Raw genomic sequence first — 57,671 nt, forward strand, 5'->3', positions numbered from 1 at the left:
CCAAGTATTCGCTAATTTTACTCAAGGAATTGAAGCGGTAACCAATGCTCGCGGTTATGAAACCTTAATAGCCCATTTTAGTTACAGCAAAGATATTGAAGAAAATAAAATTGCCGCTCTACTTTCATATCAAGTTGATGGACTCATCTTAACCAGTTCCGAGCATACTCCTCGTACATTACAAATGATCAAAACTGCAGGTATTCCTATTATTGAAGCTATGGAATTACCTGAAAAACCAATAGATATTGCTGTTGGACTTGATCATGAATTAGCCGCTTATACTGTTGTAAAATCTATGGTCAACAAAGGCAAAAAGCATATTGTTTATTTTGGTGCACGTCTCGATACCCGTACACAATTACGTATGAACGGTTACAATAAAGCAATAGAAGAAGCAGGATTAAAGCCTATTCATATTCTAACTGAAGCACACTCCAGCTTCACTTTAGGTCAAAAACTATTAGAGCAAACGTTAAATGAATATCCTAATGTAGATGGCATCTTCTGTACTAATGATGATATCGCTATCGGCTCAATAATGGCTTGCCAAGAGAAAAAAATCGCAGTACCAGATCAAATAAGTGTTGTGGGCTACAACTCGCTAGATATAGGTCAAGCAATGAAACCTAAGCTAACTAGTGTTGATACTCCTTTACACGCTATTGGAGAAAAAAGTGCGCAGTTACTTTTAGATACTCTAGCGGGAAAAAACCCAGAACAAAAAATCTTTGATCTGGGCTTCACAATTACTCAAGGAGAAAGTCTGTAAGTTCAATATTTCTATCGCGCTTTATTCTTAGAGTTGTACATAATTAATATAAGAATGAGGCGCCTTCTTCTGCGCTAGATACATTATCACGCATAATTTTGAAAATATCTCTCCCCCATGTCATCTGATTTTTTTCAGTATCAACCGATGCAAATTCACGGCCTTCAAGTGAAGACAATAGCTCCAATAGACCATTTTCGCTATCCAAGCGGATCATATCTCCATCTCTGATTAAACCGATCACACCGCCACGTAAAGCCTCAGGAGAAACATGAATGGCTGCCGGGATTTTTCCAGAAGCTCCAGATAAACGTCCATCAGTAACCAAGGCTACTTTATGCCCTTCTTTTTGAATATTCCCCAAAATAGGCATGAGCTTATGTAACTCTGGCATTCCATTCGCCGCAGGTCCATTATGTGTTACCACGATAATACAATCTTGAGCTAATTTACCTTGTTTATACGCTATTTCCACATCATGTTGTGAAGTGAAAACTTTCGCAGGGGCTTCTATAAAGCGATACTCTTTTGCCACAGCAGACACTTTAATTACTGCTCGGCCTAAATTACCATGCAGAACCTTGGTTCCACCTGTTTCTTGGAACACTTTACCACTCAATGCAATCACATTTGAGTTAACACTGCCGGCTACCTCAATCCACTCTAATTGGTCATCAACTAAAGTTGGAGACATCAGCTGCTGATTGAAATCACCAAAAGCTGGAGTAACATCAGTATGCAACAATCCATTTTCATGCAGGCGTTTCATTAATGCTGGTACACCGCCCGCAGCTTGAAATTCATTGATGTCAGCAGGACCATTCGGGTAAACCTTTACAAGTAATGGAACAATATCCGACAAATCACTTAAATCTTCCCACGTTAAAATAAAGCCTGCAGCTCGTGCTATAGCAATCATATGAATACTATGATTAGTGCTACCGCCAGATGCTAATAATGCAATCAAACCATTAACTAAGCTCTTCTCAGTAAACACATCTTTTAATGGACGATAAGCAGGTGTATCAAGAGTCATAGACGCCAAACGTACCGCAGCATAATCGGTTAACGCAGCTCGAAGTGGTGATTCTGGATGTACAAATGCAGACCCCGGCAACATTAACCCCATAGCTTCAAAAACCAATTGATTTGTATTGGCCGTACCATAAAAAGTACAAGTTCCAGAAGAATGATAAGCACTACATTCCATTTTTTGAAGGGCGTCTTGACCGACTTTACCTGCAACAAACTTTTGGCGAACATCTACTTTTTCTTCATTCGTAATCCCTGTAGACATTGGCCCAGCTGGAATGAATGCAGTAGGTAAATGAGCATATGTTAATGCGCCCATTAATTGTCCTGGAGCAATTTTGTCACAAATTCCAAGCAGTAATGTGGCATCAAATACATTATGACTTAATGAAAATGCCGTTGATTGTGCGATTAAATCACGAGAAAAAAGCGACATATCCATGCCAGCTTGTCCTTGTGTTACACCATCACACATAGCAGGAACCCCACCCGCAATTTGAGCAGTATGCCCATGCTCATTTAATGCTGCTTTTATTTGATCCGGGTAATGCTTATAAGTTTGATGCGCACTCAACATATCATTATATGCAGTAATAATTGCTACATTTGCATGCATTAAATTTAAGATCGTAGATTTTTCACTCGAACAAGAAGAAGCAACTGCATGAGCCAAATTACCACAAGACATTTGCGCTCTGCTTTTTCCTATCTTCGCTTGTTGTTCAATTTTACTTAAAAAAGCTTCTCGACTCTTACTACTACGCTCTTCAATTCGTTTCGTTACCGCTAAAATTGTTGAATGAGTCATGCTACAACCTTATTTTTATTTGTGTCGCCAGTATTATTTAAATGAGTATGCTGTGCTAATTTCACAATAATTTGTTCAATGATATCGTTCATTGTTGTATCGATATTGATCGTAATAATATTCTCTTCAATAAAAGGGCGCTCTAAAATATCAAACTGACTCTTTACCATATCCATTTTCATAAAGTGACCAGAACGAGAAGCAACTCTTTGTGAAATCAAATCAATATTTCCATCTAAAAAAACAAAACAGATATTATTGTTTCCTTCTCGGATCTTATCTCTGTAACTTCGCTTTAATGATGAACACACAATAACGCCAGTTTCATTCTTATTTTCAATACTAAAAGCAGCGTCACGCACTCGCTCTAACCATGGTTCTCTATCTTGATCGTCTAATGGCTTTCCATGTGACATTTTTACTATATTTGCTTTTGGATGAAGATCATCACCATCAATAAATTTTGCTGCCATTCTTGTTGCTAGCAATTCACCAATAGTGCTTTTCCCACAACCAGAGACTCCCATAATAACGATGCTTTTTCCTGACATTTTTGCTCCCTAAGTTTTTTTGAGCTACTTCTCATTTTTCAAATACCATCAAAAATTTAGTTTATTTCCTAAATGTTATTGGTAACATGTTACCCGTAACTTAGCTGTTTGTGAATATTTTTTTCATCAAACATCTATCAATAAAGGAATAAAAAAATGCAAACCATTGAACAGCAATTAAAAGAAATAAAAGTCGTACCTGTCATTGCGATTGAAGATAAAAATAATGCGGTACCTCTAGCTAAAGTATTAATAGACAACGGGTTACCATGTGCTGAAGTTACATTCAGAACGGAAGCTGCTGCAGAGTCTATTCGTTTAATGAGAGAGGCTTACCCTTCTTTACTAATTGGTGCAGGTACAGTCTTAACAACTCATCAAGTAGATGAAGCTATCAATGCTGGTGCCGACTTTATTGTAAGTCCAGGATTAAACCCAATAACGGTTACTTACTGCTTGGAAAAAAACATTCCAATTATCCCTGGAGTTAATAATCCAAGCCTTGTTGAACAAGCGATGTCTCTAGGATTAAAAACTGTCAAATTCTTCCCAGCGGAACCTTCTGGTGGCTTACCAATGCTAAAAGCCCTATCTGCCGTTTATCCTGTTGAATTTATGCCTACTGGTGGCATTAGCCCAAGCAATGTATCCGAATATCTTGCCCTAACTTCAGTTATTGCCTGTGGAGGCACGTGGATGGTTCCAAACTCAATGATCAACGATGGTGATTGGGAAGGTTTGGCTAAATTAGTAAAAGACATTAATCACTAAATTCTGACAAAGATAAAACAATTACAAGATGAACGATAAGTACCATTGCTGATAATTCAATCAATATCTCGTTCGTCTGTTCTCACACATGGAAAGTAAAACCTGGAGTTAACATGTCAAAGAATTATGGCGCTACAGCACAATCCGTTATCGAACACCTTGGTGGTTCAAATAACGTTATCGCTGTCACACACTGCATGACTCGATTACGCTTCGTTGTAAAAGATGAAAACTTAATTGACGTTACAGCCCTAAAAACAATCAAGGGCGTAATGGGTGTCGTTCATAATAGTGATAAATGCCAAGTCATTATTGGCAACACCGTCTCTTATGTATTTAAAGAAGTAACCGCTCTTTGTCACTTAAACGAGCAAGAAAGCCCTGATACCGCTAAAGTAAAACTAACGCCCAAAGTTATAGGTGCAAAAATATTAGATGCGCTAATTGGTACTATGTCTCCGTTGATCCCTGCGATCATTGGTGGTTCGATGGTAAAACTACTAGGCATGATCCTACTCATGGCAGGCGTATTTGAAAAAACAGATCCGACACTCATTATTTTAAATACGATTGGCGACGGCGCCTTCTTCTTCTTACCAATTATGGTGGCCGCTTCTGCCTCAATTAAATTTAAAACCAATATGTCCCTTGCTATTGCAATAGCAGGTGTCCTTGTTCACCCTGCATTTATCGACTTAATGGCGCAAGCTGCAAAAGGGGTTGAAACAGACTTTTTCGGTATTCCAATTACTGCTGTAAAGTATACGTACACCGTTATTCCAGTACTGTGTATGACTTGGGTTCTTTCTTACATCGAACGTTGGGTTGATAGTATTACCCCAGCAGTAACCAAAAATTTCCTTAAACCAATGCTTATTGTTTTAATTTCAGCACCAATTGCAATTGTCATTATTGGCCCAGTTGGCATTTGGATTGGTACAGCTATTTCTGCACTTGTTTATACAGTTCATGACACATTAGGCTGGTTAGCTGTTGCCATCATGGGTGCAATTTGGCCGCTACTTGTTCTTACAGGTATGCATCGTGTATTTACCCCAACCATCATTCAAACGATTGCAGAGACAGGTCGTGAAGGTATGGTTATGCCATCTGAAATTGGAGCAAATTTATCGTTAGGTGGTTCATCACTAGCAGTGGCATACAAAACAAAGAACAGTGAATTACGTCAAACATCGTTAGCAGCAGCAGCTTCCGCTATTTTAGCCGGTATATCTGAACCCGCTCTTTATGGTGTAGCCGTTCGATTAAAAACCCCTTTAATTGCAAGTGTTATCAGTGGGTTCATCTGTGGTGCTCTGGCCGGCATGGCGGGATTATTTAGCCACTCTATGGCCGCTCCTGGACTATTTACGAGTGTACAGTTCTTCGATGTTAATAACCCAATGAGTATTGTCTGGGTATTCGCAATCATGGCTTTATCTATCGTTCTTTCATTTGCACTGACTCTCATTATTGGTTTTAAAGACATCCCTGAAGATGATGTAGATATTAAAAGTAAAGAAGAGAAAAACGCCATTGAACCTAAAGACATAGCAGCAAAACCTACAACGGTTTAATTAATTGCACAACGAAATCAATTAACAAAATAAAATCAAAGTACCAATTTTAATTTGGTACTTTGCTCTTGAAAGGATAAAAGTATGTCCAACAATGTATTCCCTAAAGACTTTTTATGGGGTGGAGCCATCGCTGCTAACCAGGCCGAAGGTGCTCACCTAGAAGGTGGAAAAGGATTAACAACTGTAGATATGATCCCTTACGGTGAAAATCGTATGGCAACTAAACTGGGATTACTAGAAAACGTAACATTAAGTGACTCTGAATATTATCCTAGCCATCAAGCCATCGATTTCTACCACCGCTACAAAGACGATATAGCTCTACTTGCTCAAATGGGTTTTAAAGTATTTAGAACATCTATCGCATGGAGTCGCATTTTTCCTAAAGGCGATGAACTAGAGCCAAACCAAGAGGGCATTCGCTTTTATAAAAACCTCTTTTTAGAGTGTAAAAAATATGGTATTGAACCTCTAGTTACACTCTGCCACTTTGATGTTCCTATGCATCTAGTAAACGAATACGGTTCTTGGCGAAACAGAAAGATGATTTCATTTTTTGAACGCTATGCGAAAACCTGTTTTACAGAATTTAATGGCTTAGTGAAATATTGGCTCACTTTTAACGAAATTAATATCTTATTGCATAGCCCTTTCTCTGGCGCAGGTATTCTTTTTAAAAAAGGGGAAAATAAAGAACAAATTAAGTATCAAGCTGCACACCACGAGTTGGTAGCAAGTGCATTAGTTACACGAATAGCTCATGAAATTAACCCACAAAATCAAGTCGGTTGTATGCTAGCTGGTGGTAATTTCTATCCCTATTCATGTAAACCTGAAGATGTATTAACTGCAATGCAAAAAGACAGAGAGAACCTATTTTTTATTGATGTTCAATCTCGTGGTTATTACCCATCTTATGCTCAAAAAGTATTCGATGATAAAAATGTAGTTATTGATATTACTGATGAAGACCGTGAAATTTTAAAAAATACTGTCGATTTCATCTCATTCAGTTATTACGCATCTCGTTGCGCATCTGCAGATATGAACGATAACAACACAAGCGAGGCGAATGTTGTTAAATCGATTAAAAACCCCCACTTGAAAGCCAGTGATTGGGGATGGGTTATTGACCCTGTTGGTTTACGTATCACAATGAACACCTTGTACGACCGTTATCAAAAACCACTATTTTTAGTCGAAAACGGATTAGGTGCCATTGATACAATTGATGAGCATGGCGAAATAAATGATGACTACCGTATTAATTACCTTAGAGAGCACATTAAAGCAATGAAAGACGCGATTTCAGATGGTGTTCCACTAATGGGCTATACACCATGGGGAAGCATTGATTTAGTTGCTGCATCGACTGGAGAAATGAGTAAACGCTACGGATTTATCTATGTCGACCGAGACAATCTAGGTAATGGCACTTTAAATAGAATGCCGAAAAAATCATTTTACTGGTATAAAAAAGTCATTGAAACTAATGGGCAAGATCTAAAATAAAAAACTCCTAATAAAAATAGCCAACACAATCCTCCTTGTGTTGGCTATTTTTTTAAAGTTATTTTGAAAATACTGCGGTTAAATAACGATTATTTAAGCCTTTCGTAATTATCGAATGCATTCGATAAAACAACGCACTTGGTTTTTGAATATAGTGCTTAACAATATTGCGACCAACGCCTTGCGAGCGGTTTTCTTTTGACTCTTTTTTTGAAAATAGTCCTTTGAATTCCCAATATTGAATTTGCTCAAACGTTTCATAAGCTTGGTAGTTAGATGTGGCGAATAGCTGATAAAAAGAATCAACGGTAAAATCGTGTAGATGATGAGGATTACCATCTACTGTTGGCGTCGTTGGTACAGAGGCAATCATAATGCCATTATCACTTAATTGTGTGAGTAAATGCGTTACCATTTTTTGAGGTTCAGGGACGTGCTCAATGGTCTCTAAACTAATAATGGTATCAAATCGCTGATATAAGCCGTCATACATTGCTAACTGAAAATCCAGACCATCACCGCACTCAAAATGCAGGTTATCCGCTTGATAATGTTCTTTTGCGTACTCTATTGCTAATGGATCAACATCAACACCTACAAACAATTTATCTGGATGAGCTTCTGCCATCATAGCGGTTCCATAACCACAACCACAGGCGATATCTAATATATACATTCCTTGTAATTGGTCTGAAGCGAATTGATAACGCTCGATATGGATATCCAATACATCTTGATGCTTTTGAGGATCTTGCTCTAATTGTTTTGGATAAATTCGTTCTAAAGAGTGCTCTGCTGTGATTTTCCCTTGTAATACATCCATTTAACTACCTATAAAATCAATTCATCAATGGTATGATTTAGATAGTAACATCATTCAATCTTTTGTATTGTTTACTTGTTCTTTTATGCGATTCAACAACCAACTCAATGCTTGATCATTCTGACTCAACTTATTGTAAACCATACTATAAGCAACTTGACCATAATCAAATGGTAATGGCTTTTGAATAAGTCCATGCGCTTGTTTAGTCACTTCAAACCACTTTTTTGAACTCGTAAATAGAAAATCAGAGTGCTGACACATGGCTGCTGCACTACCAAAATCAGCAACAAACATCGCCATCGTTCTAGATTGATGTTGTTGAGTTAATAATTGCTCAAAATAAGGCTTATCAAGTTCTTTATCAAAGATACCAATGTGTTTATAAGAAAGATAATCTTCAATGGTTAATTCATCTTTAGCTAAAGGGTGATCTTCTCGCATCAAGCAAACCATCTCATCTTCGATAATACTTTCCCACACTAACTGCTTTTCATTTGTCGGTGGCTGGCTTTTATCATGAGGTAAAATGATCAAATCAACTTGCCCATTAAGTAATGCATCAAATCCCAACTGCTCCTTTGAATGAACATTTACTTGAGCATTCGTTGCTTGATTTGACAAAATATCACTCATAACAGGAGCAAAAACCTCAAGAGTACTTTCGCGCATAGAAAGAGAAAAACAACCAGAAAACAAAGCTGGATCAAAGGTAGATTGATTAAGCAGGCCATTCATATTATTCAAAATCAAATGAACTGTTGGACCTATTTTCAATGCATAAGATGTAGGAATAAGCTGTGTTCCATCTCGATAAAACAATTCGTCATCTAACACAATTCTTAATTGAGTTAATGTTTTACTGACACTTGATGGACTCATACATAACACCTCTGCGCTTTTAGTCACACTATGAGTTGAAAGCATGGTGTGTAGAGCAGTTAAATGTTTAAAGCTAATACGAGAAAGTTGAATGAGATCCATTAGTGTCCACAAATAAGAATTAACCAAGAATACACATTATAAAACACTTTATGGTTGAAATGACAAATAACATCCTTTACCATCCTCCACCTTACTCTTTGGGGAGTAGCCTGCTTTCTTGTTTGAACACAATAAATATAACAGAAAGCTCATATATCAACATAATTGATGCAAAATCATCATGGTATATGAGACAAGCCTGAGCAGCTTGTTTGGCAAGACCTTAGATTAACATCACGAACCATTGGGTGGGCGTGAGGTTTTTCTATGGTTTTTATAATTATAATCCCACCCAAATGAGTAATGTCGTGAGTGTATTAGCTATATCAATAACCACCGTAGCCCTAGCGGAGATCGGTGACAAAACCCAACTCCTTTCTTTACTGCTTGCCAGTAGATACCGAAAACCAATTCCTATTATTGCTGCGATCTTTTTTGCGACTATTGTAAACCATGCTTTAGCTGCATATTTAGGTGTTGTCGTTGCCGATTTCTTAACCCCTGAAACATTAAAGTGGGTTTTAATCCTCAGTTTTGTAGCAATGGCTGGTTGGGTATTAATTCCTGATAAGCTAGATGATGATGAAGCTATATCAAATAGAGGTCCTTTTGTTGCCAGTTTCATCGCCTTTTTTATTGCCGAAATTGGAGATAAAACGCAAATCGCCACCTCTATTTTAGGGGCTCAAAATGCCGATGCCTTACATTGGGTAATAATAGGTACGACCATTGGCATGCTATTGGCAAATGTTCCTGTTGTATTACTAGGAAAGCTTTCAGCAGATAAATTACCATTAACTCTAATTCATAGAATTACCGCAGTTATTTTCTTGGGATTAGCTGTCGGTACGTTCTTTGGTATGTGACCACAGTAATTTTCAATTCTCTTCAATAAGACAAGTTCATGAAAAGTGAATCATAAAATGAGTCAAACTACAGGTTAACTTGTTTTCTATTAATAAGCCCTTATCTTTGTAATAGAAGCAGATCATCTTTTGATGATCTGCAACCTATTTTATAGATGCTTAATAATGGACTGCCTTATGAACCCTGTTATCGATACTATTTTAGAGCACCGCTCTATTCGTTCTTTCACTAATGAACCTATCTCTAAAGAGCAATTAGATACCATCATCAGCGCTGGTATTGCAGCCTCTTCTTCTAGCTTGCTCCAAGTCAATTCAATTATTCGAATTACTGATAGTAAAAAACGAAAAGCATTAGTTGAACTATCAGGGGGACAGCCTTATGTTGAAGGTGCGGCAGAGTTTCTTGTTTTCTGTATTGATTTTCAACGTCATTATGAAATGAACCCAGAGATCAAAGCTGAATTTACCGAACTCACTCTTATTGGTGCTGTTGATGCAGGTATTATGGCGCAAAATTGTCTTTTAGCTGCAGAGTCTATGGGGTTAGGAGGCGTATATATTGGTGGATTACGTACAAACGCACAAGGTGTAGATGATTTATTAGAACTGCCAAAAAACACGGCTGTTTTGTTTGGTATGTGCCTAGGTTACCCAAACCAAACACCTCAAAAAAAACCACGCTTAAGTCCCGACGTTATTGTTCATGAAAATACTTATCAGCCACTGGATAAAAGTAAAATTGATGAATATGACGAAATAATGCAAAGCTACTATGCTACGCGCTCAACGAATCAAAAACAAAGTTCATGGTCAGAGCAAATTACAGGAAAACTATCTCAAGAATCTCGCCCTCACATTAAAGGCTACTTAAATAATAAAGGCCTAGCTATTAAGTGATATAAGCATAAATAAAGAAAACAACTAAACTTAAAAACAATAAATACAGTTTTAAGGTGTTGTTATGCTTTCTATCTTCGATATTTTCAAAATTGGCGTTGGCCCATCAAGTTCTCATACTAATGGGCCAATGATTGCGGGTTATCATTTTACTCAACTGATTGAGCCCTACTTACCTCAAATAACGCGTATTCAAGTCGATCTTTATGGTTCTCTTTCATTAACCGGTATAGGGCACCATACTGATCGTGCAACGCTTCTGGGTTTACTTGGAAACAAACCCGATACGATAAAAATAACCAGTGCTAATCACGCTATGCGTAAGGCAATAGAAGAACATACCCTCCAACTCTCTGGCATATCAACTATCAACTTCGATTATCAGACAGACATGCTTTTTCATAAAACGAATTTGCCCCTGCATGAAAATGGCATGACTATTTCTGCTTTTACTACTGATAATAAACGAATCGCAATCGAAACGTATTACTCTGTTGGCGGCGGTTTCATCGCAACCGAAAGCGAGCTTAAAAATAAAAATCAAGCACCAGAAATCAAGGTAGAGTTCCCTTTTGGCTCAGCGGATGAAATGCTAGAAAAAGCGGAAAAACATGGCCTAAGCCTAAGTGGATTAGTATTACGTAACGAAGTCTCATTCCAGTCAATAGAAGCAATTAATTCTAAAGCAGACCAAATCTGGAAAGTCATGTCCCTTTGCATGGAAAGAGGCTTTCAAACTGAAGGCATTCTTGAAGGTGGGTTAAATGTCACCCGTAGAGCGCCAGCATTACTCAAAAAATTAGAAGTGAATACATCCACATATAATGATCCTATGGAAGTATTAGATTGGGTGAATCTGTTTGCTTTTGCCGTTAGCGAAGAAAATGCAGCTGGCGGTCAGGTTGTAACCTCCCCAACAAACGGTGCAGCAGGTGTGATTCCAAGTGTTTTGATGTACTACCACAAATTTATTAAACCCTTAGACACTAAGCAGCTTAAAGACTTTTTAGCCGTATCGGGAGCTATCGGAATTTTATACAAAACCAACGCTTCAATCTCTGGAGCCGAAGTTGGCTGCCAAGGTGAAGTTGGCGTGTCGTCCTCCATGGCCGCCGCTGGATTAACATCACTTCTGGGTGGCAGTAATGAGCAGATTTGTATGGCTGCTGAAATTGCAATGGAACATTCCTTAGGCATGACTTGCGATCCCATTGGGGGACTTGTTCAGGTGCCTTGCATCGAACGAAACGCAATGGGAGCAATGAAAGCCATAAATGCTTCACGTATGGCATTAAAACGCACAAGCAAATGTTTAATCTCACTAGATAAAGTCATTGAGACCATGTACCAAACAGGCAAAGACATGAATAAGAAATATCGAGAAACTTCACTAGGAGGATTAGCTTTAATCCATATGGCTCCTCCTTGTGAGTAATAATGATCGTTTTAATTCCCATTAGGTACTTCTTCTACTGGCCTAAATGATTCGATTAAGCCTTATTTTCATAGTTTGATTTGCATAACAGAAATACAAATCAACCTCTTTAATTTGTGACTACTATCATACTATTCCCACACAAATAGATAAGAGCGGAAAAATTTCCGCTTTTTACTTTTTTAGCCGCCGTATTGTCTCATTACCTTTTAAATCCTTTGGAGTATTTCATGTCATTATTCATGAGCTGTGTTGGAATCTTGGTGCTATTGTTCATTGGGTTTTTACTATCCGAGAATAAAAAAGCCATCAATGTAAGAACCATTGTCATTGCGCTTATTACTCAAATATCATTTGGGGCTTTTGTAATGTACGTTCCTTTAGGCCAAGGAATACTACAAATGATGAGTGATGCCGTTAATCATATTATTAACTTCTCGAATGAAGGATTAACCTTCGTATTTGGTGATCTCGCTAACTATAAAGTCGGCTTCATTTTTGTTATTAACGTTCTTTGTGTCGTTATCTTTATTTCTGCACTTATCTCTGTACTTTATTATCTAAAAATCATGCAGTTTGTGATTAATTTAATCGGTGGTGTGTTATCTAAATTATTCGGTACGAGTAAGGCGGAATCAATGTCTGCTACTGCCAACATTTTTGTTGGTCCTATCGAAGCCCCTTCAATGGTACGTCCGTTAATCAAAAAAATGACTCGCTCTGAACTGTTTGCGGTAATGACAGGCGGATTAGCGAGCGTTGCTGGCGGTACAATGATTGGCTATATCAACTTAGGGATAGACCCAAAATATATTTTAACAGCTTGCTTTATGACGGCTCCTGCTGGACTTCTGTTTGCCAAATTACTTTGCCCACAAACAGAACAAGAAAAAATCACTAATGAAATCGAAATCGATGACGCAACCACACCTAAATCACTCTTAGATGCAATAACTGATGGTTCTATCATGGGGATGAATCAAGTCGCCACCGTAACAGCCTTACTTATCTCCTTTGTTGCTTTGATCGCATTAGTAAATAGCTTAGTTGGCGGTATTGGTGATTTAATCTCGATTGAAGGTTTAAGCCTAGAACTGATTATCGGTTATATATTATCTCCTCTGGCTTTTTTAATGGGAGTTCCTTGGAGCGAAGCCGTTACCGCAGCATCACTAATTGGCCAAAAAATTGCGGTTAATGAGTTTGTTGCCTATATCAACTTTATTGAAATAGCAGAAACCTTGTCTCCAAAGACTCAAGCTATTGTTGTATTTAGTCTTTGTGGTTTTGCCAACATTGGTTCTTTAGCTATGGTTATTGGTGGTCTTGGTGCGATATGTCCAAATAAACGCCATATTCTTTCTGAAATTGGGCCTCGTGTTTTAGTGGCCGCAATTCTTGCAAACTTAATGTCAGGTACCATTGCTGGTGCGCTTCTTTCATTTTCTTAACATGTACTTATAAGGATTAATCATGTCGACTCCACACATTAATGCACCACTGGATGCATTTGCAGATACTATCTTGATGCCAGGTGATCCGCTTCGCGCAAAATTAATAGCAGAAACTTATTTAGAAAATGTTGTTCAAGTTACTGATGTCCGTGGCATGTTAGGTTTTACTGGCGAATTTAAAGGTCGAAAAATCTCAGTCATGGGTCACGGAATGGGCGCACCTTCTGCATCCATTTACTTTCATGAACTAATGACAACGTATAAAGTAAAAAACTTCATCCGCATTGGAAGCTGTGGCGCTATTCATGATGATGTGAAACTTAAAGATCTTATTGTAGCTATTGGTGCATCAACCGATTCAAAAATGAATCGTATTCGTTTTAAAGATAACGATTTTGCTGCAACTGCGAATTACAATATGCTTAGCGAATGTGTTAATACGTTAAAAACGACTGACATTAATTACCTAGTAGGTAACGTTTTTTCTTCTGACCTATTTTATCGTCCAGATGAAGAGCAATACGATATGATGGCACGCTATGGCATTCTTGGGGTAGAGATGGAAGTTAACGCACTTTATAGTGCAGCAGCAGAAAACCATTGTAATGCCGTTGCCCTATGTACAGTGACTGATCATATTAAAAATCATGAACATTTAACGGCAGATGAACGCCGAACAGAACTTCATGAAATGATCAATGTTGCACTGGATGTGGCATTAAAATTACCAACTGAATAAAACATATCTTAAAGGCCAATTAACCATTGGCCTTTTTTAAAGTGTAGAAATAAATAATGAATATAAAAAAAGGCATCGTTGGTAAAATTTATCATTGCCCAATTAAAGGGGAATTTGAATTTATCTCTAATGGGCTGATTACTATCGATCAGCAAGGTAAGATATGTGACGTTCTCCATCCTTCCGATCCTAGTTATTCAAAAACGCTTAACGCATTAAAAGAAAAAAATTCTCTGCAAGAGTTAACAGATCAACAGTTTTTATTGCCGGGTATGGTTGATCTCCATGTTCATGCGCCACAATGGCCTCAAGCTGGGAAAGGGTTAGATCTTCCTCTCAATGAATGGCTTGACCATTATACGTTCCCTTTAGAACATAAGTTTAGCGAGCTGTCATTTGCAGAACAGTACTACCCTCACCTAGTAAAAACCTATTTAGCTAACGGCACGACAACAGCAACCTACTTTGCGACTATAGATACTTCATCTTCTCTTTATTTAGCAGAGACTTGCATTAAATATGGCCAACGCGCATTAGTTGGTAAAGTATCAATGGATGATAAGGAGATGTGTCCTAGTTACTACGTCGAAGAGAGCGCAGAGCACTCTATTCAAGAAGCTGAAAAATTCATAACATCGTTTTCTCAACTAGCGAATAACAATAACTTAGTCGAACCAGTCATCACACCTAGATTTATCCCCACCTGTTCGTTAGACGCATTAAAAGGGTTAGGTGATTTAGCGAAAAAATATCAATGTGCGGTTCAGACTCATGCTTCAGAAAGCGATTGGGCAAGAGATTTCAGCCAAGAAAAATACAATAAAACAGATATCGAAATTTACAACGAAGCAGGGTTACTGGGTGAACGAACCATCTTAGCTCACTCAATCTTCTTAACCGATTCTGACATTAACACCATCAAACAAAAAGGTGCAGGAATCGCTCACTGCCCAAGATCCAATATCTATTTTGCAAATGCAGCACTGCCATTACGTGAATACTTAGATCAAGATATTCAACTAGGATTAGGCTCTGACATTGCAGGTGGCCCTTTTCCCTCCCTATTCATGGCTTGCTCAGATGCAGTCCTTCACTCAAGAGCACGAGAATGTGGAACGAATGCGAATCTACCAGCAGAGATAAGGGGTCAAGAAAATAGCCGAGTCTCATTACTAGAAGCTTACTGGATGGCAACAACAGGTGGCGGTCAATTACTAAAGCTACCAGTTGGACAGTTTAAGAAGGGTTACCGCTTCGACGCTCTAGTTATTGATGATGAAAATTCTAATCTCTTAATTTGTCCTGAATTCGATTCACCTCAAGATATACTAGAAAAAATCATCACTCACACAACCAGAAACAATATTCGCCAAGTCTGGGTTGATGGTAAGCAAGTAAAGTAAAACGTTTAGAGCTGAGTTTGCAGAAGAAAAATCGCTACCTGAGACAAATCAGAATATTCTGCAACTCGCTCTTTATTATTATCGCATTTTTTTATGAAACCATTACCATAGAGCTATCTTTAATACACAGAGATAGAGAATGGACCTGTTTCAACAATTAATCTCAGAACTTAATCTACCTAAGATCTCTTATGTTAAAAATGAATTGCTTTTACAGCAATCTACACCAATTAATTCGCTTCTATTTTGCCAAGATGCCGATTTAACCATTTTCCATATAAATGAACATGGTAAAGAATTTATTCTTGGAGTAGATACGAATTATTCAGGTCCTTTAGGTGAGATGGAGTTCTTCCAGCAAAAACCGTATTCAACTTTGAATGTTAAAGCTAACAAAGCTGGCTATCTCTATAAAATTCCTAAACTTAAACTTCTTGAATTATTAAGAGAAAAACCAGAACTAACAATTCTTCTGCTCGAATTCATTTCAACAAGATATAACAAAAATATCACCAAGCTGATGAATAACATCACATTATCAGCAAGGATTAATGTCATCGAGCAGGTCCTCGAATTAAAACAGCACTCAAGTAGTCCTCTATTTAAAATTCCTGTGACTTTAAAAGCCAAGCAGCTAGGTATAACTGACCGATGTTACCGCCAAATTTTACAAGTTTTGGAAAAAGAAAATAAGCTAATCAAACAAGGGCATGAGTTTGAGTTACTGGATGAAAAAGCACTAAAAGACGAAGTGCTTTATACCGAAGTAGACAGATAAAAATGATCACAACTATTTTTTATATGGTGACACGAGCGTATTTCCTGTCACGGCATGATGAGATACCATCACCAAATCTTGATATAAGGTACGAATATTCTCTTCATTCAACACATCATTTGGCTTTCCTTCAGCCATAATTTCACCGTGGTTAATCAAAATCAAACGATCACAGAATTCAGCAGCGGTATTCAAATTATGAATAGCAACCAATGCTGATTTTCCTTTTTGGCACTCTTGATATAAGACATTCATCAATTGAGATTCATGGCCAATATCTAAGCTAGCTGTCGGCTCATCAAGCAACATTAAAGGGGTATCTTGAACTAAGGTTCGAGCAAAGTGTACAAGTTGCTTTTCGCCTCCAGATAAGTCGGTAACATTACGCTTATGTAAATGTGCTATTCCTACTTTTTCTAATGCGGCACGGCTTTTTACGTCTATCTCTGTCGATGACATGGTGATTTTTTGCTGTTTTGCATGAAAGCCAAAAGCAATGGTTTCCATCACGTTAAAAGGGAAAGCCGCTTCGCTGTATTGAGGCAAGTAACTCATACATAACGCACGCTCAATATGAGAGAGTGAAGCAAGGGACTTACCTTGGATTTCAATACTTCCTTGAACATAGGATTGAAACCCACTAATGCATTTCATTAATGTACTTTTACCTGCACCATTTGGTCCAATAATGCCAACCAGTTCACCAGAATTGATGGTAAATGAAATCGACTTTAATAATACTTTAACCCCAACGTGATAGTTTAATTGGGAAACACTTAATAATGGCTTCATGCTAACCGTCCCTTTCTTTGAAATCGAATGATCAAACCAATAAAGTAACAACCACCAATAAATGAAGTAATAATACCTGCTTTCAATTCATTAGGCGCAATGATCCAACGCCCTAATAAGTCACAAACCAATAGAAATATCACACCAAATACGGCTGAAAACGGCAATAACTTTTCATGACTTGGTCCAACTAATAGGCGAACTAAATGAGGAACCATCAAGCCGATGAAACCAATAGGTCCAGCAATGGCAATAGACATCGCAGTTAATAACGTAGCAAACATCAATAATTTAAATCGAGTCTGTTTTACATTTAGACCCATACCATGAGCGCTTTCCTCCCCTAACGCGAGTAAATTGAGAGAACGGCTTTCCTTGAGTAACAAGATAGACACAATAATAATCACAGGCGTTGGCCATAATAAATGCTGCCACATACGACCATCTAGCCCACCCATTGCCCAAAAAACAAATTGACTGACTTCATACTGTTGCGCCATTAATAGCAGCCCCATACGGGCACCACCTAATAAACTGGATAACGCCAATCCAGTTAATATTAAAAATAAAATTTGTGAAGAAGAATGACGAGATGCAAGAACATAAATAAATGCAGAAGCAGCAAGTGCACCAACCGTTGTAAAAACAGGTAACCACATCGGGTTCATAAAAGAAAAACCCGTCACAATAGCGATAACAGCACCAAAACTGCTTCCCGAACTCACCCCCAATACATCAGGGCTCGCTAATGGGTTTTTAAATAATCCTTGAGTACATGCTCCTGCTAAAGCCAGTGCACCTCCAGCCAGAATTGCGGCGCACGCCCTTGGCAAACGAATGTGCATCACTATAGCAGAGGCAAGCGGATACTCTTTTGCCGCTAATTCACTCCCACCAACCAAATAACTCTTAAACATAGCTAAAATATCAATGATTGGGATATGAACTGCACCAAGACTTAAATAAGCCAAGAATAATCCTAAAAATACGCAAATAGCAGCAACCGCTTGGAATGAGGTTAAACGATAAAAAGACATTAGCGTTTCTTATAAGCAGAATGATTAACAAACAAAATCGCATCAATAATATATTGACTGTAAACGCTTCTTAAAACGTGGGGCATTTGATAAACGCGTCCATTTTTAATTGCTTTTACCGATTGTAATGAAGGATCAGATAGCACGTCTTGCTTAAATTTATCTGCGCCTTTTTCATCTCCATAGACCCACGCAGGAATAAATAAAATATCTGGATTTAAAGCTATCACCATTTCTTTAGATACAGGAACTTGTCCGTATTTATCACTTACCAATCCTTCAATGGCATTATTCAAATTTGCCTGTTTTAAGACTTCATCCCAAGTAGAATCTTGACCACTCGATGTGCCCCATGGATTATAATCAAGAGCTGTCAACTTATAACTTGGAATGATAAGCTCACGCTGTAACCGTTTTTCCATCTTGTTTATAACAAGCTCAGCAGCAGGTCGTTGATTAACAATATCCCCCAGCCGCAAAATTTCGGCTTCAATCTCTTTTAACGTATTAGGCGTTTGAATTCGATAAACTGGAATTCCAGCACTTTCAATGATCGCCAGTTTGGACGCATCACTCCAATTAGCTGCAAAAACAAGATCTGGACGATTCGCGATGATCATTTCAACATTAAGTGCCAGCAAAGGAACCGATTTAGGTAAGATGTCTTTAATCGCTGAGTAGTTAGGATTATTAGCTAAATCCGTTAAACTCGATAATGCCTCTTCATTGACTAACTCCAGCAATATAGCATCAGTAAACAAAGTTTTAGACGAGATTTTTGTAGGAGCTTTCTCTAAAATAACGGTATTCCCTAACCCATCAACAACATGTAATGGATAGGTAGTTTCGGCCATCGCTGACCAAGAAAGCAAAAGAGAAAAAACAATAATAAATGGGTTTAACGCAAGCCAACGCATGGCAACTCCTGTAAATCGCGTACATAATATGAACCAACTTCGTATCTGACTCAAACTCTCGCAAGTTCTCACAGTGGCGCGCCCGTTACGGATTCTCACCGTATTCCGAAGTAATCCTCATTGTACGTTGCTACGTTGATATATTCTATCTATAACCCTGAAAACATAGGATTAATTAGAGATACCCCATACAACGTGATAAAATCATTCACCTATTTAAACCACGAAGTAATTATTTATGGCACTTAAAGCATCTGGAAATATTGGTGAACTATCCTATCCATTCATTTTTGAAGACAGCCCATTATGTGACTTTGAAATCTTAACGGATGAATTGTGTGCCTATACTGGCTTAGCGTTATCACAAGTAACTAACCAAGAAGTTCGTGAATCGCTAGGGCGCCTACAACCAAAAATATTTCACCTTAATGGTTCTATTCGCGGGAAGTGCGGGATATTTGAACAAGACGTTCAATACCTCGTATCTGAAATGTTTTACTTTAAAGAGCAAGTTCATGATAAAGGTAAGCGTTTTGTGCTTCCTCGTGGTACCGGCCCAGTCATTCAATTGCATCAATGTCGAAGTTTAAGTAAGAAAGTCGTTCGTGCTTTAGTTCAAATAGATAAATTAACCAATAAAAACATTCCAGAAACCCTTCCTCGTTTTGCGAACGCGCTTGCTAATTATTATTTCGTCTTAACTCGAGTTCTTAATCAAGATGCTGGGATTGAAGAACCAGAATACATCAGCATAAATTATCCAAAACCCGAATAAATGATGCGCTAATGTAAACCAAAAGTTAAGTAAATAAAGAAAGGGAATATTAATAATAAGAACCATAATATTCTCTTTCATTATCAAAGCAAATAATACGATATAGGTCAATGCAACTTGGTTTATGACCTCTAATTATATTGATAGCAAACCTTATATATTATAAAGTCCCTCCCTCAATTATTGCAGTCATACAACGGATGGCTTTTTGTTAAAATTAGGTTAAGTGATTAGAGTGATTACATTTAGTAAGTCCAATAAATTATTTTTTTGGCCACGCTTTATCGTTTTATTTACAATATTAAATATCTTATTGTTTTCTGTATTTTATTTTTATAAATACTCTCAAAACCAGATAGAAATAAGTAAAATAAAATCAGAACAAAGTGCTCTAATTTCAGCACAAAAAAAATACATTGCCATGACTCTAAACAGCATTGGGCAAGATTTACTGCTGCTTTCTGATTTTATTGAAATTAACAAAGCGTATCAAAAACACGAACCTAAGCTAATCAAACAAGCTGAAATGAATACGCTTGCTCTAAGTTTAAGAAAAGGTCTTTATGACCAATTAAGATACCTTGATCTTGAAGGTAATGAGCTCATTCGTATTAACTATAATAATGGTATTCCAAGTGTTGTTACTGGTAATGAATTACAAAATAAATTTAATCGTTATTATTTTCAAGACAGCTTATCTTTAAATGATGGGGATATTTATATCTCTATTTTAGATTTAAATATTGAACATGGTGAGATTGAAGAACCTTATAAGCCGATGATTCGTCTAGCAACGCCTGTATATGATGATCAGGGGAATAAAAGAGGCATTGTTATACTCAATTACCTAGCTGCTCATTTATTAGATGGTTTAAAACTATTTTCTTTAGACAAAAGAAACCATCATATGTTAATAAACAGTAATAATTACTTTTTATTTTACGATAAAAGACCTGATCTCGAATTTGCTTTCATGTTTAGTGATGACAAAAGTAAAACATACCCGGAAATTTATCCAATAACTTATTCTTGTATTGATAAAAAACCAAAAGGTCAATATGAAATTGGTTCAGGTATCTTAACATTTGATTCTGTTTTCGCTTATCCTAAAAATTTAGATTCAGCGAAATCAGTTAAAATTGTGAAAAAAGACTCATGCTGGCGATTAATCACTTTCGTTCCTAACTACCCTAAATGGTCAATTGAACGAATCTCAAGCGGTGAAGTGATTCTAATTGGATGCTTTATTCTACTTTCTTTGATTGTATCGTTGGTAATTACTCAATTACAGCTGAAGAAAAAAATTGATCATAACGAAATAAAAAAACTGGCTCACCATGATAGCCTGACAGGCCTAATCAACCGTGGATACTTTAAAAAACTGTTTCATTGGAAAATGCAAAAAGCACGGAAAAATGAAACTAAGTTAGCTCTGATCTACATTGATTTAGATGGATTTAAAGATCTCAATGACAATTTTGGCCATAGTGCTGGTGATTTAGCATTAAAAGCAGTAGCGAGAAATCTATATAGTACTTTCTTTGAAAATAGCTATGTAGCGCGATTAGGTGGTGATGAATTTGCGGTTCTCGTTCATACGATCATTGATGAAGATGCAATATTTGCTCTTATAGAAGAATTTTTAGAAAGCAGTAATACCCCACTGATGCTTGAAGATATTCCATATCAACTAAGCACAAGTATTGGTATCGCTTTCTTCCCTGAACATGGTCGTTCTATTAATGACTTAATGCACAATGCCGATGCCGCAATGTATGACATTAAACGTTCAGGAAAGAATGGATTTAAAGTATTTGAAAATCTTTAACTCAGGCTTTTATTACTAAGCTTTACTACGCCCAAGCCACTTTCGTTTGGGCGTAGTGATTTAAACGCCAGCATAAAGCAAAAATAATCATATATAGAAAACTCGCTCCAAGCATTACCGTACTCCACCCTCCATGCTGCCAACAATACATCAAATAAAAACCACCTAAACTACCACTTACATAATAATGCACCAAATACAAAGCCGTCGCCGTAGATTTAGCGGTTTCTGCCTGCTGACTCACCCAACCATAAGCTAATGAATGAGTAAAAAACGCTCCAAAACTTAATACATTTAAACCGATCACTATTATAACTAGTGAATCGCTTGTCGTAATAAACATTCCAATTAAGCTAATTAATGTCCCTACGAACATGCCAAATACAGAACTAAAACGTTGACTCCATAACCCCACTAATCTAGAGCTTACCGTTCCGGATAAATAACAAAGGAAAATCATAGAAGTGACGCTTAAAGGTAAAGAGTAAGGCTCAGCAATTAGTCGAAAGCCAGTAACCGAATAAAGGTTTACAAATAAAGCAAAATTCACCCCACCAATGATCATAGCAAGAAAGAGGCGCCGGTTTCTTAAGTGTTGCACTATCACTCGATAATAAGAAGATAATTCATTTTTATCTTCATGGATTTTATTCTCTTTTGGCAATACAAATGCAACAAGCATCGCACCAATAAAACTGACACTAGCCATGAATATCACGGCAGTTTGCCAATCAAAATGATCCGTAATAATCCCTCCAAACAACCGCCCTGAAATACCACCTAATGAGTTTGCACTAATATAAGCACCAATTGCATAACTGAACGCTTTTGCTGTAAATGCTTCAGCCATATAAGCAACCGCTACAGCAGTAAACCCAGCTAAAGCCATCCCCATGATGGCCCGACTCACGATTAATACGGTTAAGTTATCTGTAAATAGCGACAATAAGCCTATTGCTGGTAATAAAAATAAACTTAAAAGCATCACTTTACGACGACCAATAAAATCAGAAACAATAGCCCAAGGCAAAAGCATAAAGGCCAACGTGAATGTTCCGGCAGCTAGCAACCAATTGATTTTCGTGGCGGATACAGAAAAGTGCTCAGCGAGAACAGGCAGCATTGGCTGAAACAAATATAAATTACAAAAAACAATAAAAGACCCAAATGCAAGAGCTGCACTTACCTGATAATACGCCTTACTTTTAAATTCAATCATCTTAGTGATCGCCATTAGAAAACTGTACTAAAACTGTAGCAACTCCATTTGAATAGTGAAAATATATTATAATTATCATTTCAATAGCATTTGGTTATCGCATGGATACTCGACTTCTTACTTATTTTGTCTCTATTGCTGAGCATAAAAACATGACGCACGCCGCTCGTGCTCTACACATAGCTCAGCCCGCCTTAAGTGTTGCAATAAAAAAACTAGAGAACCAATTAGAACTAGAGCTATTTCGTAGAGATGAGAGAAAAATGATACTGACTCATGAAGGCGAAGTCTTACTAACTCATGCAAAGCAAATCCTACAACAATTGGACGACGCCACTCTGGCGATGAAAGAATTACGAGGTTTAGAGAAAGGGGAAGTTAGATTAGGTGTTCCAAGTATTATGGGGACCTATTACTTCCCAGATGTTTTGATGGCATTTAAAAGCCGTTATCCAAAATTAAAGCTCACCATTGTTGATGCAGGTGCTCAATCAATACAAAAAATGCTACTTGATGGCGACATTGATCTTGGGATTACACAAATAAAAAACCTACCGAATGAACTGGATTCTGATCACTTGCTTCGCTCCCAAATGGTTGCAGTTGTAAGTAATGAACATGAATTTGCGGATAAAAAATCACTCACTTTTTCAGAGTTTTTCTCTCAAGAATTAGTGATGTTCAAACAAGGATACTTTCATCGAGAAAAACTGGATGCAATCTGTAAACAAGAAGGACTAACTGCAAACTTTTCTTTTGAAACCAATCTATTAGCGGTGATAATGAAAATTGTAAAACGTGACTTTGCCATTAGTGCATTATTAGAATTAGCCACTGAAAATGAGCCTGATATTGTTTCTATTCCATTTAGTGAACCTATCTATTTAGATATATCCATTGCATGGAGAAAGAATGGTTATTTGTCTAAAGCTGATAGAACTTTTCTCGAATTTGTAAAACAAAACCATTAGAAGCTACATCAAGAAGCACGAAAAGTTCCCTAAAATCACACCTCATAAATGCAAAGTATGACTACCAAATTTGGTACTGACATTACTAAAAATTAGTGGAATATTAAATCTTACTTACTTTCTAGCTCAGTAACGAAAGTAATAAAAGATGAACATTAAAATAACAGCGCTAAACACTGTTTGCTAATAAATGAGGTGTCACAATGAAAAAATATATTCCTGTTCTATTTGCTCTAAGTGCTGTATCTGGTGTTAGTTATGCAGGTACAACAACACAAAGTGATTCTGTTGATTACTTACAAATGCGTAATGGCATTGCCTATCAAGTAAACCAAGAGACACCTTATACAGGGAAATTTGTTCAAAAATACGATAATGGACAAATCTCAACAAAAGCTCAATTCAAAGATGGCGTTGAAATTGGTACAGAAAGTAATTGGTATCCAAATGGTCAAATGGCTTCGAAACTTAATTATAAAGACGGCAAGCTTGATGGTTTAATGCAAACTTGGTACGTGAATGGTCAGAAAAAAACAGAATTCACTTATAAAAATAATCAGTTAGATGGCCAAGCAACACGTTGGTATGACAATGGCGAAAAAAACCTAACCGTTAATTATGATGATGGCCAAAAAGATGGCCTATACACCAGCTACTACGCTAATGGTAAAAAAGCCACTCAAGCAAATTACGACGATGGAAAGATCAAAGATGGCTCAGTTACCCACTGGAACAACCATGGTGATAAAGTCGAACAATTAACCTTCAAAAACCAAAAGGTCGTGTCAGAACAAACATGGATGCCAGAGAGTTAATCTGATTAAATTTGTTTAATTACCCATAATAAAAAGCCCTTATACCTATGATATAAGGGCTTTTTCAAAATGCATATTTAAAAATAACAATTAAAAATGATCAAAATAAATGTGCTGTGCTTGCCACTCTACTTTTTCAACATTATCAGACAAAAGATGTTTGGCTACAGTAAAAGCAAACTCAAAGCTCACTCCAAGACCTTTACCACTAATGAAACGTCCATCAACAACCACTTTCTTATCTTGGAAACAACCATCGCTAAATTTCTTTTCCAGTCCACCACCAGTTGTATAATTTCGTCCATTAAGAAGATGATTAGCGGCTAACACCTTAGCTCCAGATGAACACAACGCACATATGTATTTATCTTTCTCTATATGATGTTTTAGAAAATCGATAACCATCAAATTTGCAGATAAATTATCCGTTCCTTTAGGGCCTCCAGGCATCATGACCGCATCATAGAGAACATCTTTTTTGTCTTTTAGCGTATAATCTGCAGATATTCGTGTTTCAAAATAGGTTTCTAACGCTGTCGTTTCCATGCAAGATAACACATCAACCTTAATATCTAAGCGACGCATTATATCGATAAAAACCACCGCTTCTCCTTCTTCAAAACCATCCGCAAGCAAAACCGCAACATGCTTTGTCATTTGATTATTTTCCATCTTCATTACCCATCACTAATGAACAAGTTTCACGTACATTTTTAGCAATAATGTCCCAATCATGGTTTCGAATCGCTTCAGTAGGAGCAATCCATGTACCTCCACAAGCAATCACTTGGGGAATGGCTAAGTAACTAAGTAGATTATTTGGATTCACTCCCCCCGTAGGCATGAGTTGAATATTTCCATAAGGCCCCGTTAATGACTTCAACATATTCAAACCGCCTGAAGCTTCTGCTGGGAAGAACTTTAATGCAGATAATCCCATCTCTAATGCTTGTTCTACCAAGCTCGGATTATTAACCCCCGGAATGATTTTGATATCGTTATCTAAACAATATTGAACGGTATTTGGATTAAAGCCTGGACTAACCACAAAATCAGCACCGGCTTCTGTTGCCAGCTGCGCTTGTTCTTTGGTTAATACGGTTCCTGCACATAACACAATATCTGGATACGCTTGACGAATACGGCGAATTGACTCTTCTGCAGCTTCAGTTCTAAAGGTAATTTCAGCCGCAGGTAATCCATTTTCAACTAGCACTTTAGCTAACGGCACTGCATCTTCTGCGTTCTCAATTTGAATCACAGGCATAACACGAAGTGTTCTTAACGTTTCTATCCATAAATTATTTTTCATTAATCTGTCCCATATCTGTAATTAGTGTTTGTAAGTAGTCCATAGGAATAATGGCTCCTTTATGCTGAATAACTTGAGAAGCTAGGCGGTTACCCCAAGCACAACTTTCCGCCATGGATGCACCTTGGCTGTATGCCGCAATATAAGCCGCATTAAACGAATCTCCAGCTGCGGTTGTATCAACAAGTTTGTCGACCGATTCCCCGTTAACATAGCCAACGTCTCCCTTAAAAGTTGACCACATCGCACCTTTAGCGCCGAGCTTCACGACTACATGCCCCACCCCTAGTGCATGCAGTCGATCTGCTACTTCTTTTTCTGGCATATTCGGCTTATCAAGGAGTAACTCTTCATCCTCTCCTGTCACTAAAGCGATATCACTTAATCGGTATAAATTATCTAACCAAAACTTTGCATCGAGATTGTTTTTCCACAATCTTGGACGATAATTTGAATCCGTAATAATCGTTGCACCATGTTTTTTTAATGTCGCTAATACGTCGAATAAAATTTCACGGTCATGGGTCGGTAAAATAGCCAATGAAATACCGGATAAATAGATAATTTCTGCATCCATAATTTTGGCGATATTAGGTACAAATAAAAGATGCTGGCACATATACTTTGCAGCTGAATTGTCTCGCCAGTAATGAAAACTACGTTCACCTTCATCATCAATATTTATGCTATATAAACCGGGAAGACGATTCTGATCTCGCAATACAAGTGAACAATTAATGTTTTCTTTTTCCCACGCTTTTAGCATCAATGAACTGTACTGATCTTGACCTAATGCGGTTAGATAATAAGGAGAAACATGCGGAAGTAAGCGAGAGAGATAAATAGCAGTATTAAGCGTATCACCACCAAAAGATTGTGTTTGTGTAGAGAACGCATTCCCACTGAGTTCAATCATGCATTCGCCAATAATGGCAATTTTTGTCTTTTTCATACACTAACCTAAAAAAAGCCGCATTGATTCAATTAGAGGGTTTGATTAAATCAATGCGGCAAAACCATATAAGGCTAAAATGGAACAAAACTCGTATTACAGCTTCCCTTCACTGCCACACACTCGAATTTTATCTTGAACGACTTTTTTCATCGCTTCTTTACCCGGGATAATGTAATGACGAGGATCATTCGCCCCCGGGTTTTCGATAAAGTAAGATTTCACCGCATCTGAAAAAGCAATTTTTAGCTCTGTCGCCACATTTACTTTGGTAATACCTAATTCAATACAACGACGTACATCTTCATCAGGCACGTCTGATGCACCATGTAATACTAAAGGTACGTCAGTTTTACCGCGAATAATGCCTAGTCGGTCAAAATCTAAACATGGTTTTTCTTTATACAATCCATGTGCAGTACCGATAGCAATTGCGAGGGAATCAATGCCCGTCGCTTTAATAAACTCAACCGCTGCATCTGGGTCTGTATACATGGCATCTTTTTCATCAACAATTAAATCGTCTTCTTGACCGCCTAAACGACCTAATTCGGCTTCGACTGAACAGTCCCAACGGTGACAAAATTGAACCACTTTACGAACGAGATCTATGTTCTTATCAAAGCTTAAATGAGAACCATCAATCATTGCTGATTTAATTCCTGCTTCTACTTTTTTCTGAATATCAGAGTACGATTCATGGTGATCTAAATGCAGTGCAATAGGCATGTGGTAACGTTTTGCGGCTTCTTTACAAATACCGATTAGGTAATCAGTTCCGGCATAAGAAAATGTTCCGGGAGTACCAGCAAGAATGACTGGTGTTTGCATTTCTGCTGCAGTTTCAACAACGACCTGAGCCGTTTCTAAATTATGGATGTTAAATGCAGGAACGGCATAACCACCCAACTGCGCTTTGTGGAGCATTTCACGGGATGATACAAGAAACATAATAACCTCAAGTCAAATTCTTCGTTTACTTTCGCTATTATAATATTCGAAAGAAAACATAAATAAGATGAGCAAGATCACAGAACAAAAAATCAACGAAAGCAAATGAAAGTATTTTAATAAGATTAACGGCCATAATATACCTAGATTTAACTTTCGAAACCTTTCATTATTTGTTTTATTAATCATTATGCATAAAAAAGCCCAAACAGCAGCCATGCTATTTGGGCCTAAATAAAACGAGAAATTATTTACATTACTGCGCGTCTTTAGCATTAGCTTCAAGAAATGCCATTACCTCTTCTCGCTCTAATGGGTTTAACCCAGCACGAGGAAACATACTTTTGGTAATACCATGCCATTGCGATTTAGTGTACTGCTTCGGATCTTTTGCGGAATGACACATAGTACAACGTTGATAAAATAGAGCTTCACCAACACTCTGTTTTGTTTCACTTGAACTTGTATTTGCTTCACCAAGAGTTGTATTAACTTTATCGACACGAATATCACTGTCTACCGTCACTGTTCTTGGAGGTTCGAAAGCCAAATTGGATGACTCAGGATCTCGACAGCGCTGAATATAAGCTAAACAGGTATTGGCACTGTTTGCCTGACTTAAATCACTGCATGCTTGGCTTGATGTTAATACATTAATAGAACCACTATTACAGCGACCTTGACTATCAAATTGCAGCCAAGCCCCCTCTTCTAAACTGATGACTCCGGGCATGATCTGATCAGATACTTTTGCACCCGCAATAACACGTCCTCGTTCATTGTATATTTCCACTAACTGTCCTGAACGAATACCGTGTTTTTGTGCATCTATGTCATTAATCAGTACATACTGACGTCCTTGAACACTTTCATATTTACGAACTTCTGTATTAGCCAATTGCGAGTGTAATCGCATATAAGGGTGAGGGCTCACAACATGAACTTGGTTTGGTTTTGCGTTCCCTAAATATTCAAACGGTTCTAAAAATGTCGGCATTGGTGGACAATTTTTTACATCAAAATTTGCAATATCTTGGCAGTAAAGCTCTATTTTTCCTGATGTGGTATGCAAAGGATGCTTATCTGGATCTTGATAAAAATCACCATGTCTTACCCACTGATTTGCCTCTTGAGGTACAGGTAATAAGGCGACTCCATTTTTCCAAAACTCATCAAATGATAAAGTTGCTGATGAGGCGTGATAAGCACGTTTCAAAATATCATCAAACGCTAAACCATCTGTAAATTTCTCTTCAACATTGAATATCTCGGCTAATTTACGAAAGATTTCGAAATCATCAAGACTTTCACCGTAAGGTTTAATGACCTGACGCATAGCATAGATTTTATCGTTACTGTACGTACCACCAGAAGAAAGATCATTACGCTCTAACGTACTGGTTGCAGGCAATACAATATCGGCATATCGAGAAGAAGCACACCACCATGGGTCTTGGCAGACAAACGTTTCAACTTTTTCATTAAGTGCATTAATAAGTTCATTCGTATCTTGCTGATGAGAAAGAAGATTATTACCTGCGTTATACACCATTTTGACATCCGGATACGTGTATTCAATACCATCTCTAGTAAAGGTTTTTCCTGGATTCATCAACATTTCAGAAATACGAGATGCAGGACAAATCGCACTCACCGGATTTTTACCTTGAGATAAGCCAATAGGAAGTGTTTTCCCTGATTGTGGCATACCACCATTACCATAATGCCAACTAAAACCAACCCCTTCTCCCGGCTTACCAATTTTGCCTAGCATGGCGGCAAAGTTAATGATCGCCCAATGGATCATTTCACCATGATCGGCTCTTTGTAATGACCAACCCGCCGCAAATTGGGTTTTACTGGTTGCGAATCGAATAGCCATTTTTTGAATATCCTCAGCAGGAATCCCCGTGATCTTTGCAGCCCATTCTGGTGATTTTACAATGCCATCATTTTTTCCCATTAAATGGTTGATGTATTTGTCAGCCCCTACGGTATAACGATCCAAATAAGCGGTATCATGAAGATCGTTGACATAAACATGCTGTGCCATAGCTAAAAATAAAGCGGTGTCTGTATTTGGAACAATTTTCACCCACTCTGCATCCAATTCATCATCGGTACGGGTCTGTTGTGGGTTAATTGAAATAAACTGAATGCCATTTTCAGCAAACTGCTTCCAATGAGAATACATTTGGTGATCCGCAACGCGAAATTCAATGCGGTTGTTTTTCCAAGGATCACAGCCTATCAATACAAAGATTTCTGTGTTCTCTTGAATTACAGGCCATGCGGTTTGTGGCGAGTATACTTCCATATCACCAATAACATGAGGAAGAATAACTTGCGAGGCACCACCAGAATAGTCACCCGTTGTCGTACTTTGTCCGCCAATTAAATTAAAAAATCGCCCTTGTAATACTTGAGGGCGCATTAAACCAGCATGCGACCATCCACCATAAGAGCTACTGAAAATAGCTTCATTACCATGTTCTGTTGCAGTAGTTTGAATTGCATCAGCAACCAAAGATAAAGCGGTATCCCAGCTAACTCGCACAAATGGTTCTTTACCGCGCAAGTGTGGTTTCGTATCCCCTTTTGGATCGGCTAAATAGGAAGCCCTTACCATCGGGTATTTAACGCGAGTTTTATCATAAACTCGACCGATTAAACCTTCTGTCAGCATTTCGGTAGGCATAGCATCGAGCTCTTTACGAGGTTGAATACCAACAAGAACACCCGCTTTTACAATCGCGTTAAATGGTCCCCAATGGCTAGCATGAGGAATGACTTCTACATCCTCATCATCAAAAAATTTAGAAGCGGGATAAACCATTAAACCACCACCCGCAACAATAGCAGTCGCAATGGAGGTTTTTAAAAAAGTACGTCGAGAAAGAGTCATAATGCATTCCGTATTTTTAGTCTATTTATCACTTATCAATAGTGAATAAATCCTTAACAGATGCATTCTAAACCTATAAAGATTCATTTTATATGCACATTCTAAATAAATAAGAATATACATAACTTAAAACAGAACCATTCTTACACGTTATCTACCATTTCTTATATTTTAAAAGATTTTAACTTCTATTTTCATGAAAGATTGAATTTTAAAAGAATGATTCCATTTTTGATGAGTAACAAGTTACCCCTTTTCTTAATAAATTATTCTTTGGTCTGTTGGCCCGTCCGGTTATTTTCTCTATTGTTTGCTCCCATCGAGATGGTGCAAGTAATCGTCTACTAAGCGGAGATTGATCTTGAGTATATTCATTTTTAAATATAGCTATCACTTCTTGAGTTTCATATACACCCAGAACTTTCAGATTAATAGCAGAAATATCTAACTCAAAATTGTCTTGCTCAATTGCTAGTGGGACTTCTTCAGCTTGCCAAAGATTAATTTTTTCACCACAAAACAAAGCGATATTCAATGCTCTTAATGACCATAAACTACTAGCAGGGCCACTGTAGTTATCAACTAAACGAACATCTTCATCAAACAACCCTTGTGTGGGTAACCCAGCTTTTAACGCACCGTTACTAATAAAGTATTTCAAGTTACAATGAAAAGCTCTTTTCGCTTCACCAATCGTTATTTTGTCGCTTTGTAGATCCACAGCAGCTAATAATGGAGCAGCAGCAGCTAAGCGATAACAGGCACTACGCCCAAAAAAAGGGAATCCTTCTTTACCAAAGAAATAACGATAATTGCCAACAAAATCAGATAATGCACTCTTTATAAAAGTAGAATCAAAATCAACATCGATTTGAGTAAACCAATACAAACTGTAATGAAAAGCCCACGCATTATAGTAGTCGTAATTTCCTTTTGCTCCATCACGAAACCATCCATCACCGACATAAAACTCTTTTACTCTTTCGTATTTTTCATATTGAACTTCATCTTCACCGGTTAACGCTTTCAATACGAGTTGCACGGTAAGTACAAACAAATGCCAATTATTATCCACGGTTTCACACTGGTTAACCTGTTTAAACCAGGTTACGATTTGATGCTTTTCATCGATTGAAAAACAATCCCAAACCCACTCTTTGCTCATCCATAGTGCCAGTGCTAAATCTGCACTTTCACAGACTCTTTGATCACAATGATGTAGCTTTCCCCAGTAGCCTTTATGTTGTGGGTTAGTTCCTGCTAAAAAGGCTTTACGTAAAACCTCTGGTACTAATATGGGTTGTTGGTTTAACCCAGTAATAATCGTATTAGATTTTCCGTTAGCGTGTAACCATGCAGCTAATGTTGGTAACGTTCGACTCGTTCCTTCCAATGCATCAGTTCTGGCTGTTTGTTGACTTGGTCTTCCCGGATAATAAGCATGGCTATGATCCCATACTGAATAATGAATAAAAGCTTCTGCAATATAGCTAACAATAGAATCACAGTGATATTTTAAATTGACTCTTTTATCCATAAATACATTTTTTATGTACTTATCATGTTGAGTATAGAGTGACTTTTTATTTGCAAATCTGATGATATTTTCTTTCATCGATTTTAAATAGGTCAGCGCATTTGGATTCTCATAAGCAATTGTTGGGCGTACCGTTTCTCTTATTTTCTTGGGCTGATATCGCAACGTTTGTGGTTCAATTTCTACCTTCATTATTTATTGTCCTTTCAAAACGAAAAAAGCCACAAAACACGGTGGTCATGTGGCTTAGAAAAAACGTTAACTTAGTCTTTTGCTGATTCAGTTAAGATTTGGTAACGATCTTGGCCCCAAGCAACTGGTTTTGGTTTATCTTTAATCCAGTTATAGAAAGCATTTTTCATCTCTTTCACTTTTTCAGGGTATTTTTTAGCTAAATCAATCGACTCTGAAGGATCTTCTTTATCATTAAATAGCTTCACCTTATTTGAACCATCATCATAGAAATACAACGCCCAATCTTGATCACGAATCGCCCATGAGCCTTTAGACAGTTTTTCTAAATTTGGGTTATTCGGAATTGTATTGGTTTCATAAGTGATCCACTTCCAGTAGCCATACCAGAACGCATCATTTTCTTCACTGTAATGTTTCGCTCCAGGACCTGCCCAATATAAGTATTGGTGAGGTGATGTTTCCGTCTTCCCTTCTAAAACAGGCATAATGTTTTTACCATCCACCTGCATATCTTCAGGAATATCAATGCCTGCTGCAGCTAGAGCCGTTGGTAAAATATCCAATGCTGAGATCAGTGAATCGCTTTCACCACCAGCAGGAATGTGTTTTGGCCAATAAGCGACAAATGGGACTCTGACACCACCGTTATACATTTGCCCTTTAAAGCCTTTATCCATTCCATTCATTGGCATTGGCGACTCATGAACTGCACCGTTATCAGACAAGAAGAAGATGATAGTATTATCTAACTCTCCTTTCTTCTCTAAGTTATCCATGATAATACCAAGGCTTTCATCTGCTGCATTAATTGCCGCAAAATACTTGTCCGCCTCAACATTACCAGTATTAAATCTATCCATGTATTTTGCAGGGGACGCTTCTTCTAATGGAATATGAGGCACGCTGAATGCGAGGTTAACAAAGAAAGGTTTGTCACCACTTTCATCAATAAACTTCAGTGCTTGATCGGTTAAATTATGCGTTAAATAACCCGGTGCAGAAATGTTTTTACCATTTTTCCAAATAGCGGGAGAATCCCATAATGCAGCACCTGATGCATAAAAACTGTATGAATAATCAAAGCCACGCTCTTCTGGGCCATAGCCTTTTGGCGTTACTGTGATTTGGTTATCATGATAATCACGAGTTCGCTTATCTTCATCAACCAAATTCTTGCCTTTAATCTTGGCATTATGCCATTTACCAATTGTCGCTGTTCGATAACCATTTTCTTGGAAAAGTGCTGGCAATAATTTGATATCTAAAGGGATACCCAATTTTGCATCATCATTACTGTATGTACCAAAACTGGTTGGATGACGGCCAGTAAAAATCCCTGCACGAGATGGGCCACAAACAGGGTGTGCCACAAATGCGTTAGTCATTTTAACGCCATTTGCAGCCAATTTTTCAACATTTGGCATCGCTCGCTGAGCGGCGTCGATCATTTTATCTAAATCCCCCTGATAACGGACAGGGACAGAGCGCTTAGCTAATTCAGACTTATCCAAACTGTCTAGGGCAAAATTAAGTTGGCCCGTGCCTAAATCATCCATAACGACAAGTAATACGTTAGGTTGATCAGCATTGTGATTTGCAGCATAAGAAAGCGAAGGTGCAGCTACACAGGCAGCAGCAACTAGGCTTGCAATTACTGTCTTCTTCGATGAGGACAGGTTCATTGTTTACTCCTTGTTATTATTTTCAATTTATCGTGTTGCGTTAAATACGTAGGGTATTTTTAATCAGAGGTACGGCATCAATCGCGGTTCCTCCTTGTTGAATGGCTTGAGACATTAAATGCATGGCAGGTGCGGTTTGCGTAAAAATTTGCTGATAAGATTTACAAAGATAATTGTGCTTATGCTTTTCTCCATCAAGAGAAACGAGGCGATGTTTAGGGCAACCACCATGACATAAACGATACACATCACACACTTCACATTGACCAGTTAACTTAAGGGATTTCGCGGAACCAAAACGCTTCTGTTGTTTACTTGTTGCCATTTGAGCTAATGTCGTTTGCTCAATATTCCCTAATTTATTTGCCGGATAAACATAATGATCACAAGAATAAACATCACCATTTGCTTCTATTACCATGGCTTGCCCACACTCTTTCGATTGCACACAAGTAGAAGCCGGGTATCCCATCCAACTGCCTAAAATACTATCGAAAATACGAACAAAAATCTGACCGACATCTTCTTTAATCCATTGATTAAAAACAGCCATCATAAACTGCCCATAACCATCAGCAGACACACTAAAATGAGTTAACTCTGCATCTTGTGAGGGAGAATAATGTCCATTTGTTGATTGCTGACAATTCGCATTAACTTCAACAATTGGAATAAATTGCATATGAGTTGAACCTAACTCTTTTAATGCTTGATACGTTTCTTTACCACGTTGCAAATTTTGATCGTTAATCACCGTTAATGTATTAAACTCAACCTTGTACTCTTTTAATAATTCAAGTGCTCGCTTCACTCGCTCAAACGTTGGTTTACCATTAACTGAAATACGATATTTATCATGAACCTCAGCAATGCCATCAATAGAAACACCAAGCAGAAAATTGTGTTGAGAAAAGAACTCTGCCCATTGACGATTAATGGCAACAGCATTGGTTTGAAAGCTATTCGTAATCGTTTTACCTTCAGCGTACTGCTGCTGATATTTCACTGCATTTCGATAAAAATCTAAGCCAGCTAGTGTTGGTTCACCCCCCTGCCAAGAGAAATCAACCTCTTGCCCTTGATGTGAGCGGATATAATCACGCACATAACGCTTTAACATTCCATTAGACATATTTTCACTTGGCTCAGATGTCGTCTTATTCACCACACCATCTTTTTCTAAGTAGAAGCAGTAATCGCATTTTAAGTTGCAATGAAAACTGGTTGGTTTTGCCATCATATGAAAAGCAGCATGTTGTGCATTAGAAGCCATAACGATCCCTATCGAAAGTATTTGAAAGCAAGAGCAACAATACACGAAAGTAAATTAAGATTTAAAGATCGACATCACAAACAAACGAAAGAAAACAAAAATAAATAATTTGCGATATTGATCGATAAATAACCAATTCATTTTCGTTAACCTACGAACGTAAAATATCGAAAGTGATTTTGCATCTTACAAATTCATTAATATTTAAAGGGAACCAATTATGTATATGATCAAAAAACATCGTTTGAATACGATTGCTCTCTCTATGTGATTTCTATTTACGGGGAACGCTTACGCTGCAAAAAATACCCAAACACCACAATATTTACCGAGTGATTTTGAGCAAGTAAGAGAAAACTGGGCTGAAAATTATTTAGGCGATCCCGCTATCACGTTTGATCAAACGCTAAAAAATATGGTGGCCAGCACCAATAACTCAGCGCAAAAACATTGGGATAGCATGACACCACAACCAAACGCTTCTGGAATTTGGAATGATTTACCATTAATAGATAAAGATACGACACTCGGTCCTAATATACGCAGCTCCTATCAACGTTTATTTACCATGGCAAAGGCTTATCGTTTACGTGATGGCAATTTAGAAAATAATCAATTAATGCTAAATGACATCATGACTGCCATGAACTACATAAATCAAAATTTCTACTTTGTTAATCAATTAGAATATGGCAATTGGTGGCAATGGGAATTGGCAATTCCAAAAGATATTCATAACATTTTAGTGCTACTTTTTGATGATATTAAAGACAATTACCAAACCATTATAACCAGTCACCTTAATGCCACTCGCTATTTCACTCCAGACCCAACTCACTTAGGAGTCAGTCCTGGTGCTGCTGAATCAACGAATCCTAACTATCGAGAATCCACTGGCGGCAATCGAACCGACAACGCTCAAGTTGTGCTTATTCGTGGCATGCTTGAAAACAACAGCGAAGAAATCAGCCAAGCCATTGCGGCTCTTCCTGCAGTTATTGAATATGTGAGCGAAGGGGATGGCTATTACACTGATGGGTCATTCTTACAACACTCTGATATTGCCTATAACGGTACATATGGCAATGTATTACTTGGTGGTTTAGGCATTCAAATGAACGCGGTTGCAGGCTCACCGTGGAGTATGGATAGCCAAACTATTAGCGCCGTTTACAATATCATTAACCAATCGTATGAACCTTTGCTGTATAAAGGAGCAATGATGGATATGGTTAATGGTCGCTCTATTTCTCGAAGCGCTGAACAAAATCATGATGTTGGGTTAAATATTGTCAACTCTATGTTGTTCTATACCAATGGACCAGATAGCGATAAGAATAAACAACTGTCATCACTGATCAAAACCCAAATAACCGATGATACTTATCGAAACTTCTTTGATAAAATTTACTATGTATCCACGTATCAGGCTGCTCAGCATATTGTTAATGATCCAACGGTTTCGCTTAAAGATCCTCTGATTGGTAACTTTAGCTACCCTTCAATGGACCGTGTTGTGCACCGTAGAAATGATTGGGCTTTCGCTTTAGCGATGCACTCATATCGTATTGGTAACTACGAATGCATGAATGGTGAAAACCTTAAAGGCTGGTTCACTGGCGATGGCATGACCTATTTATATAACGATCAACTTGATCATTACACAGGATATTGGCCAACCGTTAATGCATCTCGTATGCCGGGAACAACGGTTGATAGTCAAATCATGGCTGATTGTAGTGGTGAACGTGTAGGTGGAAATATAAATACCAATATGCAATGGGTTGGTAGTACTTCATTAAACAACTATGGGATTGCTGGTATGCAATTTTATAATTGGAGTGACACACTAAGTGCCTATAAATCTTGGTTTATGTTTGATAATGAAGTCGTCATGCTTGGATCTAACATTAAAGACCAAAGCAATGGAAATAACATAACTACGATTGAAAACAGAAAGCGTTTAGCAGATACGAAATTATTTATTGATGGTACAGAGCAAGCAACATTACCATATCAAGGTGCACCAACTACATTTAGCATTCGTAATAAAACACTCGCTAACAGCGACTTAAGCTATGTTATGTTAACGCCTAAAACCATATCAATAAGCCAAAATGATGTAGATGGTAATTGGAGTGATATTGGCAATAGCAAAGGCGATGTTTCAGACTCGTACTTACAAGCGACATTAACTCAGGTAGATCAGGCAGATTATCAATATGCCCTACTTCCTAATCAAAACAATGATACTGTACAAAACTACGCTCAACATCCTGATGTCACCGTTCTACGCCAAGATGAACAAGCACACGCGGTACAAGAGAACACCTTAAATATCATTGCTGCAAATAATTGGAAAAGTAGTCCCGTTAATATCACAGACAATATTACACTGAACTCAATGATGGGCTTTATGTTTAAAGAAGAAAGTTCAAATACGTTCACTGTTGCAGTTAGTGAACCAATTCAGACTATCGATAGCGTAAACTTTACCTTTGATAAACAAGGTATTGTAATTAAAGGAGATATTGAAAACCGTGTAGTACTAAATGGCACAACACTTACCATTAATACCTCTGGTTTACAGGGACAGTCTTATTCTTTCCAAGTAACGACTCAGGATTAAGGTTTATACAATAAAAAAGCCGATCACATGATCGGCTTTTTTTATTCGACATTTCTGAGAAATATTTATGCAGCTAACTTCGCAACCTCTGTTGCTGCAAGCATGAAAGCGCCCGCACCATAATCGATGTTATGCTCAAACTTAACGTCACGTGGATTAAAAGCAGGTAGCTGCACCCAACCAATCATGCCGTTATCGTGAATACATTCAAGTAAGGCTGCCCACGCTTTTTCGATAACTGGTAAGTAAGTTTCTTTATCTAACTCACCAGTATTAACGCCCCATGCTAAACCATAACAAAACAGAGCGGTTGCACTGCTTTCAGGTGCAGGAAAATTTTCAGGAGCTAATAAGCTAGTACGCCAAAAACCATCGTCTTGCTGATATTTAATTACTTCAGCCGCTAAGTGCGTAAATAGAGTAATGTATTCTGAACGATTCATATAGTCTTCAGGCATATTCGCTAGAATACGAGGAACCGATGCTAATACCCATCCAATACCACGACTCCAAAAGACTTTATTGCCGTTTTCTTCTCGTAACTCTTCACCATTTCCATTTGGAATATAACGATAGTCACGATAATACAAACCCGTTTCTGTATCTAATAAATGTTCAGCTGAATCCCAAAAAGCAGTATTCATGTAATCCAAGTATTTTGAATCACCAGTTTGCTTTGATAGCGCAACAAAAGCGGGTGGCGCCATAAATAATGAATCACACCACCACCAATCTTTACGGCCTAACTCTGGCTCATTCACCATAATATCAAGTGCTTTAACGGTTGGCTCTAAGGCTTCAGGTTGATTAAATTCAGGATAAATATCGAGGTACGCTTGGCAACAAACATGGTCATCAGCAAAACGAGCATTAGGTCCTGTTCTGAATCCAGTATGTAGAGCGTAATTTTTTACGCCATCCAGATATTCAGTGTCTCCCGTCGCTTTCCATGCAGCGGCAGTGCACGACCAAAAAACACCACGTTCCCAATCAGTATCTTTAATAAAACGGGTTTTGCCGCTGCGTCTTACTACACTTCTTGTTTGGTTTTCAGCTTGGTAACGATAAACTCGCTTCATCGCTTGTAATACGTCTTGCTTTGTTCCTAATGTCATTTTGCTGTTCCTTCTATACTTTAGATTAACGAGCTAACCAGCCACCATCAACCGCAATCGTATAACCATTAATATAGTCACTTGCAGGCGATGCTAGGAAGATTGCAGGTCCTTCAAGATCAGAAGGTAGTCCCCAACGATTTGCAGGAATACGCTCTAGAATCGCAGCATTTCGATCTTCATCTGCACGCAATGCTGCCGTATTATCCGTTGCCATGTAACCCGGAGCAATCGCATTAACATTGATATTATGTTCTGCAAGCTCAGTCGCTAGAGCACGAGTTAACCCCATAACCGCTGATTTACTTGCGGTATAAGAAGGAACGCGGATCCCACCTTGATATGACAACATAGAAGCAATATTGATGATTTTGCCGCCATTTCCTTGCTTAACAAATTGCTTAGCGACTTTCTGAGAAAGGAAGAATAACGTTTTTTGGTTAATATTAATTACGTCATCCCAATCTTGTTCTGAGAATTTGAGTAAATCTTCACGACGAATAATACCTGCATTATTAATTAAGATATCAACGTGTCCCATCACCTCAACTGCTTCAGCAACCAGCTCTTCTAACCCTTCTTGCTTCATTAGGTTCGCAGTAATGTAATGGAATTTACGACCTAATGCTTTCACTTGTTCTTCAGTTTCGGGAGCGGCTTGATGACCAACACCAACAATATCTGCGCCCGCTTTAGCTAAACCAAGTGCCATACCTTGACCAAGACCTGTATTACACCCTGTAACAATGGCAACTTTGCCTGTTAAATCAAAAAGTTTCATGTTCGTTCCTACTATTCTTGATATATGCTGCCGATCGATACCAGCAACATAACAATATAATTAAAATGACTATTTAATGTCTGTCATTGCTACATGGTCCATATCATGGAAAGTTTGGTTTTCACCAACCATGCCCCAAATAAACGTATATGACGATGTACCAACGCCTGAATGAATAGACCAACTAGGGCTAATAACGGCTTGTTCATTTCGAACAACCATATGACGTGTCTCTTGAGGCTCGCCCATGTAATGGAAAACAATGTTGTCGTCTTTCATATCAAAGTATAAATACACTTCCATACGACGTTCATGAGTATGGCAAGGCATAGTATTCCATAGGCTACCAGGAGCTAGTTCTGTCATTCCCATTAATAGTTGGCAAGTTGGTAATACTGATGGATGCAAGTATTTGTAAATAGTTCGAACGTTGCAGTTTTCTTGATTACCCAATGTTTCAGGAGAGGCTTCTTCACGTGTAATTTTACGAGTTGGATAAGCATGATGTGCTGGCGCGCAATTTAAATAAAAACGAGCAGGGTCTTGTTGATCAACGCTTTCAAAACTGATCTCTTCAGCTCCCATACCCACATACATGGCTTCACGAGCAGCAATATCATAAGTCACACCATCAACAATCACTCGGCCAGCTTGCCCAATATTAATAATGCCTAGTTCACGGCGTTGTAAAAAGAAATCCACACCAATTTCTTTTCCACCTTCAAATGGAACACTTTCTGATGTAGGTACAACACCACCAACAATAATGCGGTCAATGTGACTGTATGTAAGAGTAATTTGGTTTTCTTGAAACATCCCTTCAATAAGGAATTGTTCACGCAATCCAGCTGTATCTAACTGCTTTGCGTGATCGCTATGAATCGGTTGACGAATTTCCATTTTAAACCTCTAAAACATTGTTTTGTGTTATAGCTATCTAAATAATTCATTTTAAAATGTTTATTTAGATAGCTATGAATCTTTAATAAAAATGACGAGAGTTAATAAACCCACTTACCTTTAATCATGGTGTTCTGAACAGCGAAATCTTGATTTACCACCACAAAGCTTGCTTCCATTTCTGGTGCAATGCTTCCTAAGCGATCATCAATGCCTAAATATTTGGCAGGAACCAATGTTGCCATTTGCACCGCCTCCCATTCAGGTACTTCACTTAGCTGAATCATATTTCTTAACGCACTATCTAAACTGCATGTGCTTCCAGCAAGCGAACCACATTTTGTTCTCGCTTCCCCTTTAGCTACAGTGATGGTTTGTGCACCAAGTTGGTACTCACCATCCTCTAAACCACCAGCTCGCATGCAGTCCGTAATAAGTGCAATTTGCTGATACCCTTTCATGCGATAAGCGAGCTGCATCATTACAGGATGAACATGCACACCATCAGCAATTAATTCAGCAAGCATGTCATGATACAAAACAGCCCCTGTACAACCGGGTTCTCTATGATGTAAACCACGCATACCATTAAACAAATGAACACCACAATCAGCACCTAATTGATGTGCTTGGGTAACTTGATCAAACGTCGAATCTGTATGAGCGACAGAGGTTTTGATGTTTTGACTTTGCAGCCATTGAATAGCTTCCATTGCACCATCAGCTTCAGGTGCTATCGCTACTCGTAATAGTGAATGCGCCGCTACGTCATAAAGTTCTTCTAACTCTTGAATGCTTGGTGATTTTAAATAAGCGGTTGGATGTGAACCTCGATGCACTTCTGTAAAATATGGACCTTCTAAAAAGCTACCTAATAGTTCAGCACCACATTGTTGAGGTTTATCTAACCACGTTTTTACAGTACTGATAGAGCTCACAATACTATCCCAAGGTGCCGTTACCGTTGTTCCAACCCAAGCAACAACCCCCGTTTGAAGCAAAGCATCAGAAATGGTTTGCAATGCTTTTGGCGTCGCGTCCATAACATCAGCGCCTGCTCGCCCATGGATATGGATGTCGATAAACCCCGGCAACAAGGTTTTTCCTTCTAATGGTAAAATCTCGCAATCTGTTGGTTCACATTCTGTTATTGCTTCTATTTTTCCATCATTCACAATAACGTAATGATGTTCTTTAATGCCATCAGCAACAAACACACGTTGTGGATATAAAGCGTAACGCATATTACAGCCCATCTTCACATTCAGGTTCTGGTTCCATGAACAACTCAAGCTGTAATCGCATGTCTTGCATACATGAAGAGCCTATTTCTAATAACGTCGTTACTAATTCTTTTACTGTTGTATCATCACGTTCAAATGCTGCATTTGCTATCATTGGTAGGTTTGCACCACCAATCAACTCAACATTTTCAGTATCCATTAAAATGGTTAAGGCACGATTTGCAGGTGAACCGCCAGGAATATCAGTTAAGAAAAGTACCCCTTCACCGGAATCAACACGCTTTGCAGCAGCTCGTAAGGCTTGCTCTAATTCATCTGTCGACATAGATTCAACAAAATCGACAAACTCCATTTGTTCTTGCTCACCAGCAATGGCTTTTACTGCTGACTCAACCCCTGTAGCAAAATTAATATGGCCTGAAACTACAATACCAATCATGATTTAATCCTTGTTACCAATGCTTTTATAATGCTTTGAAATTAAGGGGATGGGAGAATCCCCTTATACAACTTCATTTCTTTTTGTGTTACAAAATACCTAGGTAGTGACCAATAACACCACCGGCTAACGTTGAGAAAATCAACACAGGGGGTTTTGCCCAAAAACCAGTACCTTTCACCATTTTCAACATAAAGAACACCAATGCTAGTGGCAAAATATTAGGCATTATCTTGTCAAACAGTGCGGTTTGAAGTTCAACGACTTTCCCTCCAAGCTCAAGGGATAAGGTAGTTTGAACTTTAATAAAGGATGCCGACAATGCACCAATAACAAAGATACCCATGATATTCGCCGCTTTGGCTAATTTCTCAGTCGCATCGCTCATGTTAACCATGGCTGCAGTACCGGCTTTATATCCCATAAACATCAAACCGAAGTACACAAAGAAGTGCACAATTTGATACAGAATGAAGAAGACAAACGGTCCTGCAATAGAGCCTTGCATTGCAATTGATGCACCTAATGCCAACGTTAACGGCATTAGAGTCATATGGTCGATTGCATCACCAATACCACCAGTAGGTCCCATACCCGCTACTTTCATTACATTCACTGTAGACGGTTTTTCTTTGTTCTCTTCCATTGCAATGGCAGTACCTAACAAGAAAGTAAACAGTTTAGGACTCGCATTAAAGAACTGGAGGTGGTTCTTAGTTGCCGTTGCTAAATCACGTTTGTTATTACCATGAATCTTCTTCAATGCAGGAACAATTGAGTAAGCAAAGCCACCACCTTGCATACGTTCGAAGTTAAAGTTCCCTTCCATGAACAGACCACGAATCGCACATTTCCAAAGATCTTTTTTCGAGATAACTTTACGAACTTCTTTGTCTTGATATTCATCAATACCATCAACCAAACTCTTAGGATTCGCCACTTGAGTGCCTTGATACTCATCAATGCCGTCAATTAGAGCATTTGGGTTTTCTGTTTTAGATACCATCTTCAAAATCCTCAAATTCTTGATTTGAATTTTTGTTTCCATTTCCACTAAAGAAGTAATATAGAGCGGCTGCTGACGCCCCTAAAATTGCCACAGCCATGATCGGAAGCTGTAAATACGTTGTCATTACAAAACCGATAAAGAACACACCCGCCACTTCTTTTGACCACATGATTTTCAATAGCATTGCAAAACCAATTGCAGGAACCATTTTCGCGCCAATGCCTAATCCTTCTAGCAGTGTTTTAGGTGCGTTGGCATCAATCCAAGCTGCGCCATGTTCACCAAAATAGACGGTCAAGAAGGCAATCACCGCGTAGAGCATTGAGCGCATCGTAATGGTCGAAAGTAAGAGAAAATCAATGCCGTTCGTATTCGCTTCTTCGGCATATTTATCTGCTTTACCCATGGTAAATGAGGTCATAGCAAAGAAACCGATAACAAGCATTTGCATTAATACTGCGATAGGCATACCAACACCCATAGCAACTTCTGGTGATTGCCCTGTCATTACGGCAAATGCAACAGCAGCAATCGTACCCATAGTTACATCTGGTGGCTGTGCCCCAGCATTAGGCACTAAGCCTAACCATGCGAGTTCCAGTGTTGCACCAGCGATTAAACCAATTTGCATATCGCCCATAATTAGACCGACAACAGGTCCAGTGATAAGTGGTCTATGGATATTCAACGCGACATCGTATTTATCGATACCGCAGAAGAATGCCCACACTGCCACTAAACTTGCTTCAAATAACATAAGTACCTACCTAGGCTGCTGTTTTTGCTAGTTCAAGAACGTTAATTGGTGTTTGATCTGGTGTATTTTGAATCGTGCATGTCACGCCCTTTTCCACCATTTTTTCAAACGCTAAAATATCGGTTTTATCTACTGAAACGGTTTTCGCTATTTGACGTTTGCCATCGTGGTAATGCATATTGCCTACATTACAATGAGTAATTGGAACACCACCTTCTACCAAACGAGCGACATCAGTAGGGTTGTTACATAAGATAAAAATCTTCTGTTTTGGTGATGCTTTATGAATAACATCAATGGTTTTTTGAATTGAAAAAAAACGCACTGCATATTCACCACCAGCAGAGGCTTTCATTCCAGCTTGCATAAACGCAGCATTAGGGCCTTCAGCGGCATCATCATTAGCAACAAGAATCAAATTAGCTTCAGAATGTTTTCCCCAAGTAATTCGAATTTGTCCATGCAGTAAACGCTCATCAATACGCGTCCAAACGATTTGTGGTCCAGTCATAATATTTCCCTGCTTTAATCTTTATTATTAAAAGTATGAATATTGACGCCTTGAACAACACGATTAACTTCACCTGTAGGGCACGGGTTGTCAGGAGTATTTCCTAGTGCAACAGAACGATGGAATGCGTAAGCTTGAGCAAACAACATGTAAGGAAACAGCAACTCAACATCTGACGCGTTTTCCATCATAGGTACACGAATTACATTTTCATCTGCAACTACATCATTAAGTTGAGCGGTAATTGCGATAACTTTTTTAGCAATATTGTCACGACGAAGTTCAGCTAAAAGATCTAAATCGTATTGACGGGTGTATGGGTCATTAGAAATGAAAACAACAATCATGGTTTCATTATTAACAATGGACTTTGGACCATGACGAAAGCCAAGTGGAGAATCAAAACAAGCAACAACTTTACCCGCTGTTAGTTCTAATAATTTCAAAGCAGACTCTTGTGCTAATCCTTTCAAACCACCGCTACCTAAATAAATAACCCTACTAAAATCATGGGAAGCAGTATCTCTGACATTGGAATTAATTTCTTTGATCAACTCCTCAGAACACTTACAAATACTTTCGATTCCTTTCGAATTGTTATTTTTGTGCGTTAAAACAGAAAAACAAGCTAAAGTCATTGACGAAAAACTAGAGGTCATTGCGAATGACTTATCATTAGTTTCTTCTGGCATCAATAACACAAGGGCGTTCTCTTGATGTTGAAATTGAGTAAATAACGCCCCTTCACCATTGCAAGTTAGAATAAGATGATGACAGTTGGATAAACATTGATTGGCTAGATCGACTGCCGCAACACTTTCTGGACTATTACCTGAGCGAGCAAAAGAGACCAATAACGTAGGAATATCTTCTGCAAAATATTCTGCCGGATTAGAGACAAGATCAGTCGTTGAAATCGCTTCTACACGTTGTCGTAATACTTTTGATAATGTAGGAGCAACCGCTTGTCCTGCGAATGCTGAAGTGCCTGCCCCCGTTAATATAATTCGACGTTCAGAGTATGTATTCCACTTATCCATAAACGCTGAAATGTCTACAATATTGTCTTGAATAATTAAATCGGTTCCACGCCAACTTGTTGGTTGTTGAGTAATTTCTTTCGCAGTCCAAAAACCAGAAAGCGTTTCTAATTCTGATTCTGAGTAACCAAGGTAGTGATTCATAATACAACGCCTTCTTCTTTATTTTGTTTGCAAGCCTTCGCATAGCTACGAAGTGTTTGACGGATCTTATCGAGAACAAGCTCTTTAGGTTCTAAACTCAATTGGCCTTCACGAACCGAACGAAATTGAGATGATAAATGTTGGCTAAGTAATGGAAGCGGAATGCCATTACGAGATAAATTAGTGAACAGGGTATTCTGCGCCTGATTGATCTTTTCATCTGGCCAGTAATAGCGAATGCGATCGCTAAAGCTGTAACTACGAGAGAAACGTTGTTGTGCTTCATTACCTTGGTAATAGGGTTGCCAATATTCTGGAGAGTCACACATTTCTTTTTCGATATGTTCACGTAAATCTGAACAATGGGCTTTTGGTATTAATTGCTCTTCAATATCGCATAGATTGTATAACGCTTCACGCAAAGCAAAAGTAAGCGCAGGACCTACTTTCAAAATAGCAAAATGATCTCTTACAAGGGCTTGATACGCTTTATCTGTTTGATAATCCGTAGAGTGCGCTTCAAAAACCATGTGCTCAAAGTCATCAACCACTTTACTTAGTTCAGTGGCTTCTTCTGATCGATAATCAATCACACCTGTATGATCAAATTCAACACCAGGCTGTACAACTAAACCAACCACACGTTGCCAACAATCAGCGACGCCAACTCGTTCAAATGCAAATTGATGAGATTGAATGGTTTTTCTTGCTGCCTCTGGTGAGGTTACTTGAAGTGTATCTAACTCTTCTGCTGCACCACCTGGTACCGGAACTTCTGTACCAATAACATAAACAAGATCACTATGACCAAAAGAAGAAATTGCGGTTTCTTCAGCGATTTTAGCCAATCTAGCGGCACGTTCGGCGACGATTTCATCAGATAATGGCGTAGGATCATCTGCACAAGACATGCTGCAATCTAGGTGGATCTTCTTAAAACCAGCAGCGACATAAGCGGCAATAAGATCATCAGCATTCACCATTGCTTCTTCAGCCGGTAGTTTCTGCCAACGATTTGGACCAAGGTGATCGCCACCAAGAATGAGTTTTTCGATTGGAAAATTGAGTGATTTTGCTAGCTGTAATACAAAGTCTCGAAAATCAGCTGGCTTCATTCCTGTATAGCCGCCAAATTGATCAACTTGATTAGAAGTTGCTTCAATTAGTAGCAAGGAGTCATCACTTAAAGCTTGAGAAAGCGCCGCTTCGATAACTAACGGATGAGCAGAACAAACCGAATAAATTCCGTTTTGGTCACCCGCTTTATGACGCTGTACAAGATGTTGAAAGGTGTTCATTTACTAACTCCATACTGCATCCGAATGCAGCTATGGAGTTAGGTCGGTTACTTTTCTTTTTCGACGATGATTACTTCAACTTTCATTTCTCGAAGACCTTGTAGGTACTCTTCAGGAATATCAGAATCAGTAACTAAGATATCAATATTTCCGAATTCCCTGATCATATGACAACTGCGTTTACCAAATTTGGTTGAATCTGCAACTGCGATCACTTGCTCTGAAATATCACACATAAGTCGGTTAAGGCTTGCTTCTTGCTCATTATGTGTAGTGATACCCGATCTCAAATCAAAGCCATCAACACCTAAAAACACTTTATCGAAACGATAATTTTTTAAGCTAGCTTCAGCTTGAGAGCCAGAAAAAGAGAGAGCTTTCTTACGAAGAACTCCACCCGACATCAGTACTTCTATACCAGAAGCTGATGCTAATTCCATAGCTACATCCAGACCATTAGTCATGACTACCGCTTGCTCTAACGACTTTAAGTTAGATGCAATTTCTCGCGTAGTCGTACCAGAATCCAGAATAACGGTGTCACCATTTTCAATCAGCTGTGCTGCTGCGTAACCAATAGAAGACTTTGTTCCAATATTTTGATGACGCTTTTCATGAACCGTAAGTTCAGCAATCACACCAGTATTTGGAATAGCCGCTCCATGAGAACGAACAACATACCCATTCTTTTCTAAAAAGCTCAGGTCACTGCGAATAGTGACACTAGAGACATCAAATCGTGCAGCAAGGTCCTCAACACGTGCTTTACCATCTTGGTTAACCACGTTTACGATTTCCATGCGCCTTTCGACAGCACTCATCATTTTTTACTTGTCTCCTTAAATCAACGAAATCTCTTTCGTTTGATTTCGAATTAACCTTACACCTAAAAATTATTCCTACAATATGGAAGTATGAAACTTTTGATCTCTTTCACATTCTTTCGATAATCTTCGCTTTGTTTTTATCTTACGTTGTTTTTCGTATTTCTTCATATATTACTCTTTGAAAGCAAAAATACCAAATAAATCCCATAGTTAATGCGACTTGCCTTTCATTTATCTTTATATCTGCAAAAAAAGAAAATAGTGCACGGTTAAAAATCCATCAGCACTCTCAGGTTTTGTGATCACTAACACAGCAAGTTAACTTTCGATCACTTACGATCCGCAAGCTTTCGAAGAAAAATAAACAATAACGAAAACCCTACACTTCAATTTAGTAAGGAGACTCAATGTCTATTACACGTAGAGACATATTGAAAGGTGCAGCCGCAACAGGAGCTATTGCTGCAACATCAGTATTGTCTGGTTGCCAAAAAACAGGCTCAGCTAACTCAATGGCCGACTTGGCACACAAGATTAAACGTCCAAATTTGTTAATCATATTTCCAGACGAAATGAGAGCACAAGCTCTTGGTTTTATGGGAGAAGACCCATCTCTAACGCCAAATTTAAATCGATTTGCTAAGGATAGTGCCGTTCTTAAACAAGCTGTATCTAATTTTCCGTTATGTACTCCATTTCGTGGAATGTTGATGACCGGCCAATACCCTTACCGTAATGGGATTCAGGGAAATAGTCATACAGCCACACCAGGAATGTTTGGCGGTAAAGATTTCGGTATTGAATTAAAAAAGAATCAATCTACATGGTCTGATATTTTAAGCCAACAAGGCTACAGCATGGGTTATATCGGTAAATGGCATTTAGATGCACCAGAAGCCCCTTTTGTTCCGAGTTATAACAATCCAATGGAAGGTCGTTATTGGAATGACTGGACAGCACCAGATCGTCGTCATGGTTTTGATTTTTGGTATTCATACGGAACCTATGATAAGCATTTAACACCAACGTATTGGACGAACGATACACCTCGTGATAGGCCTCTTCATATCAATCAATGGAGTCCTGAACATGAAGCTGACATAGCCATTAAATATTTGCGTAATGATGGGGGCAGCTATCGTGATAACGACAAGCCATTTACGCTTGTCGTCTCTATGAACCCTCCTCACTCTCCTTACGACCAAGTGCCTCAAAAGTATCTTGATCGATTTAAAGATAACTCAAGATCTTTAAACTCTCGTCCAAACGTTCAATGGGATAAAGAATATTTAGAAGGATATGGACCCGAATATTTCAAAGAATACATGGCGATGGTCAATGGTGTTGATGAACAATTTGGTCGCATCGTCGATGAACTAGATGCCTTAAATCTTGCGAAAGATACTTTAGTTGTTTTCTTCTCCGATCACGGCTGCTGTATGGGTTCAAATGGCAACCCGACCAAAAATGTACATTATGAAGAAGCGATGCGAATTCCAATGATGTTCCGCTGGCCGGGGAAAATTGCTCCAAAATCTGATGATCTTCTTTTTTCAGCACCTGATATCTACCCAACCCTATTTGGATTAATGGGTATGGACGATTTAATTCCAGATACCGTAGAAGGTACTGATTTCTCAAAAACAGTTAAAAGTGAAACTGGCGATATTAAACCCACCTCTCAATTTTATACCTTTATGCCTTATGGCGGGCAATCTTATGGTCGTCGTGGAATTCGAAATAAGCAATACACACTGATGATTGATAGAAAAATAGGCAAACCATTAACTTATGTTCTTCATGATAATCAAGTAGATCCTTATCAAATGAAAAACATTGCCGAACAACAACCCGAACTCATTTCTCAATTAATTCAGAACGAACTCATGCCTTGGCTTGAGCATACTGGTGACCCATGGCGTCCAACAGAAGTACCCAAAAACACAGCCAATGCGTACACCTAAATACATATTTAAACAGTAACAATAAACACAAATTCAAGATTTAGCAGTGAAACACCCATAACAATAAATAGGGAATATTATGAAACAATCTTATAAAGTTATTATCGCTTCTGGTTTAGCAATATTTGCAACACAAACCCTAGCCAATGACTATAAAACAACAGTGGAATATCGCCATGAATATAAAGATGGCAATAATAAGCATGCAGACAGAGTTAAAATGTTCTTAGATACAGGGAAGAATATCGGCTTTGAATTGGATGCAAGATACAACAATAAAGATCAAGACCAAATGTACGATGAAATGAGTATGAATGGTTCAGAACTTTCGATTTTTTACTACGATAAAATAGCAGAAAACACGACAGGCCTATTGGGTTCATCTCTCGATTTTAATCCAGATGGTTTAGTGTATGTTCCATATGTTCGTGTAAACCACTCTTTCGATAATGGTTTTAGAGCACAAGCACGTTATAAATGGAAAATCTGGGATTACACACAAACTAACGCAGCAGGCGAAAAATACACATCGAAAATCCAAGAGCTAGATACATGGCTTGGCTACAATACGGGGAAATGGGATTTCCAATATGAGTTCCAAATTTGGAATGAAACCGATGATGATGCAAAACCTCAATTTGATAATGAAAGCTACGACTATCTCCACAATTTCCGCATCATGTATAGCTTCGTTAATCCAGATGGCACTAAATGGCGCCCATTTGTTGAAGTGGGTAATGTACGCCAAGACAGCTACAGCGATAACCGTCAAACTCGTTACCGTGTTGGTATCAAATATACATGGTAATTACTGACTTAAATCACCAGTTTATTTAAGCTGATAAAAAACGGCACCTCTTAAAAGAAGTGCCGTTTGATTATTTAATGACTGAATTTACTGTGTCTAAAGTAAATTATTTAACGCTAGTTACTCGGCTAACACGCTCGCCAGTAAATGATGCTGAACGAATTTGAACGTCACCCGTTACTTTTGGTTTGTTTGCATTATCGTATTCAGCCCATGTTTTACCGCCATCTACAGAGTATTGTAGCGTTACACCTGGGAATGAAATGTTCATGCTTAGTTCACCATTCACAATTTCTGCACCTGGGATTGGTAGACGGTAATCAATACCCGCTCTTTCAAGCTTAGCTAACTCACGTTGACCCATTGTGTTTGCAAACTTAGTCCAATCAGCTAGTTGTGCTTTCTTATCTACTAGGTTGGTTTGTAGAGAGTACTTAACACCTGCTTTGTATTCATTTTCCCAAGATGCTTCATGCCATGCACGCTCAGCTGCTGCGATAACACGTGGGAACACCATGTATTCATATTGCTCATCAGTACGTACGGTTTCAGACCAAAGTTGAGCAGATAGACCATAGAAAGGTTTCTTAGGTGATACTGTACCCGCACTTTCAAAGCCATTACCGTCACGGTCTACTGATGTTTCCGCATTTTGAGGTAGGTTTTCTGGTGCAAAACCAAACATCTTACGAGTATCTGTTGCACGTGTTGCCCAGTAGTAACCACGCTCTTTTGCATCCACTTCGTATGGGAAATCCATATAAACGTAATCTGGGTTAGAGATAACTACGTCATATCCTTTTTCAGCCCATTCGTAAGCAGAAGCACCACCGCCCCAGTACAATGTATCCCAGAAGTTTGCACGTACTGATTCAGTTGCAAATGCGCCTGCATCTTCAGAGTGTTTTAGACCATCTTGCCATGCTTGGAAATGTGGAATACCTTGCTTAGCAACAATCTTAGATACTTGCTCTGCGAAGTGACTTGGCAAATGTTCGAAATCAGCAACTTCACCGCTTGCAATCAGAGACTGACACTGTGGTGATTTAGCAAATGGGAAATCTTGTTGAGATAAATCTAAGTCCCCTTTCCATGCAATTTTCTCTTCATCGTTGATGTCTTGGAAACCAGCATGAAGTTTGATGTTTTTCGCTTCATCACCACCGAAGTGCCATGTTGATAGAGGAACACCCGCCGCTTTGTGCATTGCTGCAACTTCTGTGATTACTTTATCTACGAACGTTGCAGATGAATCTAAACATGGGTTAATGAAGCTTTGTTTGTTGTAGAACTGAACCGTTGTTACGTTTGATTCATCCTTTGGATCCATCAGACGGTATTGGTTCGCTTCTTCCATCTTACCTTCAGCAGCAAGACGTGCGTAACGTGCTTCCATTGACATAACTGCTGCACGTGAGTGAGCTGGCATATCGATTTCTGGGATCACTTCAATGTTACGGTTTTTCGCGTAAGTTAAGATTTCTAGGTAATCTTCTGTTGTGAAGTAACCAGAACCAAAGTTATCTGAATCAGCACCAGAACCTAGTTGAGGTAGTAGACAAGAAGTTTCTGTCTCATCAAAACAACGATTACCACCAATATCTGTTAGCTCAGGAAGACCAGGGATCTCTAAACGCCAACCTTCATCATCAGTTAAGTGAAGGTGTAGTTTGTTTAGCTTGTATGCCGCCATTTGGTCAACAGTCGCTAGAATTGCTTCTTTTGAGTGGAAGTTACGAGCGACATCAACCATTACACCACGATATTCAAAACGTGGAGCATCTTCTACGTTTAACGTTGGGATTTCTGAGTTATCTAAACTTACTAGAGCAAGTAAAGATTGTACGCCGTAGAATGCACCCGCTTGGTCAAATGCTACAACTGTAGTTTTGCCTTCAGTCACATCCAATTTGTATGCACCAGATACGCCATCTTTAAATTGTTTCTTATCAACAGAAACTGACACTGGGTATTCACCCGATGTTTCAAGACCAAGCAGCTCTGCTCGTTGATTTAACGCAGCAAGTTGGTCAGCATCAATACCGTTTGCAGTAATAGAGATGCCTTTAGCTAAATCGACAGTTTTGTTCGTTAGTGTTGTTTTTAATGGTGTTGGAATAATGTGAGAAGCCACGTTTTCTTCAACTACATCTGCGTTTTTCTCAAAACGAGTGTTTGCCGTTGCAACAACGTTATTATCAGCAAGAGTACGTTTTAGTTGAACACCAATGATTTCATCTACGTATTCGCCTGTATCTTCTGTATCTAAAGAAATGATATTACGAGCTTCAGCGCCTGGAGCCGTCACAAACGCACCTGGCATAAAGTCAGTTTCAAATAATTGCCAGTATTCAGCGATCAGTGGAATAACCACTTCTTCACCAGCCGCAAAGCCATCAAATTTTTCAGTTGGTTCAAGTTTATGCAAATCACCCGTTACACGAGTAATTTTAAATTGGTCATTTTCAACATCTAAAATTAAACGGATGCTGTGGAAATAAATCGTCCAATCTTTTGAATCAATAGCTTCACCTGTGTTAGTTAGCGTCATGTTTACTTTGTTACATGATGCCCATTCAGCTTGAAGTTCTTTACATGCAAGACCGTCATCAGCACCTTGGTTTGTAATAACTGTGTAGTTAATATCTAGATTTTCAGCTAGTTGATTAACCGCTGACTGCTCAGATGATGTTGATGAACAGCCTGCTAGACCAGCAAGAATTAGGGTTGATAAAAGCGTTTTCTTAAACATGATATACAATTCCATTATGAGTAATTTAATTTCTAATCTGGAATTACAATACGAAACTTTTTTGACTTTACAAATTAAGTAAATCCGCAATTTTGCTCTAAATCACACTTATTTTTATATTTTGCGGTATAAATTATTTTAATGCGATTCACATCAACTTATAACAGAATGCAATTCCATTTATATCTTAAAAATATAATTATCATTATGTGAAGCAAAGCACATTTACTGTTAAGTTGGTAATTATCAATACAAAATTTTACGACAAACGCTGCATATAATTGGTGTTAATAGACTTAATTTACTTTGAAATAAAGTTTTACAACTATATGAAACTTTATTCCAAAATAACTAAATATATTCATAAATTAATTTAAATATCACCGTAATCGATTGCTATCTCAATCTAAAAGAAAACAGATGTAAGCATAGCCATTTTAAGAGATTTACATCACTAAAATAATTTCAAGAAATCACTATTATTACGAATTAGCAAACGACAACACAGGCAAAGTTATGAGCACATTGATTGCAATCGCAATTACCACAGGTATTCTTTCAGGAGTTTGGGGCTGGGTAGCCATAAGCTTAGGTTTATTAAGTTGGGCCGGATTTTTAGGATGTACTACCTACTTCGCCTCCCCTATTGATGGCATTAAAGGTATAGGATTAAGTATTGCGACAAATTTAAGCGGTGTTTTTTGGGCTATGGTGATCATAAAATTATCATCCATGATGAGCTTAGAGATCCTTGGTTATATCATTACTGCCATTGTTGCTTTCTTTATGTGTGCTCAAGCTAAAAAATCATGGCTAAGCTTTATTCCTGGGACCTTTATTGGTTCTTGCGCTACTTTTGCTTCCAATGGGAATTGGCAGCTTGTCATTCCATCATTAATTTTAGGTGTTATATTTGCTTACGCGATGAAAACATCGGGCTTATGGTTAAAAGAAAAACTAGAAACAAACAAATTAATTGAAGCCAGTAAAAATTAGTCACTTTAGTACTATTGATTAGATACAAAAAAGCCTCTTACATATGCGAGTAGTAAGAGGCTTTTTTATTTGTTCTTTATACCAATGTAATAAATGGCTTAAATGCAAAAACGCCGCTTGATATAGCTATCAAGCGGCGTTCTTAAATGTGGCTCCCTTTGCTGGACTTGAACCAGCGACATACGGATTAACAGTCCGCCGTTCTACCGACTGAACTAAAAGGGAACAGATTGTATCTCATAGAGAGAAAAGATGGTGCCGACTACCGGAGTCGAACTGGTGACCTACTGATTACAAGTCAGTTGCTCTACCTACTGAGCTAAGTCGGCACACTTTATCTTTTTACTATCAAGCTATAAGCTCGACAGTGTAATAGTGGCGGAGGGATAGGGATTTGAACCCTAGAAGGGCTATTAACCCTTGCCGGTTTTCAAGACCGGTGCTTTCGACCACTCAGCCATCCCTCCGCGGGACCATCTGAAGCAACTGCCTCATCAAGTGATGTCGCGCATTATAGAGAAAATGAGATCGGGCGCAAGTGTTTTTTGAAAAAAAATGTTTGTTTGATTAAAAAAAAGCCAAACTGATGTAATTTACGCAAAATTGAATGAATTATATCCATTTATCAATTACTTATTAACGATACGCAGTTGCGCCCCTGTTTTTTTGCTTTATATAACTGCTGATCGGCGATTTCTAGTAAAAATTGTTCCGATTTAATAGATTCCGCATTAATCAAAGCAGCGCCAACACTGATACTTACTCTACCATGCGATGAAAATTCATGCGTAATGTTTAAATCATAAATACATTGACGTAATAACTCTGCAGTCTGTCTTAACTGTTCAAGATCGGTATCAAATTGGATTAAAGTAAATTCTTCACCACCATAGCGGTAAACTCTGTCCGTTTTCCTTTGTAAGGTTCTCATTAAAGCTTTAGCGACTCTAATAAGCACCTCATCCCCAGCCGAATGCCCATAGTTATCGTTAAAAAGTTTAAAATGATCAATATCAAATATAATTAATCCAAGATTCCCCTTTAAGCGTTGGCTTTCAGCCCATCGATTTTCTAAATCAAAATCAAACATACGACGATTAAGTAAATTCGTTAATCCATCTAAGGACGCATGTTTCTCTAATAAATCTGATTTAAGTTTAAGCGCAAGTTGGTTACGAATGCGTTTTTGTAAAATAACAGCGTGGAATGGCTTGGTTACGAAATCAACAGCACCAAGATCTAAGGCACGGATTTCATCTTCTATAGATTGATTAACGGTAATAACAATAATTGGAATATTTTTCGTTGCTTCATTATTTTTAAGTTTCTCAATTACCTCAAAGCCGCCCATAATAGGCATATGAATGTCCAATAACACCAAATCTATATGTTCTTGATGGATAACATCCAGAGCTTCTTGTCCATTTGTAACTGAAATACACGTGAATGCCTTTAATAATCGCTGCAATACAAGACGACTCACAGGTTCGTCCTCTGCAATTAAAATTTTTGGTTCAGTTAACATATATCACCTACTTCCATATAAGAACCTCTGTTTCATTGATACCATAATTTTCATTGAGAAAATGTGATTCATAAAAAAATCTTAACTTATTGTTTATAAATGATATATTTTTTATTATTTATCTTCTATAGTTAAAATATGTAAAATCAATGGGTGAATAATAGTGATTAATATTAGCATATTAGAAGAAATGTTTGATGGCGATAAAGAGATCCTTCGCCAATTGTTTGAACTTTATCTAGAAGAACACTCGACGCTTTCAGATACAATAGAAGAACAATATAAAAACAATAAATTACCTGAATTATTTCGCACTTTTCATACCCTTTTTGGGGCATTAAGCAATTTATGTGAAGAAGATATTTTGCCTTTAATTAAAACAATTGAAGTCAGTTGCAAAGACCATGATACACCTCATCAACACTCTATAGAGTCGGTTATCTCTGAACTAGCAAAAATAAAACAACAAATGATGGATTATTTAAATGGTTAACAAAATTCTCCCATACCTTTCAATGTATGGGAGAAGAGTCGAATATAATCTATAAGTTGAAAATCATACTAGGCAATAGCTGACATTTTTTCTCTTTCAATTAACTTCAATGACCAATTTATGATGCTATCAATATCCAATGGTTTACTAATATAATACCCTTGTACATAATCACAACCTAGCTCTTGTAACTCAGAAAACAAATGCTCATCTTCAACACCTTCAGCCACAACATTGCAGCCTAAACTATGAGCAAGATAAATCGTTGATGCAACAATTGCATAATCACTATTACCAATGGCCATATTGCGAATAAAAGATTGATCAATTTTAATTTGATTAAATGCCAGTATTCTTAACAAAGATAAAGACGAATACCCAGTTCCAAAATCATCAATACTAATATAAAAACCTAACTCTGATAGCTTAGAGAGCATTAAGTAAGCCGCATCAACATCTGACATTAAAGCACTCTCTGTTACTTCTAAAATCATACTTGATGGTTCAAGATGCTTATTTGCTACCATATCAAATAATTGATTATATAAATCATCGTCATATAAATCCAATGTTGATATATTGATATGAACTTGAAAATTCAAATTATCATTTCTCAAGCGAATAATATCTAAGGTAACCTGACTCACAACCCATTGAGTTATCCCCTTGATATAATTATTTTTTTCTGCAATCGAAATAAATTTGTCAGGAGGTATCATACTTCCATCTTTTTGTGGCCAGCGAATCAGTGCCTCATAGCCATGTAGCGTTTTATCCATAGTATTTACGATTGGTTGATAATACAGTTCAAACTCTTTATTTGGGATCGCATGAACTAATTTGCTTAAGATGTTCACTTCATCATTAATA

Annotated in this window: 50 protein-coding genes, 3 tRNA genes, 1 pseudogene and 2 riboswitches (2 of these 56 cut by a window edge); of the genes and pseudogenes, 21 read left to right on the plus strand and 33 right to left on the minus strand. The window is 38.1% G+C overall.

Annotation, left to right across the window (positions count from 1 at the left end; all coding sequences use genetic code 11):
* Window positions 1–772 carry the 3' portion of a substrate-binding domain-containing protein gene (locus GNP81_RS14725; RefSeq protein ID WP_155672583.1) on the plus strand. It extends 236 nt beyond the left edge of the window, so only the last 772 of its 1,008 coding nucleotides appear in the window; its start codon lies off the left edge, out of view; its stop codon occupies window positions 770–772.
* 43 nt (window positions 773–815) lie between these two features.
* Here the strand turns inward: GNP81_RS14725 and edd are convergent, their stop codons facing one another.
* Together edd and GNP81_RS14735 are read right to left on the minus strand one after the other, a co-directional pair.
* Entirely contained in the window at window positions 816–2,612 is a 1,797-nt protein-coding gene (gene edd / locus GNP81_RS14730) for a phosphogluconate dehydratase (RefSeq protein WP_155673896.1), read from the minus strand.
* The gene (locus GNP81_RS14735) at window positions 2,609–3,163 is read right to left on the minus strand and encodes a gluconokinase (protein WP_155672585.1); all 555 of its coding nucleotides are present in this window, start codon (window positions 3,161–3,163) and stop codon (window positions 2,609–2,611) included. The genes edd and GNP81_RS14735 overlap by 4 nt, the downstream gene beginning before the upstream one ends.
* 156 nt (window positions 3,164–3,319) lie before the next feature.
* On the opposite strand from GNP81_RS14735, the gene GNP81_RS14740 reads away from it, so the two are divergent.
* The 3 genes from GNP81_RS14740 (at window position 3,320) to GNP81_RS14750 (ending at window position 7,026) form a co-directional block, all read left to right on the plus strand.
* Window positions 3,320–3,934: a bifunctional 4-hydroxy-2-oxoglutarate aldolase/2-dehydro-3-deoxy-phosphogluconate aldolase gene (locus GNP81_RS14740; protein WP_155672586.1), complete on the plus strand. Its 615-nt coding sequence runs from the start codon at window positions 3,320–3,322 to the stop codon at window positions 3,932–3,934.
* Between the two features lie 113 nt (window positions 3,935–4,047).
* Window positions 4,048–5,511, plus strand: coding sequence for a PTS cellobiose/arbutin/salicin transporter subunit IIBC (ascF, locus tag GNP81_RS14745; RefSeq protein WP_155672587.1), 1,464 nt, complete (start codon window positions 4,048–4,050; stop codon window positions 5,509–5,511).
* Between the two features lie 84 nt (window positions 5,512–5,595).
* Window positions 5,596–7,026, plus strand: a complete 1,431-nt coding sequence (locus GNP81_RS14750; protein ID WP_155672588.1) for a 6-phospho-beta-glucosidase — start codon at window positions 5,596–5,598, stop codon at window positions 7,024–7,026.
* Window positions 7,027–7,084: 58 nt separating this feature from the next.
* On the opposite strand, the gene GNP81_RS14755 is transcribed toward GNP81_RS14750, so the two are convergent.
* On the minus strand, window positions 7,085–7,849 hold the full coding sequence (locus GNP81_RS14755; protein ID WP_155658997.1) for a class I SAM-dependent methyltransferase: 765 nt from the start codon (window positions 7,847–7,849) through the stop codon (window positions 7,085–7,087).
* 54 nt (window positions 7,850–7,903) lie between these two features.
* Complete coding sequence (locus tag GNP81_RS14760; protein ID WP_155673897.1) at window positions 7,904–8,833, minus strand: LysR family transcriptional regulator; 930 nt, start codon at window positions 8,831–8,833, stop codon at window positions 7,904–7,906.
* 88 nt (window positions 8,834–8,921) lie between these two features.
* Window positions 8,922–9,047: riboswitch (yybP-ykoY riboswitch) on the plus strand.
* A gap of 94 nt (window positions 9,048–9,141) precedes the next feature.
* On the opposite strand from GNP81_RS14760, the gene GNP81_RS14765 reads away from it, so the two are divergent.
* From GNP81_RS14765 to GNP81_RS14795, 7 genes are all read left to right on the plus strand, one after another.
* Window positions 9,142–9,699 (plus strand): TMEM165/GDT1 family protein, encoded by a 558-nt coding sequence (locus tag GNP81_RS14765; protein ID WP_336495483.1) that lies wholly within the window; start codon window positions 9,142–9,144, stop codon window positions 9,697–9,699.
* A gap of 177 nt (window positions 9,700–9,876) precedes the next feature.
* Window positions 9,877–10,599 (plus strand): oxygen-insensitive NADPH nitroreductase, encoded by a 723-nt coding sequence (gene nfsA, locus GNP81_RS14770; protein WP_155663342.1) that lies wholly within the window; start codon window positions 9,877–9,879, stop codon window positions 10,597–10,599.
* Window positions 10,600–10,663: 64 nt separating this feature from the next.
* The gene (locus tag GNP81_RS14775; protein ID WP_155673899.1) at window positions 10,664–12,034 is read left to right on the plus strand and encodes an L-serine ammonia-lyase; all 1,371 of its coding nucleotides are present in this window, start codon (window positions 10,664–10,666) and stop codon (window positions 12,032–12,034) included.
* Window positions 12,035–12,264: 230 nt separating this feature from the next.
* On the plus strand, window positions 12,265–13,485 hold the full coding sequence (locus tag GNP81_RS14780) for a NupC/NupG family nucleoside CNT transporter (protein ID WP_155673900.1): 1,221 nt from the start codon (window positions 12,265–12,267) through the stop codon (window positions 13,483–13,485).
* A gap of 22 nt (window positions 13,486–13,507) precedes the next feature.
* Entirely contained in the window at window positions 13,508–14,227 is a 720-nt protein-coding gene (gene deoD / locus GNP81_RS14785; RefSeq protein WP_005423543.1) for a purine-nucleoside phosphorylase, read from the plus strand.
* A gap of 56 nt (window positions 14,228–14,283) precedes the next feature.
* Window positions 14,284–15,630, plus strand: coding sequence for a guanine deaminase (guaD, locus tag GNP81_RS14790; RefSeq protein WP_155673901.1), 1,347 nt, complete (start codon window positions 14,284–14,286; stop codon window positions 15,628–15,630).
* Between the two features lie 139 nt (window positions 15,631–15,769).
* Window positions 15,770–16,408, plus strand: a complete 639-nt coding sequence (locus GNP81_RS14795) for a Crp/Fnr family transcriptional regulator (protein WP_155673902.1) — start codon at window positions 15,770–15,772, stop codon at window positions 16,406–16,408.
* A gap of 12 nt (window positions 16,409–16,420) precedes the next feature.
* On the opposite strand, the gene GNP81_RS14800 is transcribed toward GNP81_RS14795, so the two are convergent.
* The 3 genes from GNP81_RS14800 to GNP81_RS14810 are packed head-to-tail and all read right to left on the minus strand — an operon-like array spanning window position 16,421 to window position 19,154.
* Window positions 16,421–17,200, minus strand: a complete 780-nt coding sequence (locus GNP81_RS14800) for an ABC transporter ATP-binding protein (RefSeq protein ID WP_155673903.1) — start codon at window positions 17,198–17,200, stop codon at window positions 16,421–16,423.
* The gene (locus GNP81_RS14805; protein ID WP_155672598.1) at window positions 17,197–18,237 is read right to left on the minus strand and encodes a FecCD family ABC transporter permease; all 1,041 of its coding nucleotides are present in this window, start codon (window positions 18,235–18,237) and stop codon (window positions 17,197–17,199) included. The genes GNP81_RS14800 and GNP81_RS14805 overlap by 4 nt, the downstream gene beginning before the upstream one ends.
* The gene (locus GNP81_RS14810) at window positions 18,237–19,154 is read right to left on the minus strand and encodes an ABC transporter substrate-binding protein (RefSeq protein WP_155673904.1); all 918 of its coding nucleotides are present in this window, start codon (window positions 19,152–19,154) and stop codon (window positions 18,237–18,239) included. Before GNP81_RS14810 ends, GNP81_RS14805 begins: the two co-directional genes overlap by 1 nt.
* Window positions 19,155–19,173: 19 nt before the next feature.
* A riboswitch (cobalamin riboswitch) is annotated at window positions 19,174–19,308 on the minus strand.
* A gap of 84 nt (window positions 19,309–19,392) precedes the next feature.
* Between GNP81_RS14810 and GNP81_RS14815 the strand changes: the two genes are divergently transcribed.
* Window positions 19,393–19,929: a cobalamin adenosyltransferase gene (locus tag GNP81_RS14815; protein WP_155673905.1), complete on the plus strand. Its 537-nt coding sequence runs from the start codon at window positions 19,393–19,395 to the stop codon at window positions 19,927–19,929.
* Between the two features lie 421 nt (window positions 19,930–20,350).
* Entirely contained in the window at window positions 20,351–21,757 is a 1,407-nt protein-coding gene (locus GNP81_RS14820) for a sensor domain-containing diguanylate cyclase (protein WP_236798242.1), read from the plus strand.
* A gap of 25 nt (window positions 21,758–21,782) precedes the next feature.
* On the opposite strand, the gene GNP81_RS14825 is transcribed toward GNP81_RS14820, so the two are convergent.
* A complete protein-coding gene (locus tag GNP81_RS14825) occupies window positions 21,783–22,976 on the minus strand; it encodes an MFS transporter (protein ID WP_196587367.1) in 1,194 nt (397 codons plus the stop codon).
* Between the two features lie 101 nt (window positions 22,977–23,077).
* Between GNP81_RS14825 and GNP81_RS14830 the strand changes: the two genes are divergently transcribed.
* Window positions 23,078–23,947 carry a LysR family transcriptional regulator gene (locus GNP81_RS14830; protein WP_155673907.1) on the plus strand — a complete coding sequence of 290 codons (870 nt, stop codon included), beginning with the start codon at window positions 23,078–23,080 and terminating at the stop codon, window positions 23,945–23,947.
* Window positions 23,948–24,150: 203 nt separating this feature from the next.
* Window positions 24,151–24,762 (plus strand): toxin-antitoxin system YwqK family antitoxin, encoded by a 612-nt coding sequence (locus tag GNP81_RS14835; RefSeq protein ID WP_012534832.1) that lies wholly within the window; start codon window positions 24,151–24,153, stop codon window positions 24,760–24,762.
* 90 nt (window positions 24,763–24,852) lie between these two features.
* Here GNP81_RS14835 and GNP81_RS14840 read toward each other — a convergent pair whose 3' ends face one another.
* From GNP81_RS14840 to GNP81_RS14875, 8 genes are all read right to left on the minus strand, one after another.
* Window positions 24,853–25,434: a DJ-1/PfpI family protein gene (locus tag GNP81_RS14840; protein ID WP_155673908.1), complete on the minus strand. Its 582-nt coding sequence runs from the start codon at window positions 25,432–25,434 to the stop codon at window positions 24,853–24,855.
* Window positions 25,424–26,074, minus strand: coding sequence for a bifunctional 4-hydroxy-2-oxoglutarate aldolase/2-dehydro-3-deoxy-phosphogluconate aldolase (locus tag GNP81_RS14845; RefSeq protein WP_155673909.1), 651 nt, complete (start codon window positions 26,072–26,074; stop codon window positions 25,424–25,426). Before GNP81_RS14845 ends, GNP81_RS14840 begins: the two co-directional genes overlap by 11 nt.
* The gene (locus GNP81_RS14850; RefSeq protein ID WP_155673910.1) at window positions 26,064–27,026 is read right to left on the minus strand and encodes a sugar kinase; all 963 of its coding nucleotides are present in this window, start codon (window positions 27,024–27,026) and stop codon (window positions 26,064–26,066) included. The genes GNP81_RS14845 and GNP81_RS14850 overlap by 11 nt, the downstream gene beginning before the upstream one ends.
* 96 nt (window positions 27,027–27,122) lie before the next feature.
* On the minus strand, window positions 27,123–27,977 hold the full coding sequence (locus GNP81_RS14855) for a tagatose bisphosphate family class II aldolase (RefSeq protein WP_005423588.1): 855 nt from the start codon (window positions 27,975–27,977) through the stop codon (window positions 27,123–27,125).
* Window positions 27,978–28,233: 256 nt separating this feature from the next.
* Window positions 28,234–30,882, minus strand: coding sequence for a molybdopterin-dependent oxidoreductase (locus GNP81_RS14860; RefSeq protein ID WP_155673911.1), 2,649 nt, complete (start codon window positions 30,880–30,882; stop codon window positions 28,234–28,236).
* Between the two features lie 211 nt (window positions 30,883–31,093).
* Complete coding sequence (locus GNP81_RS14865; RefSeq protein WP_155673912.1) at window positions 31,094–32,611, minus strand: DUF2264 domain-containing protein; 1,518 nt, start codon at window positions 32,609–32,611, stop codon at window positions 31,094–31,096.
* A gap of 71 nt (window positions 32,612–32,682) precedes the next feature.
* A complete protein-coding gene (locus GNP81_RS14870) occupies window positions 32,683–34,296 on the minus strand; it encodes a sulfatase family protein (RefSeq protein WP_155673913.1) in 1,614 nt (537 codons plus the stop codon).
* A 40-nt stretch (window positions 34,297–34,336) separates the two neighbouring features.
* Complete coding sequence (locus tag GNP81_RS14875; protein WP_155663358.1) at window positions 34,337–35,569, minus strand: anaerobic sulfatase maturase; 1,233 nt, start codon at window positions 35,567–35,569, stop codon at window positions 34,337–34,339.
* A gap of 370 nt (window positions 35,570–35,939) precedes the next feature.
* Between GNP81_RS14875 and GNP81_RS19475 the strand changes: the two are divergent.
* Window positions 35,940–36,923 (plus strand): annotated as a pseudogene (locus tag GNP81_RS19475) (polysaccharide lyase 8 family protein); the annotation flags it as partial.
* Window positions 36,924–37,073: 150 nt separating this feature from the next.
* On the plus strand, window positions 37,074–38,198 hold the full coding sequence (locus tag GNP81_RS19480; RefSeq protein WP_272870224.1) for a polysaccharide lyase family 8 super-sandwich domain-containing protein: 1,125 nt from the start codon (window positions 37,074–37,076) through the stop codon (window positions 38,196–38,198).
* Window positions 38,199–38,263: 65 nt separating this feature from the next.
* Here the strand turns inward: GNP81_RS19480 and GNP81_RS14885 are convergent, their stop codons facing one another.
* The 11 genes from GNP81_RS14885 to agaR form a co-directional block, all read right to left on the minus strand.
* Complete coding sequence (locus GNP81_RS14885) at window positions 38,264–39,313, minus strand: glycoside hydrolase family 88/105 protein (RefSeq protein WP_155673914.1); 1,050 nt, start codon at window positions 39,311–39,313, stop codon at window positions 38,264–38,266.
* A gap of 25 nt (window positions 39,314–39,338) precedes the next feature.
* Window positions 39,339–40,094 (minus strand): 2-dehydro-3-deoxy-D-gluconate 5-dehydrogenase KduD, encoded by a 756-nt coding sequence (kduD, locus tag GNP81_RS14890; protein ID WP_005423608.1) that lies wholly within the window; start codon window positions 40,092–40,094, stop codon window positions 39,339–39,341.
* Window positions 40,095–40,163: 69 nt separating this feature from the next.
* Window positions 40,164–40,994 (minus strand): 5-dehydro-4-deoxy-D-glucuronate isomerase, encoded by an 831-nt coding sequence (gene kduI / locus GNP81_RS14895; RefSeq protein WP_005423611.1) that lies wholly within the window; start codon window positions 40,992–40,994, stop codon window positions 40,164–40,166.
* 101 nt (window positions 40,995–41,095) lie between these two features.
* Window positions 41,096–42,238, minus strand: a complete 1,143-nt coding sequence (gene nagA, locus GNP81_RS14900) for an N-acetylglucosamine-6-phosphate deacetylase (RefSeq protein ID WP_155673915.1) — start codon at window positions 42,236–42,238, stop codon at window positions 41,096–41,098.
* A gap of 1 nt (window position 42,239) precedes the next feature.
* Complete coding sequence (agaF, locus tag GNP81_RS14905) at window positions 42,240–42,677, minus strand: PTS galactosamine/N-acetylgalactosamine transporter subunit IIA (protein ID WP_005423615.1); 438 nt, start codon at window positions 42,675–42,677, stop codon at window positions 42,240–42,242.
* Between the two features lie 88 nt (window positions 42,678–42,765).
* Window positions 42,766–43,683, minus strand: a complete 918-nt coding sequence (locus tag GNP81_RS14910; RefSeq protein WP_012535167.1) for a PTS system mannose/fructose/sorbose family transporter subunit IID — start codon at window positions 43,681–43,683, stop codon at window positions 42,766–42,768.
* Window positions 43,673–44,443 carry a PTS N-acetylgalactosamine transporter subunit IIC gene (gene agaW, locus GNP81_RS14915; RefSeq protein ID WP_005423624.1) on the minus strand — a complete coding sequence of 257 codons (771 nt, stop codon included), beginning with the start codon at window positions 44,441–44,443 and terminating at the stop codon, window positions 43,673–43,675. Before agaW ends, GNP81_RS14910 begins: the two co-directional genes overlap by 11 nt.
* A gap of 10 nt (window positions 44,444–44,453) precedes the next feature.
* The gene (agaV, locus tag GNP81_RS14920) at window positions 44,454–44,954 is read right to left on the minus strand and encodes a PTS N-acetylgalactosamine transporter subunit IIB (protein ID WP_065621504.1); all 501 of its coding nucleotides are present in this window, start codon (window positions 44,952–44,954) and stop codon (window positions 44,454–44,456) included.
* Between the two features lie 14 nt (window positions 44,955–44,968).
* Window positions 44,969–46,138 (minus strand): SIS domain-containing protein, encoded by a 1,170-nt coding sequence (locus GNP81_RS14925; RefSeq protein WP_155673037.1) that lies wholly within the window; start codon window positions 46,136–46,138, stop codon window positions 44,969–44,971.
* Window positions 46,135–47,436: a tagatose-bisphosphate aldolase subunit KbaZ gene (kbaZ, locus tag GNP81_RS14930; protein ID WP_155673036.1), complete on the minus strand. Its 1,302-nt coding sequence runs from the start codon at window positions 47,434–47,436 to the stop codon at window positions 46,135–46,137. Before kbaZ ends, GNP81_RS14925 begins: the two co-directional genes overlap by 4 nt.
* Before the next feature lie 47 nt (window positions 47,437–47,483).
* The gene (gene agaR / locus GNP81_RS14935; RefSeq protein ID WP_005423633.1) at window positions 47,484–48,260 is read right to left on the minus strand and encodes a transcriptional repressor AgaR; all 777 of its coding nucleotides are present in this window, start codon (window positions 48,258–48,260) and stop codon (window positions 47,484–47,486) included.
* A gap of 410 nt (window positions 48,261–48,670) precedes the next feature.
* Here agaR and GNP81_RS14940 point away from each other — a divergent pair, with 410 nt between their 5' ends.
* Both GNP81_RS14940 and GNP81_RS14945 read left to right on the plus strand, forming a co-directional pair.
* Window positions 48,671–50,227 (plus strand): sulfatase family protein, encoded by a 1,557-nt coding sequence (locus tag GNP81_RS14940; RefSeq protein WP_155673916.1) that lies wholly within the window; start codon window positions 48,671–48,673, stop codon window positions 50,225–50,227.
* A gap of 79 nt (window positions 50,228–50,306) precedes the next feature.
* Entirely contained in the window at window positions 50,307–51,035 is a 729-nt protein-coding gene (locus GNP81_RS14945; protein ID WP_105064166.1) for an oligogalacturonate-specific porin KdgM family protein, read from the plus strand.
* A 106-nt stretch (window positions 51,036–51,141) separates the two neighbouring features.
* Here the strand turns inward: GNP81_RS14945 and GNP81_RS14950 are convergent, their stop codons facing one another.
* On the minus strand, window positions 51,142–53,787 hold the full coding sequence (locus GNP81_RS14950; protein WP_196587368.1) for a beta-N-acetylhexosaminidase: 2,646 nt from the start codon (window positions 53,785–53,787) through the stop codon (window positions 51,142–51,144).
* Window positions 53,788–54,303: 516 nt separating this feature from the next.
* On the opposite strand from GNP81_RS14950, the gene GNP81_RS14955 reads away from it, so the two are divergent.
* Window positions 54,304–54,783, plus strand: a complete 480-nt coding sequence (locus GNP81_RS14955; RefSeq protein ID WP_155673033.1) for a DUF1097 domain-containing protein — start codon at window positions 54,304–54,306, stop codon at window positions 54,781–54,783.
* Between the two features lie 149 nt (window positions 54,784–54,932).
* Here the strand turns inward: GNP81_RS14955 and GNP81_RS14960 are convergent.
* The 4 genes from GNP81_RS14960 to GNP81_RS14975 all read right to left on the minus strand — a co-directional run bounded on the left by GNP81_RS14960 (window position 54,933) and on the right by GNP81_RS14975 (window position 56,308).
* A tRNA-Asn gene (locus GNP81_RS14960) sits at window positions 54,933–55,008 on the minus strand.
* A 28-nt stretch (window positions 55,009–55,036) separates the two neighbouring features.
* A tRNA-Thr gene (locus GNP81_RS14965) sits at window positions 55,037–55,112 on the minus strand.
* Window positions 55,113–55,159: 47 nt separating this feature from the next.
* A tRNA-Ser gene (locus GNP81_RS14970) sits at window positions 55,160–55,250 on the minus strand.
* Window positions 55,251–55,408: 158 nt separating this feature from the next.
* Entirely contained in the window at window positions 55,409–56,308 is a 900-nt protein-coding gene (locus tag GNP81_RS14975) for a GGDEF domain-containing response regulator (protein ID WP_155673917.1), read from the minus strand.
* A 163-nt stretch (window positions 56,309–56,471) separates the two neighbouring features.
* Here GNP81_RS14975 and GNP81_RS14980 point away from each other — a divergent pair, with 163 nt between their 5' ends.
* On the plus strand, window positions 56,472–56,801 hold the full coding sequence (locus GNP81_RS14980; protein ID WP_336495482.1) for an Hpt domain-containing protein: 330 nt from the start codon (window positions 56,472–56,474) through the stop codon (window positions 56,799–56,801).
* Window positions 56,802–56,869: 68 nt separating this feature from the next.
* Here GNP81_RS14980 and GNP81_RS14985 read toward each other — a convergent pair whose 3' ends face one another.
* A protein-coding gene (locus GNP81_RS14985) for a putative bifunctional diguanylate cyclase/phosphodiesterase (RefSeq protein ID WP_155673918.1) crosses the window boundary here: on the minus strand, window positions 56,870–57,671 show its 3' portion. The gene runs 779 nt beyond the window's last position; 802 of the gene's 1,581 nt are visible here — the last part of the coding sequence; the start codon falls outside the window, past its right edge — the gene reads right to left on this strand; it ends in the stop codon at window positions 56,870–56,872.

The sequence above is a fragment of the Aliivibrio fischeri genome, assembly GCF_009727955.1.
Lineage (GTDB): Bacteria > Pseudomonadota > Gammaproteobacteria > Enterobacterales > Vibrionaceae > Aliivibrio > Aliivibrio fischeri_A.

What these genes read in the sequence shown, in the direction of transcription:
- GNP81_RS14955 (WP_155673033.1), top strand. Translation starts at nt 54,304, where the DNA reads ATGAGCACATTGATTGCAATCGCAATTACCACAGGTATTCTTTCAGGA.
- GNP81_RS14875 (WP_155663358.1), bottom strand. Translation starts at nt 35,569, where the DNA reads ATGGCTTCTAATGCACAACATGCTGCTTTTCATATGATGGCAAAACCA.
- GNP81_RS14820 (WP_236798242.1), top strand. Translation starts at nt 20,351, where the DNA reads ATGACTCTAAACAGCATTGGGCAAGATTTACTGCTGCTTTCTGATTTT.
- nagA (WP_155673915.1), bottom strand. Translation starts at nt 42,238, where the DNA reads ATGCGTTACGCTTTATATCCACAACGTGTGTTTGTTGCTGATGGCATT.
- GNP81_RS14910 (WP_012535167.1), bottom strand. Translation starts at nt 43,683, where the DNA reads ATGGTATCTAAAACAGAAAACCCAAATGCTCTAATTGACGGCATTGAT.
- GNP81_RS14940 (WP_155673916.1), top strand. Translation starts at nt 48,671, where the DNA reads ATGTCTATTACACGTAGAGACATATTGAAAGGTGCAGCCGCAACAGGA.
- GNP81_RS14885 (WP_155673914.1), bottom strand. Translation starts at nt 39,313, where the DNA reads ATGACATTAGGAACAAAGCAAGACGTATTACAAGCGATGAAGCGAGTT.
- GNP81_RS14795 (WP_155673902.1), top strand. Translation starts at nt 15,770, where the DNA reads ATGGACCTGTTTCAACAATTAATCTCAGAACTTAATCTACCTAAGATC.
- GNP81_RS14870 (WP_155673913.1), bottom strand. Translation starts at nt 34,296, where the DNA reads ATGAACCTGTCCTCATCGAAGAAGACAGTAATTGCAAGCCTAGTTGCT.
- GNP81_RS14835 (WP_012534832.1), top strand. Translation starts at nt 24,151, where the DNA reads ATGAAAAAATATATTCCTGTTCTATTTGCTCTAAGTGCTGTATCTGGT.
- ascF (WP_155672587.1), top strand. Translation starts at nt 4,048, where the DNA reads ATGTCAAAGAATTATGGCGCTACAGCACAATCCGTTATCGAACACCTT.
- GNP81_RS14755 (WP_155658997.1), bottom strand. Translation starts at nt 7,849, where the DNA reads ATGGATGTATTACAAGGGAAAATCACAGCAGAGCACTCTTTAGAACGA.
- deoD (WP_005423543.1), top strand. Translation starts at nt 13,508, where the DNA reads ATGTCGACTCCACACATTAATGCACCACTGGATGCATTTGCAGATACT.
- GNP81_RS14775 (WP_155673899.1), top strand. Translation starts at nt 10,664, where the DNA reads ATGCTTTCTATCTTCGATATTTTCAAAATTGGCGTTGGCCCATCAAGT.
- GNP81_RS14925 (WP_155673037.1), bottom strand. Translation starts at nt 46,138, where the DNA reads ATGAATCACTACCTTGGTTACTCAGAATCAGAATTAGAAACGCTTTCT.
- kduD (WP_005423608.1), bottom strand. Translation starts at nt 40,094, where the DNA reads ATGAAACTTTTTGATTTAACAGGCAAAGTTGCCATTGTTACAGGGTGT.
- guaD (WP_155673901.1), top strand. Translation starts at nt 14,284, where the DNA reads ATGAATATAAAAAAAGGCATCGTTGGTAAAATTTATCATTGCCCAATT.
- agaV (WP_065621504.1), bottom strand. Translation starts at nt 44,954, where the DNA reads ATGACTGGACCACAAATCGTTTGGACGCGTATTGATGAGCGTTTACTG.
- agaR (WP_005423633.1), bottom strand. Translation starts at nt 48,260, where the DNA reads ATGATGAGTGCTGTCGAAAGGCGCATGGAAATCGTAAACGTGGTTAAC.
- GNP81_RS14945 (WP_105064166.1), top strand. Translation starts at nt 50,307, where the DNA reads ATGAAACAATCTTATAAAGTTATTATCGCTTCTGGTTTAGCAATATTT.
- GNP81_RS14760 (WP_155673897.1), bottom strand. Translation starts at nt 8,833, where the DNA reads ATGGATCTCATTCAACTTTCTCGTATTAGCTTTAAACATTTAACTGCT.
- nfsA (WP_155663342.1), top strand. Translation starts at nt 9,877, where the DNA reads ATGAACCCTGTTATCGATACTATTTTAGAGCACCGCTCTATTCGTTCT.
- edd (WP_155673896.1), bottom strand. Translation starts at nt 2,612, where the DNA reads ATGACTCATTCAACAATTTTAGCGGTAACGAAACGAATTGAAGAGCGT.
- kduI (WP_005423611.1), bottom strand. Translation starts at nt 40,994, where the DNA reads ATGGAAATTCGTCAACCGATTCATAGCGATCACGCAAAGCAGTTAGAT.
- kbaZ (WP_155673036.1), bottom strand. Translation starts at nt 47,436, where the DNA reads ATGAACACCTTTCAACATCTTGTACAGCGTCATAAAGCGGGTGACCAA.
- agaW (WP_005423624.1), bottom strand. Translation starts at nt 44,443, where the DNA reads ATGTTATTTGAAGCAAGTTTAGTGGCAGTGTGGGCATTCTTCTGCGGT.
- GNP81_RS14825 (WP_196587367.1), bottom strand. Translation starts at nt 22,976, where the DNA reads ATGATTGAATTTAAAAGTAAGGCGTATTATCAGGTAAGTGCAGCTCTT.
- GNP81_RS14815 (WP_155673905.1), top strand. Translation starts at nt 19,393, where the DNA reads ATGGCACTTAAAGCATCTGGAAATATTGGTGAACTATCCTATCCATTC.
- GNP81_RS14840 (WP_155673908.1), bottom strand. Translation starts at nt 25,434, where the DNA reads ATGGAAAATAATCAAATGACAAAGCATGTTGCGGTTTTGCTTGCGGAT.
- GNP81_RS14830 (WP_155673907.1), top strand. Translation starts at nt 23,078, where the DNA reads ATGGATACTCGACTTCTTACTTATTTTGTCTCTATTGCTGAGCATAAA.
- GNP81_RS14735 (WP_155672585.1), bottom strand. Translation starts at nt 3,163, where the DNA reads ATGTCAGGAAAAAGCATCGTTATTATGGGAGTCTCTGGTTGTGGGAAA.
- agaF (WP_005423615.1), bottom strand. Translation starts at nt 42,677, where the DNA reads ATGATTGGTATTGTAGTTTCAGGCCATATTAATTTTGCTACAGGGGTT.
- GNP81_RS14860 (WP_155673911.1), bottom strand. Translation starts at nt 30,882, where the DNA reads ATGACTCTTTCTCGACGTACTTTTTTAAAAACCTCCATTGCGACTGCT.
- GNP81_RS14975 (WP_155673917.1), bottom strand. Translation starts at nt 56,308, where the DNA reads ATGTTAACTGAACCAAAAATTTTAATTGCAGAGGACGAACCTGTGAGT.
- GNP81_RS14950 (WP_196587368.1), bottom strand. Translation starts at nt 53,787, where the DNA reads ATGTTTAAGAAAACGCTTTTATCAACCCTAATTCTTGCTGGTCTAGCA.
- GNP81_RS14865 (WP_155673912.1), bottom strand. Translation starts at nt 32,611, where the DNA reads ATGAAGGTAGAAATTGAACCACAAACGTTGCGATATCAGCCCAAGAAA.
- GNP81_RS14855 (WP_005423588.1), bottom strand. Translation starts at nt 27,977, where the DNA reads ATGTTTCTTGTATCATCCCGTGAAATGCTCCACAAAGCGCAGTTGGGT.
- GNP81_RS14805 (WP_155672598.1), bottom strand. Translation starts at nt 18,237, where the DNA reads ATGTCTTTTTATCGTTTAACCTCATTCCAAGCGGTTGCTGCTATTTGC.
- GNP81_RS14845 (WP_155673909.1), bottom strand. Translation starts at nt 26,074, where the DNA reads ATGAAAAATAATTTATGGATAGAAACGTTAAGAACACTTCGTGTTATG.
- GNP81_RS14810 (WP_155673904.1), bottom strand. Translation starts at nt 19,154, where the DNA reads ATGCGTTGGCTTGCGTTAAACCCATTTATTATTGTTTTTTCTCTTTTG.
- GNP81_RS14780 (WP_155673900.1), top strand. Translation starts at nt 12,265, where the DNA reads ATGTCATTATTCATGAGCTGTGTTGGAATCTTGGTGCTATTGTTCATT.
- GNP81_RS14740 (WP_155672586.1), top strand. Translation starts at nt 3,320, where the DNA reads ATGCAAACCATTGAACAGCAATTAAAAGAAATAAAAGTCGTACCTGTC.
- GNP81_RS19480 (WP_272870224.1), top strand. Translation starts at nt 37,074, where the DNA reads ATGGACCGTGTTGTGCACCGTAGAAATGATTGGGCTTTCGCTTTAGCG.
- GNP81_RS14800 (WP_155673903.1), bottom strand. Translation starts at nt 17,200, where the DNA reads ATGAAGCCATTATTAAGTGTTTCCCAATTAAACTATCACGTTGGGGTT.
- GNP81_RS14750 (WP_155672588.1), top strand. Translation starts at nt 5,596, where the DNA reads ATGTCCAACAATGTATTCCCTAAAGACTTTTTATGGGGTGGAGCCATC.
- GNP81_RS14850 (WP_155673910.1), bottom strand. Translation starts at nt 27,026, where the DNA reads ATGAAAAAGACAAAAATTGCCATTATTGGCGAATGCATGATTGAACTC.